This is a genomic window from Variovorax sp. GW823-FHT04F07, assembly GCF_058795995.1.
This window is the reverse complement of the sequence record NZ_JBXAIG010000008.1, coordinates 229,702-270,405: the sequence shown is the minus strand read 5'-3', so window position 1 is coordinate 270,405 and position 40,704 is coordinate 229,702. Positions and strand designations below refer to the sequence as shown.

Here is a 40,704-nt window from a genome sequence, read left to right as displayed (position 1 = left end):
CTTTTGCCTACGTTTCTTTGGCGAAGCAAAGAAAAGTAGGTCGGCCGCCGGGCCGAGACCCGGCCTCGGGAAGCAAAACGAGGCGCTGCGATGAACCTGTCGCGTCCTTTCGTCCGCCGCCCCATAGGCACAGTCCTCCTGACCATAGGCATCGCCCTGGCAGGAATCGCAGCGTTTTTCGTCCTCCCAGTCTCCCCGCTCCCCCAAGTCGACTATCCAGTCATCTCGGTAAGAGCCTCCATCCCAGGAGCAAGCCCAGAGACGATGGCAACCAGCGTCGCCACGCCATTGGAACGGCACCTGGGAACCATCGCAGGCGTCAACGAAATGACGTCCACCAGCTCCGTAGGCTCCTCCCGAGTCACCCTGCAATTCGACCTGAGCCGCAACATCGACGGCGCCGCAAGAGAAGTCCAGGCCGCCATCAACGCCAGCCGCGTAGACCTGCCCGCCACGCTAAGAAGCAACCCCACCTACCGCAAAGCCAACCCGGCTGCGTCGCCAGTCATCATCCTGGCCCTCACGTCCAAAACAAAGACCCCAGGCCAGATCTACGACGCCGTCTCCAACATCGTCAGCCAGCGCCTGTCGCAAGTAGACGGTGTAGGCGACGTAGAGATCGGCGGCGGCTCGCTCCCCGCGGTACGCATCGAACTGCTCCCCTTCGCCCTCAACCGCTACGGCATCAGCACCGAAGACGTGCGCGCCGCCATCCAGGCGTCGAATGCGAACCGCCCCAAGGGCATGGTCCAGGGAGAAGGCCGCAAGCTGCAGATCTACACCCAGACCCCGGCGCTGCGCGCGAGCGACTACGCCTCGATGGTCGTGGCCTGGCGCAACGGCGCGGCGGTGCGGTTGCGCGAGGTGGCCGATGTGATCGACGGCGTGGAAGACACGCGCACGCTGGGCCTGTTCAACGGCGAGCCGGCGATCATCGTGCTGATCACGCGCCAGCCCTCGGCCAACATCATCGAGACCGTCGACAACGTGCGTGCGCTGCTGCCCGAACTGCAGGCGCAACTGCCGCCGGACGTGACGCTGCAGGTCGCCTCGGACAGCACCAACTCCATCCGCAGCTCGCTGCGCGAGGTGGAGATGACGCTGGTCATCGCGGTGCTGCTGGTGGTGCTGGTGGTCAGCCTGTTCCTGCGCAGCGTGCGCGCGACGGTGGTGCCGGCGGTGGCCACGGTGGTGGCGCTGCTGGGAACGTTCGGGGTCATGCACCTGCTGGGCTTCAGCCTCAACAACCTGAGCCTGATGGCGCTCACGGTGGCCACGGGCTTCGTGGTGGACGACGCGATCGTGGTGCTGGAGAACACCAGCCGCCACATCGAATCGGGCATGTCGCGCATGAAGGCGGCGCTGCTCGGCGCGCAGGAGGTGGGCTTCACGGTGCTGTCGATCAGCGTGTCGCTGGTGGCGGTGTTCATTCCGCTGCTGTTCATGGGCGGGCAGGTGGGGCGGCTGTTCCGCGAGTTCGCGGTCACGCTGTCGGCGGCGGTGCTGATCTCGCTGGTCATCTCGCTCACCACCACGCCGATGATGTGCGCGTGGATGCTCAAGCCCGGCGGCGAGCACGACAAGAACAAGCCGCAAGGCCGCTTCGGCCGCGCGGCGGCGCGCAGCTACGACTGGATGCTCAAGCGCTACGAGAGCGCGCTCGACTGGGCGCTGGACAGCAAGGCGATCGTCATGGTCGTGCTGCTGGCGGTGGTGGGGCTCAATGTCTACCTGTTCAGCGCGGCGCCCAAGGGCTTCTTCCCGCAGCAGGACAGCGGCCAGCTCAACGGCGGCCTGCGCGCCGACCAGAGCATTTCGTCGCAGGCCATGGGCGCCAAGCTGCGCGAGGTGGTCGACATCATCCGCAAGGACGAGGCGGTCGACACCGTGGTGGGCTTCACGGGCGGCGGGCGCGCGGGCGGCGGCTTCATGTTCGTCAACCTGAAGCCGGCCAGCCAGCGCAAGGACAGCGGTCTGGCGGTGATCGCGCGGCTGCGTCCGCAGCTGGCGCAGGTGACGGGGCTGCGCGTGTTCCTCGGCCCGGTGCAGGACGTGCGCTCGGGCGGGCGCTCCGGCAACTCCACCTACCAGTACACGCTCAAGAGCGACAGCCTGTCCGACCTGCGCACCTGGGCCGTGAAGCTGGCCGACGAGATGAAGCAGCAGCCCACGCTGACGGACATCGACACCGACCAGGACCAGAACGGCGTGGAGACGGTGGCCAAGGTCGACCGCGACAGCGCGCGGCGGCTGGGGCTGACCTCCACCGCCATCGACAACGCGCTGTACAACGCCTTCGGCCAGCGGCAGGTGGCCACCATCTACACCGAGCTCAACCAGTACCACGTGGTGATGGAATGGGCGCCGGGCTACACGCGCAGCCCGAACGCGCTGCGCGACGTGTACGTGCCGGCCACGAAGACCTCGGTGGTGGCGGGGCAGGCGGTGACCACGCAGGTGGCGGCCACGACGTCCACGGGCGGCACGACGACGTCTGCCAGCGCCGCCGCCGCGACGGTGCCGGTGTCGGCCAACGCCGGCTCGCGCAACGCCTCGACCGGCAACGTGCTGAGCAACACGGCCACCGCGCTGGTGCCGCTGTCGGCGGTGGCGAAGTTCGAGGAGCAGTCGGTGGCCACGTCGGTGAGCCATGAGGACGGCGAGCTGGCCACCACCATCTCGTTCAACCTGGCCGAGGGCGCCAACCTCGGCGACGCGCGCGAGGCCATCGCCAAGGCCGAGGCCAACATCGCCATGCCGACCAACGTGCGCGGCGCCTTTGCCGGCACCGCGCTGAGCGCGCAGCAGTCGCAGGGGCAGCAGGCGATGCTGATCGTGGCGGCGCTGGTGGTGATCTACATCGTGCTGGGCATCCTGTACGAGAGCCTGGTGCATCCGGTGACGGTGCTCTCGACGCTGCCTTCGGCCGGCGTGGGCGCGGTGCTGGCGCTCTTGATGTTCCGCATGGAGTTTTCCATCATCGCGCTGATCGGCGTGTTCCTGCTGATCGGCATCGTGAAGAAGAACGCCATTTTGATCATCGACTTCGCGCTGGAGGCCGAGCGCTCGCGCGGCCTGAGCCCGCTCGAGGCGGTGCGCGAGGCCTGCCTGCTGCGCTTCCGTCCCATCCTGATGACCACCCTGGCCGCCGCGCTCGGCGCGCTGCCGCTGGCCATCGGCTTCGGCGAGGGCGCCGAGCTGCGCCGGCCGCTGGGCGTGGCGATCATCGGCGGGCTCATCGCGAGCCAGCTGCTGACGCTGCTCACCACGCCGGTGGTGTACCTGCTGCTGGACAAGCTGCGCCGCCGCGGCAAGAACGAACACGCGCTGAGCCGCGCCCCGGCCGTCTGAGACACATGACCATGAATGCCTCCATTTCTTCCTTCGGTTCTTCACGCCGTTTCTTCGCGCTGAGCACGCTCGCGCTGGCCGCCGTGCTCGCCGGCTGCGCCGTGGGCCCGGCCTACAAGGTGCCCGAGTCGGCGGCATCGGCCGGCTGGAAGGAACAGCCCGCCGCCGACGGCTGGCTGCCCGCCGCGCCGGCCGACGCGCTCGACCGCGGCGAGTGGTGGAAGCTCTTCGGCGACGCCACGCTCGACGAGCTTGCGGCGCGCGTGCAGGTGTCGAACCAGAACATCGCCGCCGCTGTCGCCAGCTACACGCAGGCCCAGGCGCTGGTGCGCGAGCAGCGCGCGGGGCTGTTCCCGTCGGTGTCCTTCGACGGCAGCGGCAAGCGCTCGGGCACGGTGGGCGGCAACGCCTCGGCCAGCCCGTCAAACACCTTCGGCGCCACGCTGGGTGCGAGCTGGACGCCCGACGTGTGGGGCCGCCTGCGCGAGGCCGTGAACAGCGCGCAGGCCAACGCGCAGGCCAGCGAGGCCGACCTGGCCTCGGCGCGGCTGTCGGCCGTCGGCGACCTGGCCACCAACTACTTCTCGCTGCGCGAGGCCGACGCCGAGATCGTGCTGCTCGACGAAACCATCCTCGGCTACCAGCGCGCCTTCGAGATCACGAGCAACCGCTACGCCGCCGGCATTGCCGCGCAGACCGACGTGCTGCAGGCGCAGACGCAACTGGTGAACGCCAAGGCCGACCGCGTGGGCCTGCAGCGCACGCGCGCCACGCTGGAGCACGCCATCGCGATGCTGGTGGGCGTGGCGCCGGCCGACTTCAGCCTGCCGCCCGCGCGCTGGACGCCCACGGTGCCCGGCGTGCCGACCGGCGTGCCCTCGACGCTGCTGCAGCGCCGTCCCGACATCGCGGCGGCGGAGCGCGCGGTGGCCGCGGCCAATGCGCAGATCGGCGTGGCGCGCTCGGCCTACTACCCGAACATCTCGCTCACGGCCTCGGTCGGCAGCAACGCCAGCCGCGTGAGAGACCTCTTCGGCGCGGCCAACACGCTCTGGGGGCTGGGCCTGTCGGTGGCGCAGGTGGTGTTCGACGCGGGCGCCATCAGCGCCAGCGTCGATGCCGCCAAGGCCGGCCACGAGGCCAGCGTGGCGCGCTACCGGCAGACCGTGCTGGCCGCGTTCCAGACCGTGGAAGACCAGCTGACCACCGGCGCCACGCTGGCGCAGCAGGAAGGCTTGCGCCGCGAGGCCACGGCAGCGGCCGACAAGACCGAGCAGCAGTTGCTCAACCGGTATCGCGCGGGGCAGGTGAGCTACACCGACGTGGTGCAGGCGCAGGCCGCCGCACTGAGCGCGCGGCGCGCGCTCGTGCAGCTTCAGGTCAATCGCCAGGCCGCGGCAATCGCGCTGATCCAGGCCATGGGCGGCGGTTGGCAGGCCGACTGGATGGGGGCGACCCGTCCGGCCGGCAACAGCCCTTCAAACAACAACGCCGCTTCCCGCACACCGTAAGGGGCGGGTGTTGCGGGCGGGCATGGGAACCTGCCTGGCCCGTCGGCCCGACCGGCGCGAACACCGGACCGGGCGTCGTCGCTTCGCGGCGGTGGTCACCGCTCGGCGCTCACAGGATCGCTCTCTCCCCATCAGTGCGCTGGTCGGTCGAGGGCCTCGCCCAGGTAGTCCTTGTCTGTCACCAGGACCCAGAGGGCGAGCACCATGATCACCGCAGCCACGAGGACTGCATTGACCAGCGCCGGCTCGACCATGCGGAAGTCGAGCAACCAGGGCGACACCGCCAGCCAGGCTGCCAGCGCCACTTCGGTCCACTCTTCCCACTGGTGCGGCACGAAGGTCGCGCCCAAGGCCACGGCGCCCAGCACGATGCCGGTCGCCACCATGGTCCACATGGCGAGCGAATTGCCCTGAAAGCCCAGTACCCATGGCGAGACGATCAGCCACACGCCGGCGACGGCGTTGACGGGGTCCTGCCAATGCTTCACATGCTTCATGGTCGTACCTCCTGTCGCAGCACGACGCCACGACTCTGGTTGGACTGCCGCGCCGCGCCGTGGTTCCGCCATGCGGCATGGCGCGGGCCGCGCGGGGCTTGCGGATCGGCGCCGCCTTCCTATACTTGAGTGCGCACTCAATTAAACGAACGATGGAGACCATCGACGCATGGCCCGACCCCGCAGCGCAGACAAGCACAACGCCATCCTCGAGGCGGCGCTGGTCGAGTTCGGCCGGCGCGGCGTGTGGGCCACGCCGACCTCGGCGATCTCACGCACCGCGGGCGTGGCCGAGGGCACGCTGTTCACCTACTTCGCGAGCAAGGCGCTGCTGACCGACGCGCTGTACCGCGCGCTGAAGACCGAGCTGGCCGGCGTGATGCTGGCCGACTGGCCCGAGGCCGCCGATCCGCGCACCCAGTTCCGCCACATCTGGGACCGCTACGTGCGCTGGGGCGTGGCGCACCCCGGCAAGCTGCGCGTGCTGGCGCAGCTCAAGGTGTCCGACGAACTGAGCGACGAGAGCCGCGCCGCCGGCATGGCGCCGTTCGCGCGGCTGGAAGCGGTGGCGCAGGAGTGCATGCGGCGCGGGCTGGTCGTCGAGCGACCGATGGAATTCCTGGGCGCGATGCTCACGGCGATGGCCGAGACCACCGTCGGCTACATCGCGCAGGCGGGCGACGCAGCGCCGGCCTTCGACTACGCCGAAGCCGGTTTCGAGATCTTCTGGCAAGGCATCGCCGTGCCGCCCTGACGACCTGACGACGACCCCACCTCCCGCACGAACGACAAGACCCACCGAAGAAAGACCACGCCATGCCCCAACTCAAACGCCGCCACTTCGTGCTCGGCACCCTCGGCGCCGCCGGCGCCCTGGTCGTCGGCTGGGCCGCCACGCCGGCGGCTTCGCGCCTCGTGCCCGGTGCGCCGCTGCCGACGGGCAACGGGCAGGTCGCGCTCAACGGCTGGGTCAAGGTGGGCAGCGACGACACCGTCACGCTGGTGATGACGCAATCGGAAATGGGGCAGGGCACGCACACCGGCCTGGCGATGCTGCTGGCCGAAGAAATGGACGCCTCGGTGTCGCAGGTGCGGCTCGAGCAGGCCGGCTTCGACGCCATCTACAACAACCAGGCCATGATCCTCGACGCGCTGCCCTTCAAGCCTGGCGACGAGGGCTTCGGCAAGCGCGCGGCGCACCAGGTGGTGGGCAAGCTGTTGCGCACGATCCCGGGGCTCTCGGGCACGGGCGGCTCGTCGAGCGTCACCGACCAGTGGGGGCCGGTGCGCGAGGCCGGCGCGTCGGCGCGGCTCATGCTGATGGGCGCGGCGGCCGCGCAGTGGCAGGTGCCCGCCAGCGAATGCCGCACCGAGGCCGGCCGCGTGCTGCACCCGGCCTCCAACCGCAGCGCGCGCTTCGGCGAGCTGGCCGCAAAGGCCGCGCAGCAGCCGCTGCCCACGGCAGTGAAGCTCAAGGCACAAGCCGATTTCCGCGTCATCGGCCAGCCGCAGCGGCGCATCGACAACGCCGGCAAGCTCAACGGCACCGCCACCTACGGCATCGACGTGCTGCCGCCGGGCCTGCTGTACGCCAGCATCGCCATGTGCCCGACGCTGGCCGGCCGCGTCGCGCGCTTCGATGCCAAGGCGGCCGAGGCGCTGCCCGGCGTGCGCAAGGTGATGGCGCTGGAACCCGTGGCCGCGAGCCTCGTCGGCACCGGCAGCACGGCGGGCGGCGTGGCCGTGATCGCCGACACGCCTTACCACGCGATGCGCGCGCTGAAGCAGGTCGACATCGAATGGGACCATGGCCCGGCCGCGAGCCTGTCGAGCGCCGAGATGATCGACCGCCTCGCGCGCACGCTCGACGCCGACGCAGGCAACGCCCGCCTCGATACCGGCGGCGTGGCGGCGGCGCTGAAGTCCGCCGCGCGCACGATCGAGGTCGAGTACCGCGTGCCCTTCCTGGCGCACGCCACCATGGAGCCGATGAACTGCACCGTGCAGTTCAAGGACGGCGCCGCCACCGTCTGGGCGCCCACGCAGGCGCCGGGCTTCGCGCGCGCCGCGGTCGCCAAGGCGCTGGGCATCGATGCCGAGAAGGTCACGTTGCACGTCACCTACCTGGGCGGCGGCTTCGGGCGGCGCTACTTCATCGACTTCCTGGTGCAGGCCGCGCAGCTCGCGCGCGAGGCCGGCGGTGCGCCGGTGCAGCTGATCTGGTCGCGCGAGGAAGACATGACGCACGACTTCTACCGCCCCGCCTACGTGGCGCTGTGCAAGGCCGGTTTCGACGCGGCGGGCGCGCTGGTCGCGTGGCAGACCACCAGCGCCGGCTCCAGCCTGGGTGCGCCGTCGTTCATGGACAACTCGACCGACGGCGCCTGGAACACCGCCTACGACTTCCCGCAGGCCCGCGTGGCGCACGTGCCGGTCGAATCGGCCGTCACCACCGGCATCTGGCGCTCGGTGGCGCATTCGCAGAACGGCTTCTTCGTCGAGAGCTTCATCGACGAATGCGCCGTCGCCGCCGGCAAGGACCCGGTGGCCTTTCGCGCCGGCCTGCTCGCGAAAGATGCGCGCCACCTGGCGGTGCTCAAGCGCGTGGCCGAACTCTCGAAGTGGGGCGAGCCGCTGGCCGACGGGCCCGACGGCACGAAGCGCGCGCGCGGCGTGGCCATCCACAGGGCCTTCGGCAGCATCGTGGCGCAGGTGGCCGAGGTGTCGGTGACGCCCGAGCGGCAGATCCGCGTGCACCGCGTGGTGTGCGTGATCGACTGCGGCCTGCCGGTCAACCCGAACCTGATCCGCCAGCAGATGGAAGGCGGCATCGTGTTCGGCCTGTCGGCGGCGCTGCGCGGCGAGATCACGGTGGCGCGCGGCCAGGTGCAGCAGAGCAACTTCCACGACTACACGCCGCTGCGCATCGACGAGTGCCCGGCCATCGAGGTCGACATCCTCGCCGGCACCGGCGCCGAGGTGCCGCCCGGCGGCGTGGGCGAGCCGGGCACGCCGCCCATCGCGCCCGCCGTGGCCAACGCCGTGTTCGCGCTGACCGGCCAGCGCCTGCGCAGCCTGCCTCTGCGGCTGGCCTGACCCCCGAGAACAGCAAGAAAGACACGCCATGACCACCACCACGCTGAAGATCAACGGCCAGACCGCCACCGTGAACGCCGAGCCCGACACCCCGCTGCTGTGGGTGCTGCGCGGCGAGATGAAGCTCGTCGGCACCAAGTTCGGCTGCGGCAAGGCGCTGTGCGGCGCCTGCACCGTGCATCTGGACGGCCAGGCCGTGCGCTCCTGCGTCACCCCGCTGGAGGCTGTGGCCGGGCGCGAAGTCACCACCATCGAGGGCCTGAAGGGCCGGGAGGCCGACGCCCTGCGCGCGGCCTGGACCGAGGTCGACGTGGTGCAGTGCGGCTACTGCCAGAGCGGCCAGCTCATGTCGGCCTGCGCGCTGCTCAAAGCCACGCCCAAACCCAGCGACGACCAGGTCTCGGACGCCATGCGCGGCAACATTTGCCGCTGCGGCACCTACCCCCGGATTCGCGTCGCGATCCACCTGGCGGCAGAAACAGCGGGGCGGTAACGCAGAAACCGGGGTGGTTGTTTACAGAAGTTAATAATTTTTCCGTAATTCTCGAAAAAGTCGCCAGAACGGTATTTTTACGGAAATTGGGGATATGAAGCTTCGATACGCCGCCGTACCATCCGCGCGGCCCGCTTCCGGCCGTCCCCTGTTTCCGACTTTCGATGACCCCCCCAGATCCCTCGCGGACGCGCGTTCTGTCCGTGGCCGACACGCTGCGCACCCGCATCTTCGACGGTGCGATCGCCCCCGGCGCCCACCTGATGGAGATTTCGCTCGCCAACGAGCTTGGCGTGTCGCGCACCCCTGTGCGCGGCGCCATGGCGCGGCTGGCCGACGAGGGGTTGCTGGTCTACCACCCGCAGCGGGGTTTCCAGGTGCGCCGTTTCGACGCCAAGGACGTGTTCGACGCCTTCAGCGTGCGCGCCACGCTCGAAGGCATGGGCTGCCGCCTGCTCAGCGAGCGCGGCCTGGACGACGAGGCGCTGGCCGAACTGACGGCCATGGTCGACGAGCAGCATGCGCTGCTGCACGACAGCGGCGAATGGACCGACGAGCGGGCCGACCAGTGGCAGGACCTGAACCAGGCCTTCCACCACAAGTTGCTGTCGCTGGCCGACAACCGCTGGCTCAGCGAGGCCGTGCAGCGCGCCTGCCAGCTGCCGGTGATCTTCGACAGCCGCTCGCGCCCGCACAGGCACGACGCCGCGATGCTGCTGTACCGCCACAGCCAGGCCCTGCAGGCGCTCGAAGAGCACCGCTGCATCGTCGAGGCGCTGGGTCGGCAGGAGGCCTCGGGCGCCGAAGCCGCGATGCGCGAGCACATCAACGCCAACCGCGACCTGCTGGTGCTCTACCTGCGCCAGAGCGCCGGCCGCACCCGCGCGCTCGCCTGATTCCGTCTCTCAGCCGCCCCGCGCCACGGGCGCCATGAGGTAGGCCCCCGACTCGAACAGCTGCGCCTCGGCCTGGTCGATGCGCCGGATCACCGGCTTGCCCGCGCGGCTCGCCAGCAGCTCGACCAGCGCTTCCGTCACGGCCACGCCGGCGGCGACCGAGGGGAAGAACGAGGGGCTGTGGATGGTGAAGAGCAGCGTCTCGTCCGCCAGCAGCGACAGCGGCGAGGTCACGCTGTCGGTGATCGCCACGATGCGGCAGCCGGCCGCCTTCGCGGCCTCGGCCACCTGCAAGGCTTCGCGCGAGTAGGGCGCAAAGCTCGCCACCACCAGCGCGTCGTCCTTGGCGAAGGCGCGCTGCTGCATCTCGAGCGAGCCGCCCTGGCCGTCCACGAGGTGCACGCTGGTGCGAAAGAGCCGGTACACGTACACGAACGAGAACGCGATCGGAAAGCAGGCGCGAAAGCCCGCCGCGTGCACAGCCGGCGCCTTCTCCAGCAGCGCGCAGGCCTTGAGCAGCGCCGGCCCGCTCTGCTGGTGCGTGAGCTCCAGGTTGCGCCGCTGCACCTCGAACATCTCGCCCGCCAGGCCCTGGTCGGCGACGCGACCCACCAGCTGCTTGGCGCGCCCGCCGTAGGTCTCGGTGCCCAGGCCCATGTCGGCGGCGAAGGCCTCCTTCAGCTGCGGCCAGCCCTCGAAGCCCAGGTGCTGGGCGAAGCGCACCAGCGTGGCCGGCGTGCTCTGCGCGCGCGTGCCGACGTTGCGCATCGAGCCTGTGACCACCTCGTTGGGGTGGTCGAGCACGTAGCGCGCGACCTGCTGCAGGGCAGGGCTCAGGTCGTTGAAGCGTTGGCGGATCTGTTCTTTGGCGTTCATCGAAATACCTTCGTGCTTCGCACTGCGGTGCGAGCTTGCTTGGGGCGGCCCGGCGCAGCGCTCATGGCGGTGTCTCTTTTCGTGCGGTGTCTGGAACGAATGTACCGGAGCAGGGAAATCCCGGGAGTTGGCGGAACAAATGTTCCAAACAATAATTCGGTCGAAACGTTAGTTCCAAGCACAGGCCCCCGCTTTCCTCCCGCCATGACGCACGTCTTCCACCGCCACCTTCGCCAGACCCCGCCCGTTGCCGCCAGCGCGCAGGGCATGTTCATCCGCGACGCCGAAGGGCGCGAGTACCTCGACGCCTCGGGCGGCGCGGCCGTGTCCTCGCTCGGCCACGGCCATCCCGAAGTGATGGCCGCCATGCACGCGCAGATCGACACACTGGCCTACGCCCACACCAGCTTCTTCACGAGCGAGGTGGCCGAGCAGCTGGCCGACGAGCTCATCGGTTCTGCCCCCGAAGGCATGAGCCACGCTTACCTCGTGAGCGGCGGCTCCGAGGCGGTGGAGTCGGCGCTGAAGATGGCGCGCCAGTACTTCGTGGAAATCGGCCAGCCGCAGCGCACGCACTTCATCGCGCGCCGCCAGAGCTACCACGGCAACACGCTGGGCGCGCTCGCGGTGGGCGGCAACGCCTGGCGGCGCGAGCCCTTCGCGCCCATCCTCGTGCCGGCCACGCACGTCGCGCCGTGCTACCCGTACCGCGAGCAGCGCGAAGGTGAAAGCGCCGAGCAGTACGGTCTGCGTCTGGCGGCCGAGCTCGAAGCGGCCATCGTCGCGCAGGGCGCCGACCGCGTGATCGCCTTCGTGGCCGAGACCGTGGGCGGCGCCACCGCCGGCGTGCTCACGCCGGTGCCGGGCTATTTCAAGGCCGTGCGCGCCGTGTGCGACAAGTACGGCGTGCTGCTGATCCTCGACGAGGTGATGTGCGGCATGGGGCGCACCGGCTCGCTGCACGCCTGCGAGCAGGAGGGCGTGGTGCCCGACCTGATGACCATCGCCAAGGGCCTGGGCGGCGGCTACCAGCCGATCGGCGCGGTGCTCGCGCAGCGCCGCATCGTCGAGGCCATGTCGCAGGGCAGCGGCTTCTTCCAGCACGGCCACACCTACCTGGGCCATCCGATGGCCTGCGCGGCGGCGCTCGCGGTGCAGCAGGTGATCCGCCGTGACGGCCTGGTCGCCAAGGTGCGCGACGACGGCGTTGTCTTCGGCGCGATGCTGGCCGAGGCGCTGGGCGAGCACCCGCACGTGGGCGACATCCGCGGGCGCGGCTTCTTCTGGGGCGTCGAGCTGGTGGCCGACCGCGCGAGCAAGCGGCCCTTCGATCCATCGCTGAAGGTCCATGCGCTCCTCAAGAAAGACGCGATGGCGCGCGGCCTGCTGTGCTACCCCTTCGGCGGCACGGTGGACGGGCGCCAGGGCGATCACGTGCTGCTGGCGCCGCCCTACATCGCGACGCGCGACCACCTGCAGGAGATCGTCGCGCGGCTCGCCGCCTCGGTCGACGCGGTCACGCGCGGCGCCGCGCGCTGAGCGGCCGGCCCTGTTCCCCTTTTCTTCAACCGCCGTTCCGAGGAGCGTTCCATGCCCCAGCTTCGCCCGTCGCTTTCCATCGCCGCCGCCGCCTTCGCGCTGGCCCTTGCCGCCCTGGCACCGACCGCTCCCGCACAGGCGCAGCCCGCCAACGACACGCTCGCCAAGATCAAGGCCAGCGGCGCCATCACCTTCGGCTACCGCGAGGCCTCGTTCGGCTTCTCGTACCTGGACGCCAACCTCAAGCCCGTGGGCTACAGCATCGAGATCTGCAACCGCATCGTCGAGGCGGTGAAGACCGAGCTGAAGCTGCCGGCCCTCGACATCAAGTACCAGGCCGTGACCTCGGCCAACCGCATCCCGCTGGTGCAGAACGGCACGGTGGACATCGAGTGCGGCTCCACCACCAACCTGGTCGAGCGCCAGTCGCAGGTGGCCTTCTCGCCGGACATCTTCCGCTACAACGTGCGCACGCTGGTGAAGGCCGATTCGGGCATCAAGAGCATCGCCGACCTGCAGGGCAAGACGGTGGTCACCACCGCCGGCACCACGTCGTTCCGCCTGCTGCGCGCGGCCGACAAGGGCCGCAGCCTCGAGGTGAACCAGCTCTCGGGCAAGGACCACACCGACTCGTTCCTGCTGGTCGAGAGCGGCCGCGCGCAGGCCTTCGTGCTCGACGACATCCTCCTCGCGGGCCAGATCGCCAACGCGCGCAACCCGAAGGACTTCGTCATCACCGGCGAGAGCCTGCGCACCGAGAACCAGTCGCTGATGTTCCGCAAGGACGACCCGGCCTTCAAGGCGCTGGTGGACCGCGTGGTGTCGGGCATGATGAAGTCCGGCGAGATGGAAAAGCTCTACAGCAAGTGGTTCATGTCGCCGATTCCGCCCAAGGGCATCAACATCAACTACCCGCTCAATGCAGAGACGAAGGAGGCCTTTGCCAACCCGTCGTCCAAGGGCATCTGATCTCACCTGACTTCATGACACGCATCGCCCTCATCCACGCGCTCTCGCATTCCGTCGCACCCATCAACGAAGCCTTCGCGCGCGACTGGCCCGAGGCCGTGCGCATGAACCTGCTGGACGACAGCCTCTCGGCCGACCTCGCGCGCGACGGCAAGGGGCTCGACGCAGCGATGCACGAGCGCTTCCAGCGCCTGGCGCAGTACGCGGTGGACACGGGCGCGCGCGGCATCCTCTTCACCTGCTCGGCCTTCGGGCCGTGCATCGAGGCGGTGGCGCAGCGGCACGCGGGCATTCCGGTGCTCAAGCCCAACGAGGCCATGATCGAGGAGGCTGTGCAGGGCGAAGGCCGGCTGGGCCTGATCGCGACTTTCGCGCGCACGCTGGAATCGATGCCGCCGGAGTTTCCTGCGGGCATGGCGCTCGAACTGGCGCTGGCCGAGGGCGCGCTGGCCGCGCTCGATGCGGGCGACACGCAACGCCATGACGCGCTCATCGCCGAACAGGCCGCCGCGCTGCGTGCGCGCGGCTGCACGCGCATCGCCCTGGCTCAGTTCAGCATGGCGCGGGCGCGTGGCGCCTGCGAAGCGGCCAGTGGCCTGCCGGTGCTGACGACGGTCGACAGCGCGGTGCGCGCGCTGCGCCGGCGTGCCTCAGCTTCAGTGTGAGCCGCCGTTGCCGACGACCGTGACCAGCGTGGTCATCGCCACCTGCGCGGCCTCGCCGCGCGCGAGCGGACGGCCCGGGCCGGCGTTGCCGCTGTCGGTTTCCAGGCCCTGCGCCAGGCGGCGGTAGATGTCCGACGAGGGCATGGTCGCCGCCGTGCCGAGCGCGTCGCAGTAGGTGTCGGTGAGCACGGCGGCCAGCCGTTCGCGCTCGGCGTCGCACAGCACGGGCGCGTCGGCGGCGAAGACCGACGCCACGCAGTGCATCAGGTAGGCCTGGGTCTCGAGCGAGAAGGCCTGCTGGCGCACGTAGTCTTCCACCGCGTGCCAGAAGAGGGTGTCGGAGGTGCGGCGCCAGCTTTCGAGCACCTTGCGCGACTTGGCGACCAGGTCGGCGTGCGCGTCGTGCGGCTCGCTCGGGCGCAGCGCCAGGCCCTGCAGCGTGAGCGCGGCCACCGGGCCGGCCGCGCCGAGCAGGAAGCTCCAGAACTTCCAGCGCGCAAACCATTTCTTGTCGTGGGCCGGGCCCAGCGGCTCCAGCAGCCGGAAGTCGATGCACAGGGCAGCGTTGGCCTGCAGGCCGGAGGCCATGCGGTCGGCCTCCACATGGCCCTGCGCGACGATGCAGGCGCTGGCGCCGCAGCGGTCGATGTCGGCCAGGCGTTGCGTCAGCTGGCGCAGCTCGTGGGCCGAGGCGCCGGTGGCTTCGGCCACGCGCAGCATGCCGTGGCACTGCTCCCGCTCCAGCTGGCAGGGGCTCTTGAGACGGTCTTCGACATGGTCGTCGAGCGTCGAGGGGCGTTCTTCTGCGACGCAGTCCTCGAGTTCACTCCCGGTGGTGAACGTTGACATGGATGCTCCTTCGGGCGCAGATGAATAACTGTTATCAATATGTATTAACGCGCCGAGGTCGAACATCACCTGAACTAGGTATTTCCGTGGGCGGGCTGCCTTGTGTTCCACCGGCGGAACGGCGCCTGAACAGGGCCTGACCGATGGCCTCGCCATAATTGCCGCTCTTACAAGGAGTACGCGTGGATATCGTTTTGCTGGTCAAGGCCGCTGTCATGGGCATCGTGGAGGGTCTGACCGAGTTCCTGCCGATCTCGTCGACCGGCCACCTCATTCTTGCGGGCTCGCTGCTGGGCTTCGACGACGCCAAGGCCAAGGTGTTCGACATCGCCATCCAGACCGGCGCGATCTTCGCGGTGATCCTGGTCTACTGGCAGAAGATCCATTCGACCGTGGTGGCGCTGCCGCGCCAGCCCAAGGCGCGCCGGCTGGCGCTGAACATCGTCATCGGCTTCCTGCCCGCGGTGGTGCTGGGCCTCCTGTTCGGCAAGATGATCAAGGCGCACCTGTTCATCCCGACCGTGGTGGCCAGCACCTTCATCATCGGCGGCTTCATCATCCTGTGGGCCGAGAAGCGCCCGCCCGGCTCGGTGCGCGTCGAACACGTGGACGACATGACGCCCTGGGACGCGCTCAAGGTCGGCCTGGTGCAGTGCTTCGCGATGATCCCCGGCACCAGCCGCAGCGGCTCGACCATCATCGGCGGCATGCTGCTGGGCCTGTCGCGCCAGGCGGCGACCGATTTCTCGTTCTTCCTGGCGATTCCGACGCTGATCGGCGCGGGCGCCTACAGCCTCTACAAGGAGCGCGCGCTGCTGTCGGTGGCCGACATTCCGATGTTCACGGTGGGCCTGGCCTTCTCGTTCATCAGCGCATGGCTGTGCGTGCGCTGGCTGCTGAAGTACATCAGCACCCACAACTTCATTCCCTTCGCCTGGTATCGCATCGCCTTCGGCATCGTGGTGCTGGCCACGGCGTGGACCGGCGCAGTCGTCTGGGCCGAGTAAAGCAACAGCTTCAGGCCGCCGCGCCCAGCAGCGCGCCGGCGGCCTTCGCCTCCCGCCGCACGGCGATGGCGATCGGCCCGTCGATCGACGGGTCGAACCCGCCCGTGGCCCCCAGCGCGGTGATCACGGCGCACACCCTCCCCGCGTAGTCGTACACCGGCGCCGCCACGGCGCTGATGCCGCGCAGGTAGGTGTCCCGCACGATGGCGCAGTGCGCCTGCTGCACCTCGCGGCGCAACGCGCCGATGGGGTCGTCGGCATCGAGCAGAGCCCGCATGTCCTCGGTGGCGTCGGCCAGTTCCTGCTCGGCCAGCGCCACCACGCGCGACTCGTCGAGCAGGCCCAGGAAGGCGCGCCCGGTGGCCGACCACAGCATCGACATCACCGAGCCGGCGCGCACGTTCACCGTCACCGGCAGGCCCGGCTCCTCGAAACGCACGATGGTCGGGCCCTTGTTGCCCATCACCGCGACGAAGCAGGTCACCTCCAGCGATTCACGCAGGCGGATCAGGCAGGGCTCGGCCGCGCGGATCGGGTCGGCCTGGCGCATGGCGGCCAGGCCGATCTGGATCGCCTCGGGCCCCAGGTAGTAGTGCTGCGAGGCGGTGTCCTGGCGCACCAGGCTTTCCTCCATCAGGCTCGCGAGGTAGCGGTGCACCTTGGCCGGGCTCTCGCCCACATGGGTGGCCAGCGCCGTGAGGCTGCTGCGCCCGCCCAGGTGCGCCAGGCCCTTGAGCACGGCCATGCCGGTCTCGGCGGACTGCACGCGCTGGCGGCGCTCGCGGGGAGGGGAAGAGGGTGCTTCGGCGGGGGAGGTCATGTCGTCCTCATCTTAGGTGTCGGCCTCGATGGCCGGGTAAACCCGTGGTCTGGTGATTACGCAATGCGTATGATAATTACGCAATACACAATTTCCACCCCGGAGACACCCCGATGAAGATGCACTTCGCCCGCGGCCTTGCGGTCCTGTCCCTGGCTGCCCTGGCCTCCGCCGCCAGCGCCCAGACCACACCCAGTGCCTTTCCCGCCAAGCCGATCCGCTGGCTCGTGCCCTACGCAGCGGGCGGCGGCTCCGATTTCCTCGCGCGCACCGTCGCCCAGACGCTGTCGACGCAGGTCGGCCAGCCGGTGCTGGTGGACAACAAGCCCGGCGGCAACACCGCGCTGGCCGCCGCCGAAACCGCGCGCGCCCCGGCCGACGGCTACACCGTGCTCTCGGCCGACAACGGCACGCTGGTGTTCAACCCGGCGCTGTACAAGTCGCTGAGCTACAGCCCCACCAAGGACCTGGCGCCCGTCACGCTGATGGGCAAGTTCCCGATGATCCTGGTGGTTGGCGCCAACTCGGGCTTTGCCACCGCCAAGGACTTCATCGCCCAGGCCAAGGCCAAGCCGGGCGGCATCAACTACGCCTCGGCCGGCGCGGGCAGCCCGCACCACCTGGCGATGGAACTGCTGAAGGTCGAGGCCAAGCTCTTCATGGTCCACGTGCCGTACCGCGGCGCGGCGCCCGCGCTGGCCGACGTGGTCGGCGGGCAGCTGCCGGCCATGATGGTCGACATGGCCGCCGGCGCCGGCTTCATCAAGGGCGGCAAGGTGCGCGCGCTGGCCGTGGCCAACCCCACGCGCCTGCCGCAGCTGCCCGACGTGCCCACCTTCGCCGAGCTCGGCTACAAGAACGTCGAGGCCGCCGCGCTGGTCGGCGTGGTGGTGCCCGCGGCCACGCCGGCCGACGTGGTGAACACGCTCAACCGCCAGCTGGTGGCCGCCATCCACGAGCCCTCGGTGAACAAGCGCATGGTCGACTTCGGCGTCGAGCCCGTGGGCAACACGCCCGCGCAGTACACCGAGCTGCTCAAGGCCGAGACCGCGCGCTGGCACAAGCTGATCCGCGACCTGAAGATCACGCTCGACTGAGTCTGCTGCCATGTCCGATACCGCCATGCCTTCGCGCACCTCCGGTTGCCCCGTCGCGCACGGGGCGCTCTCCGCCGAGCGCACGCCCACCGGCTGCCCCGTGAGCCAGCGCGCCGCCGAGTTCGACCCCTTCGAGGACGGCTACCAGCAGGACCCGCCCGAGTACGTGCGCTGGGCCCGCGAGCAGGAGCCGATCTTCTACAGCCCCAAGCTGGGCTACTGGGTGATCACGCGCTACGACGACATCAAGGCGGTGTTCCGCGACAACCTCACCTTCAGCCCGTCGAACGCGCTGGAGAAGATCACGCCCACCGGCGAAGAAGCCAACGCCGTGCTCGCAAGCTACGGCTTTGCGCTCAACCGCACGCTGGTGAACGAGGACGAGCCGGCCCACATGCCGCGCCGCCGCGCGCTCATGGACCCGTTCACGCCCGAGGCGCTGAAGCACCACGAGCCGCTGGTGCGCGAACTGGCGCGTAGCTATGTCGACCGCTTCATCGACGACGGCCGCGCCGACCTCGTCGACCAGATGCTGTGGGAGATCCCGCTCACCGTGGCACTGCACTTTCTCGGCGTGCCTGAGGAAGACATGGACACGCTGCGCAAATATTCCATTGCGCACACCGTCAACACCTGGGGCCGCCCCAAGCCCGAGGAGCAGGTGGCCGTGGCGCACGCCGTCGGCAACTTCTGGCAGTACGCCGGCAAGGTGCTCGACAAGATGCGCCAGGACCCCGACGCACCGGGCTGGATGCAGTACGGCATCCGCAAGCAGATGCAGCACCCCGAGGTCGTCACCGACTCGTACCTGCACTCGATGATGATGGCCGGCATCGTCGCCGCGCACGAGACCACCGCCAACGCCACCGCCAACGCCGTGAAGCTGCTGCTGCAGCATCCGCAGGTGTGGCAGGAGCTGTGCGACGACCCGGGCCTCATTCCCAACGCGGTGGAAGAGTGCCTGCGCCACAACGGCTCGGTGGCCGCCTGGCGCCGGCTCGTCACCAAGGACACGCAGGTCGGCGGCGTCGACCTGCCGGCGGGCTCGCGCCTCTTGATCGTCACCTCGTCGGCCAACCACGACGAAGGCCACTTCGCCGATGCCGACCTGTTCGACATCCGCCGCGACAACGCCAGCGACCACCTGACCTTTGGCTACGGCTCGCACCAGTGCATGGGCAAGAACCTGGCGCGCATGGAGATGCAGATCTTCCTGGAGGAGTTCACGCGCCGGCTGCCGCACATGCGCCTGTCGGAGCAACGCTTCAGCTACGTGCCTAACACCTCGTTCCGCGGCCCCGAGCACCTGTGGGTGGAGTGGGACCCGCGCGCCAACCCGGAGCGCGCCAACGCCGGCCTGCGCGACGTGCAGGTGCCCGTGCGCATCGGCGAGCCTTCAGCGCACGCCATCGCGCGGCCCGTGGTGGTCGAGCGCGTGACGCCGGTGGCCGATGGCATCGTGCGTTTGCGCCTGGTGTCGCCCGACGGCAAGCCGCTGCCGCGCTGGACGCCGGGCTCGCACATCGACGTGGAATGCGGCACGCCCGAGCTGTCACGCCAGTACTCGCTGTGCGGCGACCCCGACGAAGCCCACGCGCTGGAGATCGCCGTGCTGCACGAGCCCGAAGGCCGCGGCGGCTCGGCCTGGGTGCATGCGAACGTGAAGGTGGGCGACCGCCTGCGCATCCGCGGTCCGCGTAACCACTTCCGGCTCGACGAGTCGCTGCCGAAGGCGATCTTCATCGCCGGCGGCATCGGCATCACGCCCGTGAGCGCGATGGCGCGGCGCGCCAAGGCGCTGGGCATGGACTACGAACTGCACTACAGCGGCCGCAGCCGCACGAGCATGGCTTTTGTCGACGAGCTGGCCGCGCTGCACGGCGAGCGCCTGCACGTGCATGCCGCCGACGAAGGCCGACGCAACGACCTGCGCGCGCTGCTGGCCACGCCCGTGCCCGGCGCCCAGGTGTATGCCTGCGGCCCGCTGCGCATGCTCGAAGCACTCGAAGACTGCTGCGCCGCGTGGCCCGAGGGCGCGCTGCGCGTGGAGCATTTCGAATCGACGCTGGCCACGCTCGACCCGTCGAAGGAACATGCCTTCGAGGTGGAGCTGAAAGACTCCGGCCTCGTGATCACCGTGCCGCCCGACCAGACCTTGCTGACGGCCCTGCGCGCGGCCAACGTCGATGTGCAGAGCGACTGCGAGGAAGGCCTGTGCGGTTCGTGTGAAGTGCGCGTGCTGGCCGGCAAGGTCGATCACCGCGACGTGGTGCTCACGCGCAGCGAGCGCGATGCGAACACGAAGATGATGGCCTGCTGCTCTCGCGCTTGTGAAGGGCGACTGGTGCTCGAGCTCTGAGGCCTTTCGCCGCGCATTGATCCATCGCAAGTGTTCCGCGGCACGCCCACCGCACAGTGGGGCGTGCCGAATCGGCACCTCACCGAAGGAACCATGTGATGAAGACGAGAACCACCGCGGCCCTGCTTTTCACGGCGCTGCTTGCAGGCCCCGTGCTGGCCGCCACCTGCGACATCGAGATCGAAGGCAACGACGCGATGCAGTTCAACAAGACCGCCATCGCGGTGCCGGCCAGCTGCAAGCAGTTCACCGTGAAGCTCAAGCACGTCGGCAAGCTGCCCAAGGCCGCGATGGGCCACAACTGGGTGCTGAGCAAGGCCGCCGACGCGCAGGGCGTGGCGGCGGACGGCATCGGCGCGGGGCTGGACAAGGCCTACGTGAAGCCGGACGATGCCCGCGTCATCGCGCATTCGAAGGTCATCGGCGGCGGCGAGACCGATGCCGTGAGCTTCGATGTGAGCAAGCTCAAGGCGGGGGACAGCTATGCGTGGTTCTGCTCGTTCCCGGGGCACGCGTCGCTCATGAAGGGCACGCTGGCGCTGGTCAAGTAGGCGCCGCGCCGCCCAGGGGCATCCGCAAAACCAGCTGCGTCTCGCCGGGGCGCGACTGCAGCTGCAGCTGCGCGCCCAGGCGGCGTGCCCGTGCCCGCAGGTTGCGCAGCCCCGCGCCGCCGCTCACGCCGTCCACCGCGAAGCCGCGGCCGTCGTCGCGCACGCTGAGCTGCAGCTCGGCACCCGTGCGCGCCACCGTCACGTCCACGCGACGGCCCGCGCTGTGCTTGAGCACGTTGGTCAGCGCCTCCTGCAGGAAGCGCATCAGGTCCAGGCTCTGCGAGGGCGCGAGTTCGAGCGTGTCGATGCCCGAGACCTTCCAGCGGCAGTCGATGCCGTTGGCGTCCAGCAGCTGTGCGCTGCGGTAGCGCAGCGGCGCCAGCAGCTCGCCGAGCGCGCGTGCGCCGTCGTCGCGGCCGGTGGCGTCGATGATCAGCCGCAGGTCGTCGCGCAGGCTCTTGAGCATGGCCAGCAGCTGCGGCGCGCTGAGGTGCTCGGGCGTGCGCTCCAGCGTCGCGATGCTGCCCACCAGCATGCCGCCCAGGCCGTCGTGCAGGTCGCTCACCAGGGCCACGCGCTCGCCGATGCGCGCGTGCGCGAGTTCCAGCGCGTGCTGCTGCGCGAGCGTGGAGGCGAGCTCGGCCTTGGCGGCGTTCACTTCCTCGATCAGCTCGGTGTTGAAGTTCTCGATGCGCCGCAGGCTCTGCACGAAGCGCCCTGCCTGCGTCAGCGCCATGCCCAAGAGCAGCACGTACGAGGACATGGTCGTGTAGTAGATGTTGCTGTCGATCACCTGCGTGAACACCAGCAGGTCGTGCGCGCCCGTGAGCGCCGACACCGCCATGAACGGCGCGAGCGAGCGCATCGGGCTGCCCCGGTGGCGCAGCGCATGGAAGATGCCGCTGCTGTTCACCACGATGATCGTGAGGCCGCCCACCAGCGTCCAGATCGCGCGGTGGGTGGGCAGGTTGGCGGTGCCCGCGAACCACAGGTCGAGCACGCCCACGGCCGCCACCGCGAACGCCGCGATCTCCAGGCGCGGCAGGCGCCGCCCGGCGAAGCGCAGCACGAACACGCCGTACGACACGCTGAAGAACAGCAGCAGCGAGGTGTTCAGCGCCTGCCAGCTGTGGTTGCTGGCAAAGGGCCACGGGCTGGTGGCGATCTGGTTGTAGCCGAACAGCAGCCACAGCACCGACATCGCCGCGAACCAGCCGTAGGCCGTTTCGCGCCGGCGCAGCAGCCACCACGCCGCGAAGAAGGCCGACACTGCCGCGCTGGTCGCCAGGCCGAACACCTGCAGGTCGCGCCGCATGAGCTGCTCGCGGCCGAACTCTGCCTGCATGGCCGCGGGCGTGCCCAGGCTCACCGGCCCCAGCCCGGCCTGGTAGGCCGACAGGCCCGACACGCGCACGAGCAGCGTGTTGGTGCCGGCGCGCAGCTGCGGTGCGGCAAGCACCCAGTAGCGCGACGAGTTCCAGGCGCGCGTGAGCGGTTCGACCAGGCTGCGGTCGCGCCAGATCGTCGTGCCGTTGAGCGAGACCTCGCCGGCCATGTTCAGGTAGTGCAGCAGCAGCCCGGTTTCTGTCACGGGTGCGGGCTGCTCCCAGGTCAGCCGGTACCAGACCACGCCGTCGAAGCCGGGCCAGCGCGTGGCCCAGCTGTCGGGCAGGGCGACGGGCGTCCAGCCGTCGGCGGGCGGCGTCGTGTCGTGCCAGCCGGTGCCGCGTGCGGCTTCGGCGCGCAGTTCAGGAACAACCGGTGTTTGTGCGTGTGCGCTGCCCGTCGGGAGCAGCAGCCACAGGGCCCACAGCAGCAGGCCCGCAAGGAGCCTCAGCGCAGCAGGCCCTGCCTTCGGCCCTGGTAGACCGCCTCGGTGCGCGAGTTGACGGCCAGCTTGCGGTAGATGTTCTTGGTGTGGCATTCCACGGTGAGTCTGGAGATCGACAGCGCCTCCGCCATGTCGCGGTTGCTCATCCCTTGCGACACGAGCTCGAGGATTTTGCGCTCGCGCGGCGTCAGCATGACGGGCGAGGTGGCCGGCGTCAGCGACGGGTCGTCGGGCGGCGAGGGCAGGCCGGGCAGTTGGGTCGCGACCCAGCCGAGGATGCGGCGGGCGATGGCCGGGTCGATCGGCGCGCCGCCTTGCTCGATGCTGCGCAGCGCGATGCTGAGCTCGAGGTCGTCGCGTTCCTTCAGCAGGTAGCCGATGGCACCGGCACGCAGCGCCGCGAAGATCACGGCCTCGGTGCGCCAGGCCGAGATCACCACGGCGGGCACCAGCCGGTGGTGCACGTGCATCCACTCGATCAGGTCGACGCCGCTGCCGTCGGGCAGGCCGATGTCGACCAGCGCCACGCCGAAATGCTGCTGCTCCAGCAGCGAGCGGGCCGAGGTCAGGCTGTCGGCCCATGCGATCTGGGGCTCGTCGCATCCGAGCGTCGACAGCACGTACGCCAGGCGCTCGCGCATGGCCGGATCGTCTTCGACCACCAGCGCGGGGCTCAGCGAGACCACTTCAACGTCTTCCAGGAGAGGGGCAGACATAGGACGACATTTTTGAGCCGTGGTGTACGTGGTGCAACGTTTTTTCTTAAATGAAACGACTGTTTCTAAAGTTCCTATTTGTATCTTGATGTTAATTCAAAGCGGCCACAACCCTAATCGAGGATGACCCCTCCGCTCAGGTTGACTATTGCCCCGGTCATGGCCCCGGCCAGTGGCGAGGCCAGGAACACCGCGGTGCCCGCGAGCTGGTCCAGCGAGGGCAGGCGTTCGACCAGCAGCCCCTCGGGCCGCGCGGCCAGCATCTGCTCGACCGTGAGGCCCATGCGCTCGGCCGCCGGGCGAAACACCTCGCCGCTGTGCGAGCCCGCGGCCACCGCCTCGGGAATCGCGTGCGAGCGGATGCAGGCCGTGCGGATGCGAAAGACCGCCAGCTCGCCCGCCATGTGACGCGCGAGCCCCTCCACGCCGGCGCAGGCCACGGCATGTCCGAGGTACCCGGGGCCGGGTAGGCGCGAGGCGGGCGTCGACACCGACAGGATCACGCCGCCGCCGCGCGCCGCCATGTGCGGTGCCACGGCCTTGGCGGTGAGGAAGTTGCTGCGTGTGTAGGCGTGGATGGGGAGGAAGAAGTCCTCCAGCGACAGCTCGGCCAGCGGCCGGCCCTGCACGTGGAAGACGCCGACGGCGTTGAACGCGAGGTCGATGCCGCCAGCCTGCTCGGCGACCTCGGCCGCGTGGCGCAGCATCGCGGCTTCGTCCAGCGCATCGACCACCGCGGCCTGCGCATGGCCGCCGGCTTGGGTGATGTCTCGCACCACCGCATCGAGCTTGTCGCGGTTGCGGCCGGTGATGAACACGCGGACGCCTTCGCGTGCAAAGGCGCGGGCGACGGCGCCGCCGAGGGCACCGCTGCCGCCGTGGATGACGGCGCAGCGGTCTTTCAAAGACAGAGCATTCGAAGGCATGGACGCTTCTCCTTGGCGTGAATGGCGACCCGCGATATGCGGGCGCTCGTTCCAAGGACGGCGCAGGCCCAGCTGATCCGACAGCGCAGTGGAGTTTTTTTCAGACCTGCGGGATGCGCGGTGCGATCACGCCCGGGTCGTACCAGGTCACCGGGCGGATCTCGAACACGCCGCCCTCGAAGTCCAGCCGCCGCGCCGCATGCCGCGCGTCTTCGAGCGATTCGCACTCGACGATGTAGATGCCCATCAGCTGCTCCTTCGTCTCGGCGAACGGCCCGTCGGTCACCAGCGGATGCGCGGCGCCGGCGTGCCGCACGGTGGTGGCGGTGTCGGGCATCAGGCGCAGCACGGTGCCGAGGCGGCCGGCGGCCTGCAGCTCGTCGCGCAGGTCGGTGTGGCGCTCGAGCATCTCGTCTTCGACCTCGGGCGCCCAGCCGGCCGCCGCAGCTTCGGAACCGTAGATCAGGATGGAATAGAGCATCGTGCGTCCTTTGCTTGAAGGGAGTCGGAAGAGGTGCCCGCGCCGAGACGGTCGAGCAGCAGGCGGATGTGCGCAGCCTCGGCGGCGGTGCGGGCCAACGCGAGCGCGTCGGCAAAGGCACGGCGCGCTTCGTCGGCGCGGCCCAGCTGCATCAGCAGCCCGCCGCGCAGGCCGTGGAAGTGAAAGTACGCCGACAGCGGCTCCTCCAGCGTGTCGACCATCGCCAGCGCCGCCTTGGGCCCGCGCACCTTGGCCACGGCCACCGCACGGTTGAGCGTGACCACGGGCGAAGGCTGCAGCTTTTCGAGCCCGGCGTAGAGCCGGTCGATCTCGGCCCAGTCGGTATCGGCCGCGCGCGCGGCCCGCGCGTGCGTGGCCGCGATGGCCGCCTGCAGCTGGTACGGCCCGATGCGGTGCCGGCGCAGCGCGGCGTCGAGCAGGGCCAGGCCTTCGTCGATCGCCGCGCGGTGCCAGCGCGTGCGGTCCTGGTCCTCGAGCAGCACGACCATGCCGCCGGCGTCCAGCCGCGCATCGGCGCGCGCGTGCTGCAACAGCAGCAGGGCGCACAGGCCGGTGGTCTCCGGCTCGTCGGGGAACAGGTCGCACAGCAGGCGCGCGAGGCGGATCGCCTCTTCGCACAGCGCCACGCGCACATGGGCCGTGCCGCCGCTGGCCGCGTAGCCTTCGTTGAACAGCAGGTAGACCACCGCACCCACGGCCGCCAGCCGCTCGCCGCGGTCGCGTGGGCCGGGCGCATCGAAGGGCAGGCCGGCCGCGGCCACGCGCTGCTTGGCGCGCGTGATGCGCTGTTCCATGGCGCGCTCGCCGACCAGGAAGGCGCGCGCGATCTCCGGCACCGACAGGCCCGAGACGATGCGCAGCGCCAGCGCGATCTGCTGCGCGAGCGGCAGCGCGGGGTGGCAGCAGACGAACAGCAGGCGCAGCACGTCGTCGCGGTAGTGCGACTGGTCGAGCTGTTCGGCGAGGTCGGGGTCGAGGGGCATGTCCGCGTCGCCGTCGTCCGCTTCGGGCAGTGGATCGTGCCGGTCGCGCCGCCGCAGTTCGTCGAGCGCCGCGTTGCGCCCCACGAGGATCAGCCAGGCCAGCGGATCGTCGGGCGGGCCCTGCTCGGGCCAGTGCCGCAGCGCGCGCAGGCTGGCTTCCTGGAAACCTTCCTCGGCCGTGTCCAGGTCGCGGAAGTAGCGCAGCAACGCGGCCACCGCGCGCGGGCGTGCGGCGGTCAGCGTGGTGGCGATCCAGCTCAGCTCGGTGGTGGTCATCGTCGGCGCGGTGCGTGTCGCTTCGAAGAAGGTCGGTTCAACCCCAAGGACGCGCCAGTATGCGGCGGGCCGACAGCGGGGCGCAAAAAAAAGTCCGCGTGGACAATGCGGCGCATGTCCGACCTCCACGCCCTGACCCGGCAGTTCCCGCATCCCGGCCGGCTCGATGCCATCCTGCTGCGCCCCGCGCGGCGTACGCCGGTTCAAGCGGTGGAGGAGGTGCAGGCGATCGAAGGGCTGGGGCTGGCCGGCGACCGCATCAGCGCTGGGCGCGGCGGTGGCAAGCGGCAGGTCACGCTGATCCAGGCGGAGCACCTGCCGGTTGTCGCGGCGCTCGCGCAGCGTGTGGCAGGTGTCGACGCAGGGCTGCTGCGCCGCAACCTCGTGGTGTCGGGCCTCAACCTGCTGGCGGCGCGCTCGCTGTTTCGCGACCAGCCGCTGGTGCTGGCGCTCGGGCCCGAGGTGCTGCTCGAGATCACCGGGCCCTGCGAGCCCTGCTCGCGCATGGAAGAACTGCTCGGCCCTGGTGGCTACAACGCCATGCGCGGGCATGGCGGCGTGACGGCGCGGGTGCTGCGTGGCGGTGTGCTGCGCGTCGGCGACGCGGTCGCCTGCCGCACCGCCTGAACACCACCTACATCAGGTTGCGCAGCGAAGCCTCGATGGCCGCCGCCGTGGCCAGCGGCTTTTCCATCGGGAACAGGTGGCTGCCGTCGAGCATCGTGATGCGGCCCTTGGTGACCTGTTCGGTCATCGCCATGCCCACCTGCTTCATCTCGACCGACTGGCGTCCGCCGATGAAGGCCACCTTGCACTTGATCGGATGGCGGCGCAGCAGCCCGCCCAGCGTGTGGGGCAGCGTGTTGTAGATGGCGGTTTCCACGTCGCGGTCGAAGCTCAGCGAGCGCGTGTCTTCGCTGTCGAAGGTGCCGTGGTCGATGTAGTCGTGCAGCACCTGCTCGTCCCACTTCGCGAACGCCTTCTTGCTGCGGAAGTGCTCGAACACCGCCTCGCGGTGCTCCCAGCTGTTCTTGCGCTTGCGGCTCACGGCGCCGGGCGAAATGCTCTTCATGAGCGGCGTGCGCTTGACCACGTTGAGCGTGTTCGCGCGCCAGCCGCCGAGGATCGGCGAGTCGATCAGCAGCACGCCGCGCGCCAGCTCGGGATGGCGCGCCGCGCACATCAGGCTCAGGAAGCCGCCCAGCGAATGGCCGATGAGGAACACCGGGCCGCCTGCGCGGTCGGCGCGCAGCTTGGCGAAGTCGGCCAGCTGCTGCACCAGGTGCGGCCAGTTGTCGGTGACGGGGTACTTCGGGTCGTGCCCGAATTTCTCGATGGCGTCGACCTCGAAGCCCCGGTTGCGAAGGCTGTCGAGAACGACGCGGTAGGTGCTCGCCGGAAAGCTGTTGCCGTGCGAAAAGATGACAGGAGGCACGGACAGATTCAGATGAGCTTTTCGTCGGGGGTCGAGATTTTCCGCAGCGGGCTGTGGCGCGTGGCCGGCATCCGCAGCGGGTGTTCGGTGGCGCTGTCGTCCCACACCGGGTCTTCGATGCTGTCGAACACCTCGCGCAGCTTCTGGCCCCAGCTGTTGTGCATCATGCGGTAGTAGGGGTTGTCGGCGTCGATGCAGATCACGCGGTCGGTCTCGAGCTTGTTGGCCTCGTACACCACGAGGTCCAGCGGCAGGCCGACCGACAGGTTCGACTTCATGGTCGAGTCCATCGACACCAGCGCGCACTTGGCGGCTTCGTCCAGCGGCGTCTCGGGCGTGAGCACGCGGTCGAGCACGGGCTTGCCGTACTTCGACTCGCCCACCTGGAAGTAGGGCGTCTCGGTGGTCGCTTCGATGAAGTTGCCCGCGGCGTAGACCAGGAACAGGCGCATGCCTTCGCCCTTGACCTGCCCGCCGAAGATGAACGACACGTTGAAGTCCAGCCCTGCATGCTTGAGCGCTTCGGCATCGCGGTCGTACACGTGACGCACGGCCGAGCCCAGCACGCGCGCGGCGTCGAACATGCTCTTGGCGTTCCAGATGGTGATGGGTTCGCCCTGCGTGCCGTCTTCGCGCGTTTCGCGCAGCTCTTCGATCTGCAGGATTTCGCGCACCGACTGCGAGATGCTCAGGTTGCCCGACGACAGCAGCACCATGACGCGGTCGCCCGGCTGCTCGTAGACGATCATCTTGCGGAAGGTGCTGATGTGGTCCACCCCCGCGTTCGTGCGCGAGTCGGAAAGAAACACCAGGCCGGCGTTGAGTTTGATGCCTACGCAATAAGTCATGGGTTCGCCTTGCAGGAACTGGGCCCGCTCATGCGGTACTGCGTTCACGTGCGTTCAGTTTCTGGAGGGCATAGAGCGCGTCGAGGGCTTCGCGCGGGCTCATGGCGTCCGGGTCGAGGGCAGCCAGCGCGGATTCTACGGCGCTGGCCATGGGGGTTTCGGTGGCCGGTGGCGGCGCGAACAGGTCGACCTGCGCACGCGTTTGCGCATGCTGCGATTCGAGCGCGTCGAGGGCCTGGCGGGCATGGTTGACCACCGCCGCGGGCATGCCTGCGAGGCGCGCCACCTGGATGCCGTAGCTCTTGCTGGCCGGGCCGGGCTGCATTTCGTGCAGGAACACGATGTCGCGGCCCGACTCGGTCGCGCTCACGTGCATGTTCACGGCGCCGTGGTGCGTGGCCGGAAACTCGGTGAGCTCGAAGTAGTGCGTGGCGAACAGCGTGAAGGCCTTGCTGCGGTCGTGCAGCTGCGCCGCGATGCCGGCCGCCAGCGCCAGGCCGTCGAAGGTGCTGGTGCCGCGGCCGATTTCGTCCATCAGCACCAGCGACTGCGCCGTGGCGCTGTGCAAGATTTGCGCGGCCTCGGTCATCTCGAGCATGAAGGTCGACTGCGCGTTGGCCAGGTCGTCCGCCGCGCCGATGCGCGTGTGGATCGCGTCGATCGGCCCGAGCCGGCAGGCCGTGGCCGGCACGTGCGAGCCGATGGAGGCCAGCAGCACCACGATCGCCACCTGCCGCATGTAGGTCGACTTACCGCCCATGTTCGGGCCGGTGATGATCTGCATGCGCTGCTGCGGCCCCATCTGCGTGTCGTTGGCAATGAAGCCGCCCGACGACTTCTCGGCCAGTCGCGCCTCCACCACCGGGTGGCGGCCCTGCTGGATCTCGATGCACGGGTGCGACACGAAGGTCGGCGCGCGCCAGTTCAGCGTGTGCGAGCGCTCGGCCAGCGCGCACAGCGCGTCGAGCGCGGCAATGCCGCCGGCCAACTGCGTGAGCGCGGGCACCGAGGGCTGCAGGGCGTCGAGCAGCTGCTCGTACAGCCACTTCTCGCGCGCCAGTGCGCGGTCTTGCGCGCTCAGCGCCTTGTCTTCGAAGGCCTTGAGTTCGGGCGTGATGAAGCGCTCGGCGTTCTTCAGCGTCTGGCGGCGGCGGTAGTTGTCGGGCACCTTCGAGAGCGCGCTTTGCGTCACCTCGATGTAGAAGCCGTGCACGCGGTTGAACTGCACGCGCAGGTTGCTGATGCCGGTGCGCTCGCGCTCGCTGATCTCGAGCTTGAGCAAAAAGTCGTCGCAGTTCTCGCTGATCTCGCGCAGCTCGTCGAGCTCGGCGTCGTGGCCGGTGGCGATCACGCCGCCGTCGCGCACCAGCGCCGACGGATCGGGCTTGATCGCGCGCACCAGCAGGTCGGCGCAGCCCGGCGGCGGCGCCAGGCGCTCGGTGATCTGCGCCAGCAGCGCGGCGGCGCCCGGCAGCAGCGGCGCCAGCTGCTCGGCCTTCGCCAGCGCGAGCTGCAGCGCCACCAGTTCGCGCGGGCGCACCTGGCGCAGCGCGATGCGTGCCGCGATGCGTTCCACATCGCTCGTGTTCTTCAGTTGCTCGCGCAGCGTGCGCCAGGGCGCGGCGGTGGCGCCGGGCCCGGGGGACTGCAGCGCACCGATGGCGTCGAGTCGGCCTTGGGCTTCGCTGCGGTCGCGGCGCGGCGAGAGCAGCCAGCGCTTGAGCAGGCGGCTGCCCATGCCCGTCATGCAGGTGTCGAGCAGCGAGAACATCGTGGGCGAGTCTTCGCCGCGCAGCGTCTGCACCAGCTCCAGGTTGCGGCGTGTGGTGGGCGGCAGCTCGATCAGGTCGCCGTCGCGTTCCACCGACAGCCGCTGCACGTGCGACAGCGCGCGGCCCTGCGTGTGCTCGGCATAGCCCAGCAGCGCGGCGGCGGCGGCGTGCGCGTTGCCCAGCGATTCGGCGTTCCACGCCGCGAGGCTGTGGCTGCCCATCTGCTCGCTGAGCTTGCGTTCGCCCAGGCCGGGATCGAACTGCCAGGCCGGACGCAGCGACAGCGTGAACGGCACGGCCGCGCGCGCGGCCTTCAGACGCTGCTCGAAGGCGGGCGTGACCTCGGCGCTGTACAGCAGCTCGCTCGGTGCGATGCGCGCGATCCACGCTTCGAGTGCATCGGCCGGGCACTCGGCCAGCCGCAGCTCGGCGCCCGTCACGCTGAGCCAGGCCAGCCCGCAGAAATTGCGCGTGCCCGCGTGCACGGCGAGCAGCAGCGAATCGCTCTTGTCGTTGAGCAGTTCCGAGTCGGTCAGCGTGCCGGGCGTGACCACCCGCACCACCTTGCGTTCGACCGGCCCCTTGCTGGCGCCGACCTCGCCCACCTGCTCGCAGATGGCGACCGATTCACCCAGCTTGATGAGCCGCGCGAGGTAGGTGTCGACCGAGTGGAAGGGTACGCCGCACATCAGCACCGGCTGCCCGGCCGACTGGCCGCGCTGGGTGAGCGTGATGTCGAGCAGGCGCGAGGCCTTTTCGGCGTCGGCCCAGAACAGTTCGTAGAAATCGCCCATCCGGTAGAACAGCAGGGTGTCCGGATGGTCGGCTTTGAGGCCCAGGTACTGCGCCATCATGGGCGTGTGCCCGGAGAAGTCGCTGGAGGAGGGGGCGGGGTGGGCAGTCGTCGTTTTCACTCGGGCGATTATCGGGGACGGGCGGACGGGGATCAGCCGACGGTCAACGTGACCGGCTTGCCGATGCGGCTGAGCATTTCGACCAGCGTGTCGATGGTGAACTTGGTCGTTTTCTTGTTCACTACGTCCGACACCCGGGGGCGCGAGACCATCAGGATCTCGGCCGCCTCGGCCTGCTTCAACTGATGCTCGGCGATCCAGTCGGCCAGCGCTTCCATGAGTTGCTGCTTCAGCAGCCGCGTGTCGTTGATCTGCTTGTGCGATGCGGCCTGCAGGCGGCGGGCCTCGGCCGGCGCAAAACCCAGCTCGAGGAAGAGGTTGGCGCCCGGCGGCGTGACGTGGCGGATGGCGGTGTCTGTCTTCATGGTCTGTCCTTCCTGGCGTGGATCACGGCGCGGTAGCGCGCTTCTGCGATGGCCTTGTCTTGCGGGCTGGTGGCCTGTGTCTTCTTTTGAAAGCAGTGCAGGACATAGACCGCTTCCTCGAACTTCGCCACGTACATCACGCGGTAGATGCCACTGGCGTCCCGCAGCCGGATTTCCCGTGTGCCGGCCCCCACATCGTTGAAGGGCTTCCAGTCCGCCGGGTCCAGCCCGGCTTGCACCTTGCCCAGTTCGAAACCCGCCGCGCGGCGCGGTTCCACGGGAAAGGCCAGCAGGTCTGCATAGGACGAGCCCATCCAGCGGATTTCCTTCTCGTCCATTGACGCACTCGCATGTATAAGATTTTATACGCGAAGCCTGGTGCGTTCCGCGCGCCATGACTCCTCCCCTGGGGCGGCATTGTCGAGAAGCGCCGGGGGTTGTCGCGTCGCGTGGCACCATGCCGGGCCCGATGACCGTGAACTTTGTGGGGATCCAGCGCAGATCCACCACGTGGCCTGTTCCAGGCGCGGCGCCCCGCCGCACGCGCTTCTTGGCCATTCCTGAATCCAAACGCTTCCCCCGTGCGTAGTCATGCGCATGCGCATGACTACGCGGGCGCACGCAACCTTCATCGATGGAGACCCCAGTGAGCTACGAGGACATCCGGAAACGATTTCATGTGCCTGCCCGCAAGGGCGCCAGGGTGCTGGTGCACGGGCAGCCCGGCACCGTGACCACAGTGCGGGGGCTCACGCTGCGCGTGCGGCTGGACGGCATGAGCTGGTCGCGGCCGTACCTGCCGGACGAGTTGCAATGGCTGCCGGCCCCGGCGCCCGAGCCGCAGGGGCAGGGCGGCCCCGAGCACTGACGCGGCCGGGCGGCCTGCACCGCCCCTCCTAAAATCCCTCGGCGCAAACCCCGCGTGAAGAACAAAGGCGCCCATGGCCCCGTCGGATGAAATCAAAGGCCCTGCAGCGGACGCGCTCCCGGACACCGCCACCTTGCCCGCTGACCTTGCGGCGCTGTACCTGTGCATGTCGCCGGCCCAGCTGGCGGATCTGCGCAAGTCGAAACGGCCCGAAGGGCGCCCGGGCACGGGCAACACCGGCCCGTCCGTCATCCGGCCCGTGGAAGGCACGGGCGGCGCCAAGGACCCGGCGCTCTACCAGCTCGGCACGCTGCGCGAATTTGCCAAGGCGCACGCCGCCCCCTCGGCCTTCGACACCGCGCTGAACACGGGCCTGCCGGGCTGGTTCGGCGCCAAGCTGCCTTTCTTCGCCGAGCGCGAACCGCGCATCAAGCGCGGCAAGCGCGTGCTCATCGGCGGCGCCTGGGACCGGGCCGATCCGCTGCGCGAGGAGCGCTTCGTCGCGCTGGCCAAGGGCCGCATCCGCTTCACGTCGCTGACGTGTGCCGAAGCCGCGGCGAGCCTGTGGGCCGACGTGGCAAGCCACCGCGCGTTCGCCGACCAGGGGTTGGCCCTGCTCGCGCGCGAGACGCAGGCCATCGAGGCCTCGCTGGCCGACACGGCCCGCCTGGCCGCGACCGCACCGACCGATGCGGCGGCCTGACCTCCCTTCAAGTTCGACGATGGAAGTGCTCCGATGCTGATCAACTGCGTGGCCTATGAAAACGGCGCCAAGCTCGCCGACATTCCCGTCGAGGACATCAGCGACTACATCTCCCGCGCAGGCTGCTTCGTCTGGGTGGCGCTGAGCGACGCCACGCCCGAAGAGCTGGCCCAGATGCAGGACGAATTCGACCTGCACCCGCTGGCCGTCGAAGATGCCCAGCACGGCCACCAGCGCCCCAAGGTGGAGGAGTACGGCGACTCGCTGTTCGTCGTGATGCACCTGGTCGAGCCCTCGACTGAAGCCGAAGGCGAGCACAGCGTGAACGTGGGCGAGGTCAACGTGTTCGTCGGCCGCAACTACGTGCTGTCGGTGCGCAACCGCAGCCAGCAGGGCTTCCTGGGCGTGCGCGAGCGCTGCGAGCGCGAGCCCGACCTGCTGCGCAACGGCGCGGGTTTCGTGCTCTATGCGCTGATGGACGCGGTGGTCGACCGCTACTTTCCGGTGATCGACGCGCTCGAAGTGGAACTCGAATCCATCGAGCAGCAGATATTTGCGCAAGGCGGTGCGGCGCGCGACAAGATCAAGCAGCTGTACGACCTGAAGCGCCGCAGCCTCATCCTCAAGCGCGCGGTGGCGCCGCTGGTGGAGGCGGCGGGCAAGCTGCACGGCGGGCGCGTGCCGCAGATCTGCGTGGGCACGCAGGAATATTTCCGCGACGTGGGCGACCACCTGGTGCGCATCAATGGCTCGATCGACGCGGTGCGCGACACCATCGCCACGGCGGTGCAGGTGAACCTCTCGATGGTCACCATCGAGGAGAGTGAAGTGACCAAGCGGCTCGCCGCCTGGGCCAGCATCTTCGCGGTGTGCACCGCCTTCGCGGGCATCTGGGGCATGAACTTCGAGCACATGCCCGAGCTGAAATTCCGCTATGGCTATGCGATGGCGCTGGGGCTGATCGTCAGCACCTGCGGGTACCTGTACTACCGGTTCAGGCGTGTCGGCTGGCTTTGACGCGAGGCTTGCCAAGCTGAAGCGACTTGTCATCGGCTGACGTTGCGTTGAAGCATCCTGGATGCCAGATCGCTTCCTGGCTCCGAGGTGCCGAGATAGGATCAGCCGATGTTCAACAGGGGGGAAGACATGCGCAGAAAAAGAGCACTCGCGTACGTGCTGACGGCAGTTTTGTTGGCAGGCTGTGCCAATGCGAGGGGGCCGACTTTCCGACCCGCGGAGAACATCAAGCCGGAAGACGGCGTTGTCTACGTTTACCGTGAAGAGGCGTTCGCTTCGGGCGCTCGATCTGCATATTTCTATGTGGATGGCGTCAATGTCTTCAATCTGGATACCGGGGGCTATTCCTGGGCTGCGCTGCCGCCAGGCAGCCACAAGCTGCGCCTGGAGTGGGCGTGGGACATGCTGAAGAAGCCTGTCGAAATGGACATTTCGATCCGCGCCGGCGAAGCTAAGTATGTGGCGCTCAAGACGAACACATGCATGGTTCCAGGCAACGTCACGTGTCTCGATGTTGGGCTGCGCGAAACATCTGCGGCCATTGCTTCTCAGGAAATTCGAAGCATGGCCTTTCAAGAAAACTTCGGGTTGGAGCGTTTGAAGGCGCGCAAGCCCTGATCAAGGCTGGTGCGGGCCAGCCGTTCGCTCTTGACTGGGCACATCGAATCCAGGCACTGGAGGCGGAAATCGTCCGATGTGCTTGGTTCTACGACGAGCCCCAGGCGCCGTCGTTAGACGCCTGCGCCGCGTTTCACTCGTCGTGCGTGTCGTGCGTCGCCACTGCACCGCGACGCCAGTAACCCGACGCCCGAACCCACTTCGGGTTCGCACCGCGCTCGCCCACGAGGTGCGCGCGCAGCGCTTTCGCGATCGCCGATTCACAACCCACCCAGGCGTGGAAGTCGCCGTCCGGCAGCGCCATGGTTTTCAGCGTATCGACCAGCTCGGGGCTCAGTCCCGGTGCGGCGCCTTCGCGGTGCACCCAGCGCAGCGTGAGCTCGGCCTGCGTCTCCAAAGGAATCTCGTCGGCCGCGCTGTCGACTTCCGCCAGCACCACCACGCGCGCACCGGCCGGCAGTTCGGCCAGGCGGCGCGAGATGGCGGGCAGGGCGGTGTCGTCGCCGATCAGCAGGTGCCAGTCGAATTCGGTCGGCACGATGAACGAGCCGCGCGGGCCGCCCACGCCGACGATGTCGCCGGGCTTGGCCTGCTCGGCCCATTGCGTGGCGGGGCCGGCGTCGTGCAGCGCGAAGTCGATCTCCAGCGTGTTGGCTTGTGCGTCGTGGCGGCGCGGCGTGTAGTCGCGCATCGCCGGGCGGCCGCCCTCGGGCCACACGGGGCCGTCGGGGCCGGCGGTCGGCAGCGTGAGCTGGCCGGTGGCGGCATCGGGAAAGAACAGCTTCGCGTGGTCGTCGAAGCCGGGGCTCGTGAAGCCTTCGAGCGCGTCGCCGGTCAGCGTGATGCGGATCAGGTGCGGCGTCACGCGCTGCACGGTCTTCACCGTGAGTTGGCGAAAGCGCAGTTCGTGGCGCACGCGGCGCGGCGTGCGGTCGGGCGTGTTGGAAGAGGACGCAGTGGTTGTGAAGTCGGTCATGTCAGGTTGGTTCAGATGCGTTCGAGCTGTTGTGCGGCGCTGTCGAGCACCGCGGCGAATTCGTGGGCTTGTTGTTCGGTGAGGGGGGCGCCGCCGAGGCGCAGGCGCATCGCGAGCTTGAGGTTCTCGATGGCGCGGGTGACCTGCGGGGGCCGTCCGGCGCGCGGGCCGGCGCCGTCCACGCCGCCCGCCATGCGGGCCATCATGGCGTCGGCCGTCTCGCGGTTGGCGGCCAAAAACTCTTGCCCGCTCGGCGTGATGCTGTAGCGCTTGCGACCGCCGACGTCGGCGGTTTCCACGCTCAGGTAGCCCAGCTCTTCCAGCAGCGTGAGCGTGGGGTAGACCACGCCGGGGCTCGGCGCGTAGGTGCCGCCCAGGCGGTCTTCGATGGCCTTGATGAGCTCGTAGCCGTGCGAGGGCTTGTCGGCAATGAGTTGCAGCAGCACGAAGCGCAGCCCGCCGTGGCCGAACACCCGGCCCGCGCCGCCGCCGCGCCCGCCGCGCATTCCGCGGCCGCCGCCGGCCAGGCCGTCTTCGTGTTCGCCGCGCGGGGCGTGGCGGTGGTGATGGTGGTGCGGAGCGTGGTGAAGGTGGCGCATGGGGATGGCTTTCTTGAGTGGGTCGAGACTATTCTAGATATATCGAAATAGAAAGCGAAAGCCCACCCATCGGGCGACCCTGCCGGCCGCATGGGTTCTGGCGGCGGCGCCCCTTCGGGCGAGGGCGGGCTACAGCGGGCGCAAAGGCGCCGCGCGCGCAATCAGCCGGATCTGCTCGAAATCCAGCCGGTCCAGCGCCTGGCGAAGCGTCAGCACCATCGGCTGGCTGTGCGCCTCCGTGGCCAGCCGGTTCACCCACTCGTGCAGGTCGCTCCAGCGGCCGTCGCGGGCGAGCACTTCGAGTTCGTCCTTCTGCGCCGGCGACAGCGGCGTCAGCACCGGCAGCAGCCGGCCGCGCGCCCGGGGCCTGGCGCGCGGGCGCGGCGCGGCGATGGGTTCCGATGGCGGCGGTGCAGGCGCATCCGAAGGCGCCGGCTCGGTCGACAGCGAGAACACCACCCGCGTCCCCGCGCCCATGCCGCTGTGAATGGCGAGCCGCCCGCCCATCCGCTGCACGATGCGCTGCGCAATCACCAGCCCGAGCCCGCCGCCCGCCATGCTCGGCGCGTTGTCGGCCAGCAGGCGCGTCATGCGCTCGAGCGTGTCGGCGTCGATGCCCGTGCCGCTGTCGGTCACCTCGAAATGCAGCTGCCACGCGCCGTCGCTCGGCTGTGCCTGCAAGCGCAGCCCGATGGCGCCGTTGCGCGTGAACCTGGCCGCGTTCGACAGCAGGTTCAGAACCACCTGCTGCAGCCGCTTGCCGTCCAGGCGGACCAGGGCCGGCAGTTCGCCGTCGATCGTCAGTTCGAAGCTGTTGTGCTGGCGCTGCGCGAGCGCGTGCGCGTACTGCGCGACGTTGTCGACCAGCGTGCGCAGCTGCACCGGCTGCGCCTCGACGGCCAGCGGCGCCAGTTCGCCCTTGGCGTAGTCGACCAGGTCATCGATCAGCTCCAGCTGGTAGGCCGCGCTGCGCTCGATGGTGGCGAGCCGCGCGGGCGCCGGCGTGTCACTGCCGTCCTGCATCAGCTTCAGGTTGCCCAGGATGGTGGCCACCGGCGCGCGCAGGTCGTGGCTGATGTAGGCCAGCAGCTCCTTCTGCTCGCGCGTGCGCTGCTCGGCCTGGCCCAGCGCCTCGCTCAGGGCGCGGGTCTTGCGCACCACTTCTTCTTCGAGCCGCTGCTGCTCCTGGGCCTGCCACTGCAGCAGCGTCTGCTGCGCGGCGTTGCGCTGGCGCGTCTCCTGGAACGACCACGCCGTGATCGCGAACGCGCCCACCAGCATGCCCGGGAACGCCAGCGCATAGTGGTCGAAGTCGGACATCGAACGCTCCGCGAACATCAGCGCCGACATGCGCATCAGCGCGCCCACGCAGATCACCAGCATCACCATCAGCGACAGCCGCCCGCCCGGCCCGGCGCGCCGCTGGTAGATGAAGGTGCAGACCGTGAGCGCGAGCACGATCAGCGGCGCGTTCACGATGCCGATGGCCGCGAAGGTCGCGTAGGGGCCGAGCAAGGTGCCCAGCAGCACGACGATCTCGACGCCGGCCAGCGCGAACAGCAGCGGGCGCCCCGGCACGCGCACCGGGCTCTGGCGGCCGCGCTCGTGAAAGTACAGCAGCAGGCACAGCGCCGTCGCCGCCACCATCACGCTGTGGCCGCGGTAGCTCCAGACGGTGCTGTCGGGCCACAGCGCGATGCGCGCATAGCCCCGGTAGGTGGCCTCGTACAGCGCCAGCAGCGCAAAGCTCCCCGCCTGGAACGCGAGCATCGGCGCGCGCGAAATCCACCACAGCGCCGCCGAATACACCGCGAAGGCCAGCAGCCCGCCGATCAGCAGGCCGCTGAGCAGCGCATGGTTGCGTTCGATGTGATGCCACGCCTCGTCGGTGTGCAGCTCCAGCACCAGCTTGATCTGGCCCGTGCTCATCACGCGCACCAGCACCTGCACCGACTCGCCCGGCTGCAGGTCGATCTGCAGCTGCGGAATGCGGTCGTGGCGGTGCGTGCTGTCCATCGGGTCGGACACGCCGGCCTGCGCGTGGGTCCATGCGGGTTGGCCATTGCGCGTGCGCAGCAGATGAAAGTCGATATGCCGCAGCCACGTCACGTTGAGCCCGAACCGCGCCGTGCGCACCTCATGCGCATCGTTGACCAGCGACAGGCGCAGCCACACCGCCGAGGTCGAGAACCCGCGCATCAGCTGGTCGGGCGTGGCGGGTACGAACCCGTTCGCACCGCCGCTGGGCAAGGCGAGCACCTCGCGCGCCGACAGGCGGGCCGTGGGGTCTTCCAGCACTTCGACGGTCTGTTCGACGGAGACATTGCCCCGGTTCAGCGCGCTGAACCTGACGGCCTCCGCCGCGCTGGCCGCGAAGCCCCACAACCACAAGGCGAGGCCGAGCAGCAAGCCGCTTGCCCACCAGGGGCGTGTGCGCACCGGATGCATCGCGCGTCAGGTGCCGGAACGTTCGACACCGGCCTGGCGACAGGCCGAGGGCGTGCAGTCGAAGTACTCGCGAAACGCCGTCGCGAAATTCGCGGCGCTCGAGAACCCCACCGCCGCAGCGATCTCTTCGATGCGCATGGCCGATTCGAGCAGCAGGCGCTGCGCCTCGTGCAGCCGCGCCTCGCGCACGAACTCGAACACCGTGCGGTTCGTCAGCTCCTTGAACACGCGCGACAGGCGCTTTTCATGCGTGCCCACGCGCGCCGCCAGCTCGCGCAGCGGCAGCACGCGGCTCAGGTCGGCCAGTATCAACCGCTCCGCCGCCTGCATGAGCGCGCGGTCCATGCCCGAGCCCGGCGCGCCGCCGTCGTTCGCGGCGGGGCTGTCGGGCGGGGGCGCCGGCTGCGGGGCAGGGGCGGTGCGCGCCCTGCGGGATTCCGCCAGCGCCAGGTGAATCTCGACGCGGGCCATCACCTCGGCCGGGTCGAAGGGCTTCACGATGTAGTCGACCGCGCCGGCCCGCAGGCCCGTCAGGCGCTCTTCCAGGCTGGCCGACGAGGTCACGAAGATCACCGGGATGTCCGCCGTGGCCGGGTCGGCCTTCAGCAGGCGGCAGGCGGCAAACCCGTCGGTGCCGCCCAGGCGCACGTCCAGCAGCACCAGGTCCATCTGCAGCGTCGTCGCCCGCCGGTAACCCTCCATCGCGTCGAAGGCAAGCGTGATGCGGTAGCCGGTGCCCCGCAGCGTTTCCAGCAAAAGCTTGAGTTCGTCAACGTTGTCGTCGACAACCAGAAGATGAGCTCTCCGGGGCTCCGGAGGTGACCAATAGGACATGGAAAGAGGGGGCGCCGGCACCGCGTTGGAACGCCCTGTGGCCGAAACAATGTAACCAAGAAATTAATTTGGTAATCATTGTCACAAGAAATGCAAATTCATCCAATGACCGGTCTTCATTCCTGATCGATCCGCCCGCCATTGCCGCCCGAGGCCTTAAAAAAGGTGCCGTGGCGAGGGGGGCTGTCAGAGGGAAAACGGAGTGCTGGACAGGGCTCGATCGGTATTGCAGGAAATAGCCGAGCCGATTCCGTCCATCAAAAGAATTGGACGCTCCGGCAAAAGCCCGTAAGCCAAAAGACCGCCAGCGCTCGCTTTCCCAACTTGCGAATTGCTGATTTTCTTTCGCCAATCGTGTGAAGTATTCGACATTCACACACGTTTGTGAACAGTTGTACGCCACGGCAAACGCCACGGCCTCTCCGGCAAAAGTCCGGACACCCCCCCGAACCAAGAATCCCGCCCCATGCAAGCGCAAGCCTGCGTGACCCGCGCACCGGGTCGCGCCGGCGAGTCCTCGAGAGCCACCTGCGGCCTTCGAGATTTCCCAACGTGCGACCCGGGCTGTTCGCTGAAAGCGAGGGCTCGCCCGAGGTCCGGAGTCAAGGAGAAAGACCAATCATGGAAGCTGTTTACAAGTCTGGTGGCGCGTCATCCCGCAAAGCGACGGCGGAAGCCCCTCTGGTTCTGGATCGCCCGTCGATCGTCACGCTGAAGATCGCGCCCGAGAGCGTGCTCAAGTTCGAGCGCCGCGGCGACGACCTCGTGCTCGTGCTGCGCGACGGCCAGGAAGTCGCCGTGCGCGGCTTCTTCGCCGAGTACCCCGACGCCGGCCGCAACGACCTCGTGCTCGAAGACGGTGCCGGCGTGCAGTGGTGGGGCCAGTACACAGCGCCCTGGAAAGACTTCCACTTCACCGAGATCGAATGGAACGACGCCGGCGGCGCCTTGCTGCCCGATGGCGTGCCGGGCTGGCTGCTGGGCGCGCTCGGCGTGCTGGGCGTCGGTGCCGCCGCGAGCGGTGGTGGTGGCGGCGGCGGCGGTGGCCCGGCCTTCATTCCGCCGTTGCTGCCCGCGCAGAACCGCGGCCCCGAAGGCAAGGCCGATCCTGTCGTCACCGATCAAGACAAGCCTGTTAGCGGACAAGTGCAGGCGACCGACCCCGACCGTGACACGCTGAACTACACCGTCGCCAAGGGCCCCGAGCACGGCACCGTCACCGTCGATCCGTCCACCGGCCAGTTCGTCTACACGCCCAAGCCCGGCTACGAAGGCCCCGACAGCTTCGAAGTGACCGTCAGCGATGGCAAGGGCGGCACCACCACCGTCACGGTGCCCGTGACCGTCTCGCCCGTCAACGACGCACCCACCGCACCCGACTACACGGAGACCACGGCCGAAGACACGCCCGTGAGCGGCCGCGTGACCGGCACCGACATCGACAGCGGCGACACGCTGACCTACACGAAGGGCAGCGACCCGGCGCACGGCACGGTC

General features: G+C 69.2%; 37 protein-coding genes (1 of these 37 only partly in view). 19 read left to right on the top strand and 18 right to left on the bottom strand.

Annotated features, from left to right (window positions below; all coding sequences use genetic code 11):
* The first annotated feature begins 90 nt into the window (after positions 1-90).
* On the top strand, positions 91-3,351 hold the full coding sequence (locus tag AC1RAA_RS28625) for an efflux RND transporter permease subunit (RefSeq protein WP_492727804.1): 3,261 nt from the start codon (positions 91-93) through the stop codon (positions 3,349-3,351).
* An 11-nt stretch (positions 3,352-3,362) separates the two neighbouring features.
* Complete coding sequence (locus tag AC1RAA_RS28620) at positions 3,363-4,862, top strand: efflux transporter outer membrane subunit (RefSeq protein ID WP_492727803.1); 1,500 nt, start codon at positions 3,363-3,365, stop codon at positions 4,860-4,862.
* Positions 4,863-4,993: 131 nt separating this feature from the next.
* Here the strand turns inward: AC1RAA_RS28620 and AC1RAA_RS28615 are convergent, their stop codons facing one another.
* Positions 4,994-5,359, bottom strand: a complete 366-nt coding sequence (locus AC1RAA_RS28615; protein ID WP_062474873.1) for an SPW repeat protein — start codon at positions 5,357-5,359, stop codon at positions 4,994-4,996.
* Between the two features lie 169 nt (positions 5,360-5,528).
* Here AC1RAA_RS28615 and AC1RAA_RS28610 point away from each other — a divergent pair, with 169 nt between their 5' ends.
* From AC1RAA_RS28610 to AC1RAA_RS28595, 4 genes are all read left to right on the top strand, one after another.
* A complete protein-coding gene (locus AC1RAA_RS28610; RefSeq protein ID WP_492727802.1) occupies positions 5,529-6,113 on the top strand; it encodes a TetR/AcrR family transcriptional regulator in 585 nt (194 codons plus the stop codon).
* 62 nt (positions 6,114-6,175) lie between these two features.
* A complete protein-coding gene (locus AC1RAA_RS28605; protein ID WP_492727801.1) occupies positions 6,176-8,455 on the top strand; it encodes a xanthine dehydrogenase family protein molybdopterin-binding subunit in 2,280 nt (759 codons plus the stop codon).
* Between the two features lie 28 nt (positions 8,456-8,483).
* A complete protein-coding gene (locus AC1RAA_RS28600) occupies positions 8,484-8,948 on the top strand; it encodes a (2Fe-2S)-binding protein (protein WP_492727800.1) in 465 nt (154 codons plus the stop codon).
* 164 nt (positions 8,949-9,112) lie between these two features.
* Entirely contained in the window at positions 9,113-9,844 is a 732-nt protein-coding gene (locus AC1RAA_RS28595; RefSeq protein WP_083259300.1) for a GntR family transcriptional regulator, read from the top strand.
* A 9-nt stretch (positions 9,845-9,853) separates the two neighbouring features.
* Here the strand turns inward: AC1RAA_RS28595 and AC1RAA_RS28590 are convergent, their stop codons facing one another.
* Positions 9,854-10,720 (bottom strand): MurR/RpiR family transcriptional regulator, encoded by an 867-nt coding sequence (locus AC1RAA_RS28590; protein ID WP_492727799.1) that lies wholly within the window; start codon positions 10,718-10,720, stop codon positions 9,854-9,856.
* 204 nt (positions 10,721-10,924) lie between these two features.
* Here AC1RAA_RS28590 and AC1RAA_RS28585 point away from each other — a divergent pair, with 204 nt between their 5' ends.
* From AC1RAA_RS28585 to AC1RAA_RS28575, 3 genes are read left to right on the top strand one after another with little or no spacing between them, the layout of a single operon-like run.
* Positions 10,925-12,259, top strand: a complete 1,335-nt coding sequence (locus AC1RAA_RS28585; RefSeq protein ID WP_492727798.1) for an aspartate aminotransferase family protein — start codon at positions 10,925-10,927, stop codon at positions 12,257-12,259.
* Positions 12,260-12,310: 51 nt separating this feature from the next.
* Entirely contained in the window at positions 12,311-13,228 is a 918-nt protein-coding gene (locus tag AC1RAA_RS28580) for a transporter substrate-binding domain-containing protein (protein ID WP_159276009.1), read from the top strand.
* Positions 13,229-13,242: 14 nt separating this feature from the next.
* Positions 13,243-13,893, top strand: a complete 651-nt coding sequence (locus tag AC1RAA_RS28575) for an aspartate/glutamate racemase family protein (protein WP_307637585.1) — start codon at positions 13,243-13,245, stop codon at positions 13,891-13,893.
* Here the strand turns inward: AC1RAA_RS28575 and AC1RAA_RS28570 are convergent.
* Entirely contained in the window at positions 13,885-14,742 is an 858-nt protein-coding gene (locus tag AC1RAA_RS28570) for a hypothetical protein (RefSeq protein WP_070062626.1), read from the bottom strand. The genes AC1RAA_RS28575 and AC1RAA_RS28570 overlap by 9 nt on opposite strands.
* Positions 14,743-14,924: 182 nt before the next feature.
* Here AC1RAA_RS28570 and AC1RAA_RS28565 point away from each other — a divergent pair, with 182 nt between their 5' ends.
* Positions 14,925-15,749 carry an undecaprenyl-diphosphate phosphatase gene (locus tag AC1RAA_RS28565; protein WP_062474913.1) on the top strand — a complete coding sequence of 275 codons (825 nt, stop codon included), beginning with the start codon at positions 14,925-14,927 and terminating at the stop codon, positions 15,747-15,749.
* 10 nt (positions 15,750-15,759) lie between these two features.
* On the opposite strand, the gene AC1RAA_RS28560 is transcribed toward AC1RAA_RS28565, so the two are convergent.
* Positions 15,760-16,569: an IclR family transcriptional regulator gene (locus AC1RAA_RS28560; RefSeq protein ID WP_062474916.1), complete on the bottom strand. Its 810-nt coding sequence runs from the start codon at positions 16,567-16,569 to the stop codon at positions 15,760-15,762.
* 113 nt (positions 16,570-16,682) lie between these two features.
* On the opposite strand from AC1RAA_RS28560, the gene AC1RAA_RS28555 reads away from it, so the two are divergent.
* The 3 genes from AC1RAA_RS28555 to azu all read left to right on the top strand — a co-directional run bounded on the left by AC1RAA_RS28555 (position 16,683) and on the right by azu (position 20,576).
* The gene (locus tag AC1RAA_RS28555; RefSeq protein WP_492727797.1) at positions 16,683-17,666 is read left to right on the top strand and encodes a Bug family tripartite tricarboxylate transporter substrate binding protein; all 984 of its coding nucleotides are present in this window, start codon (positions 16,683-16,685) and stop codon (positions 17,664-17,666) included.
* A gap of 10 nt (positions 17,667-17,676) precedes the next feature.
* A complete protein-coding gene (locus tag AC1RAA_RS28550) occupies positions 17,677-20,025 on the top strand; it encodes a cytochrome P450/oxidoreductase (protein WP_492727796.1) in 2,349 nt (782 codons plus the stop codon).
* A gap of 98 nt (positions 20,026-20,123) precedes the next feature.
* The gene (azu, locus tag AC1RAA_RS28545; RefSeq protein WP_492727795.1) at positions 20,124-20,576 is read left to right on the top strand and encodes an azurin; all 453 of its coding nucleotides are present in this window, start codon (positions 20,124-20,126) and stop codon (positions 20,574-20,576) included.
* Here azu and AC1RAA_RS28540 read toward each other — a convergent pair.
* The 5 genes from AC1RAA_RS28540 to AC1RAA_RS28520 all read right to left on the bottom strand — a co-directional run bounded on the left by AC1RAA_RS28540 (position 20,569) and on the right by AC1RAA_RS28520 (position 25,810).
* The gene (locus tag AC1RAA_RS28540) at positions 20,569-22,500 is read right to left on the bottom strand and encodes a sensor histidine kinase (protein ID WP_492727794.1); all 1,932 of its coding nucleotides are present in this window, start codon (positions 22,498-22,500) and stop codon (positions 20,569-20,571) included. The two genes, azu and AC1RAA_RS28540, sit on opposite strands and share 8 nt — an antisense overlap.
* The gene (locus AC1RAA_RS28535) at positions 22,410-23,123 is read right to left on the bottom strand and encodes a response regulator (RefSeq protein ID WP_492727793.1); all 714 of its coding nucleotides are present in this window, start codon (positions 23,121-23,123) and stop codon (positions 22,410-22,412) included. The genes AC1RAA_RS28540 and AC1RAA_RS28535 overlap by 91 nt, the downstream gene beginning before the upstream one ends.
* A 113-nt stretch (positions 23,124-23,236) precedes the next feature.
* On the bottom strand, positions 23,237-24,049 hold the full coding sequence (locus AC1RAA_RS28530) for an SDR family NAD(P)-dependent oxidoreductase (protein WP_492727792.1): 813 nt from the start codon (positions 24,047-24,049) through the stop codon (positions 23,237-23,239).
* 100 nt (positions 24,050-24,149) lie between these two features.
* The gene (locus AC1RAA_RS28525) at positions 24,150-24,530 is read right to left on the bottom strand and encodes a YciI family protein (protein ID WP_070062632.1); all 381 of its coding nucleotides are present in this window, start codon (positions 24,528-24,530) and stop codon (positions 24,150-24,152) included.
* Positions 24,512-25,810 carry an RNA polymerase sigma factor gene (locus tag AC1RAA_RS28520; RefSeq protein WP_492727791.1) on the bottom strand — a complete coding sequence of 433 codons (1,299 nt, stop codon included), beginning with the start codon at positions 25,808-25,810 and terminating at the stop codon, positions 24,512-24,514. Before AC1RAA_RS28520 ends, AC1RAA_RS28525 begins: the two co-directional genes overlap by 19 nt.
* A 114-nt stretch (positions 25,811-25,924) precedes the next feature.
* On the opposite strand from AC1RAA_RS28520, the gene AC1RAA_RS28515 reads away from it, so the two are divergent.
* Positions 25,925-26,437: an MOSC domain-containing protein gene (locus AC1RAA_RS28515; protein ID WP_492727790.1), complete on the top strand. Its 513-nt coding sequence runs from the start codon at positions 25,925-25,927 to the stop codon at positions 26,435-26,437.
* A 7-nt stretch (positions 26,438-26,444) separates the two neighbouring features.
* Here AC1RAA_RS28515 and AC1RAA_RS28510 read toward each other — a convergent pair whose 3' ends face one another.
* From AC1RAA_RS28510 to AC1RAA_RS28490, 5 genes are read right to left on the bottom strand one after another with little or no spacing between them, the layout of a single operon-like run.
* Positions 26,445-27,251, bottom strand: coding sequence for an alpha/beta fold hydrolase (locus tag AC1RAA_RS28510; RefSeq protein ID WP_307589089.1), 807 nt, complete (start codon positions 27,249-27,251; stop codon positions 26,445-26,447).
* Between the two features lie 2 nt (positions 27,252-27,253).
* On the bottom strand, positions 27,254-28,093 hold the full coding sequence (locus AC1RAA_RS28505) for a proteasome-type protease (RefSeq protein ID WP_062474940.1): 840 nt from the start codon (positions 28,091-28,093) through the stop codon (positions 27,254-27,256).
* Positions 28,094-28,121: 28 nt separating this feature from the next.
* Positions 28,122-30,779, bottom strand: coding sequence for a DNA mismatch repair protein MutS (gene mutS / locus AC1RAA_RS28500; RefSeq protein ID WP_095746137.1), 2,658 nt, complete (start codon positions 30,777-30,779; stop codon positions 28,122-28,124).
* Between the two features lie 32 nt (positions 30,780-30,811).
* Positions 30,812-31,144, bottom strand: a complete 333-nt coding sequence (locus AC1RAA_RS28495) for a helix-turn-helix domain-containing protein (protein ID WP_159270960.1) — start codon at positions 31,142-31,144, stop codon at positions 30,812-30,814.
* A complete protein-coding gene (locus tag AC1RAA_RS28490) occupies positions 31,141-31,482 on the bottom strand; it encodes a type II toxin-antitoxin system RelE/ParE family toxin (protein ID WP_492727789.1) in 342 nt (113 codons plus the stop codon). Before AC1RAA_RS28490 ends, AC1RAA_RS28495 begins: the two co-directional genes overlap by 4 nt.
* Positions 31,483-31,823: 341 nt before the next feature.
* On the opposite strand from AC1RAA_RS28490, the gene AC1RAA_RS28485 reads away from it, so the two are divergent.
* The 4 genes from AC1RAA_RS28485 (at position 31,824) to AC1RAA_RS28470 (ending at position 34,350) form a co-directional block, all read left to right on the top strand.
* Positions 31,824-32,012 carry a polysaccharide deacetylase gene (locus AC1RAA_RS28485; RefSeq protein WP_354344848.1) on the top strand — a complete coding sequence of 63 codons (189 nt, stop codon included), beginning with the start codon at positions 31,824-31,826 and terminating at the stop codon, positions 32,010-32,012.
* A 133-nt stretch (positions 32,013-32,145) separates the two neighbouring features.
* Positions 32,146-32,715, top strand: a complete 570-nt coding sequence (locus AC1RAA_RS28480) for a hypothetical protein (RefSeq protein WP_492727788.1) — start codon at positions 32,146-32,148, stop codon at positions 32,713-32,715.
* Between the two features lie 33 nt (positions 32,716-32,748).
* Entirely contained in the window at positions 32,749-33,732 is a 984-nt protein-coding gene (corA, locus tag AC1RAA_RS28475) for a magnesium/cobalt transporter CorA (protein WP_492727787.1), read from the top strand.
* 108 nt (positions 33,733-33,840) lie between these two features.
* A complete protein-coding gene (locus tag AC1RAA_RS28470) occupies positions 33,841-34,350 on the top strand; it encodes a DUF2846 domain-containing protein (RefSeq protein ID WP_492727786.1) in 510 nt (169 codons plus the stop codon).
* 133 nt (positions 34,351-34,483) lie between these two features.
* Here AC1RAA_RS28470 and AC1RAA_RS28465 read toward each other — a convergent pair whose 3' ends face one another.
* The 4 genes from AC1RAA_RS28465 to AC1RAA_RS28450 form a co-directional block, all read right to left on the bottom strand.
* Positions 34,484-35,326, bottom strand: a complete 843-nt coding sequence (locus tag AC1RAA_RS28465; protein WP_492727785.1) for a siderophore-interacting protein — start codon at positions 35,324-35,326, stop codon at positions 34,484-34,486.
* Positions 35,327-35,337: 11 nt separating this feature from the next.
* Positions 35,338-35,925, bottom strand: coding sequence for a PadR family transcriptional regulator (locus tag AC1RAA_RS28460; RefSeq protein WP_062474958.1), 588 nt, complete (start codon positions 35,923-35,925; stop codon positions 35,338-35,340).
* Between the two features lie 129 nt (positions 35,926-36,054).
* On the bottom strand, positions 36,055-38,364 hold the full coding sequence (locus tag AC1RAA_RS28455) for a sensor histidine kinase (RefSeq protein WP_492727784.1): 2,310 nt from the start codon (positions 38,362-38,364) through the stop codon (positions 36,055-36,057).
* 15 nt (positions 38,365-38,379) lie between these two features.
* Positions 38,380-39,207, bottom strand: a complete 828-nt coding sequence (locus AC1RAA_RS28450) for a response regulator transcription factor (RefSeq protein ID WP_070062643.1) — start codon at positions 39,205-39,207, stop codon at positions 38,380-38,382.
* 621 nt (positions 39,208-39,828) lie between these two features.
* Between AC1RAA_RS28450 and AC1RAA_RS28445 the strand changes: the two genes are divergently transcribed.
* Positions 39,829-40,704: the beginning of a tandem-95 repeat protein gene (locus AC1RAA_RS28445; protein WP_492727783.1), read on the top strand. The gene runs 6,234 nt beyond the window's last position; only the first 876 of its 7,110 coding nucleotides appear in the window; its start codon is at positions 39,829-39,831; its stop codon lies off the right edge, out of view.

What these genes read in the sequence shown, in the direction of transcription:
- AC1RAA_RS28625 (WP_492727804.1), top strand. Translation starts at nt 91, where the DNA reads ATGAACCTGTCGCGTCCTTTCGTCCGCCGCCCCATAGGCACAGTCCTC.
- AC1RAA_RS28620 (WP_492727803.1), top strand. Translation starts at nt 3,363, where the DNA reads ATGAATGCCTCCATTTCTTCCTTCGGTTCTTCACGCCGTTTCTTCGCG.
- AC1RAA_RS28615 (WP_062474873.1), bottom strand. Translation starts at nt 5,359, where the DNA reads ATGAAGCATGTGAAGCATTGGCAGGACCCCGTCAACGCCGTCGCCGGC.
- AC1RAA_RS28610 (WP_492727802.1), top strand. Translation starts at nt 5,529, where the DNA reads ATGGCCCGACCCCGCAGCGCAGACAAGCACAACGCCATCCTCGAGGCG.
- AC1RAA_RS28605 (WP_492727801.1), top strand. Translation starts at nt 6,176, where the DNA reads ATGCCCCAACTCAAACGCCGCCACTTCGTGCTCGGCACCCTCGGCGCC.
- AC1RAA_RS28600 (WP_492727800.1), top strand. Translation starts at nt 8,484, where the DNA reads ATGACCACCACCACGCTGAAGATCAACGGCCAGACCGCCACCGTGAAC.
- AC1RAA_RS28595 (WP_083259300.1), top strand. Translation starts at nt 9,113, where the DNA reads ATGACCCCCCCAGATCCCTCGCGGACGCGCGTTCTGTCCGTGGCCGAC.
- AC1RAA_RS28590 (WP_492727799.1), bottom strand. Translation starts at nt 10,720, where the DNA reads ATGAACGCCAAAGAACAGATCCGCCAACGCTTCAACGACCTGAGCCCT.
- AC1RAA_RS28585 (WP_492727798.1), top strand. Translation starts at nt 10,925, where the DNA reads ATGACGCACGTCTTCCACCGCCACCTTCGCCAGACCCCGCCCGTTGCC.
- AC1RAA_RS28580 (WP_159276009.1), top strand. Translation starts at nt 12,311, where the DNA reads ATGCCCCAGCTTCGCCCGTCGCTTTCCATCGCCGCCGCCGCCTTCGCG.
- AC1RAA_RS28575 (WP_307637585.1), top strand. Translation starts at nt 13,243, where the DNA reads ATGACACGCATCGCCCTCATCCACGCGCTCTCGCATTCCGTCGCACCC.
- AC1RAA_RS28570 (WP_070062626.1), bottom strand. Translation starts at nt 14,742, where the DNA reads ATGTCAACGTTCACCACCGGGAGTGAACTCGAGGACTGCGTCGCAGAA.
- AC1RAA_RS28560 (WP_062474916.1), bottom strand. Translation starts at nt 16,569, where the DNA reads ATGACCTCCCCCGCCGAAGCACCCTCTTCCCCTCCCCGCGAGCGCCGC.
- AC1RAA_RS28555 (WP_492727797.1), top strand. Translation starts at nt 16,683, where the DNA reads ATGAAGATGCACTTCGCCCGCGGCCTTGCGGTCCTGTCCCTGGCTGCC.
- AC1RAA_RS28550 (WP_492727796.1), top strand. Translation starts at nt 17,677, where the DNA reads ATGTCCGATACCGCCATGCCTTCGCGCACCTCCGGTTGCCCCGTCGCG.
- azu (WP_492727795.1), top strand. Translation starts at nt 20,124, where the DNA reads ATGAAGACGAGAACCACCGCGGCCCTGCTTTTCACGGCGCTGCTTGCA.
- AC1RAA_RS28540 (WP_492727794.1), bottom strand. Translation starts at nt 22,500, where the DNA reads ATGCCACACCAAGAACATCTACCGCAAGCTGGCCGTCAACTCGCGCAC.
- AC1RAA_RS28535 (WP_492727793.1), bottom strand. Translation starts at nt 23,123, where the DNA reads ATGTCTGCCCCTCTCCTGGAAGACGTTGAAGTGGTCTCGCTGAGCCCC.
- AC1RAA_RS28530 (WP_492727792.1), bottom strand. Translation starts at nt 24,049, where the DNA reads ATGCCTTCGAATGCTCTGTCTTTGAAAGACCGCTGCGCCGTCATCCAC.
- AC1RAA_RS28525 (WP_070062632.1), bottom strand. Translation starts at nt 24,530, where the DNA reads ATGCTCTATTCCATCCTGATCTACGGTTCCGAAGCTGCGGCGGCCGGC.
- AC1RAA_RS28520 (WP_492727791.1), bottom strand. Translation starts at nt 25,810, where the DNA reads ATGACCACCACCGAGCTGAGCTGGATCGCCACCACGCTGACCGCCGCA.
- AC1RAA_RS28515 (WP_492727790.1), top strand. Translation starts at nt 25,925, where the DNA reads ATGTCCGACCTCCACGCCCTGACCCGGCAGTTCCCGCATCCCGGCCGG.
- AC1RAA_RS28505 (WP_062474940.1), bottom strand. Translation starts at nt 28,093, where the DNA reads ATGACTTATTGCGTAGGCATCAAACTCAACGCCGGCCTGGTGTTTCTT.
- AC1RAA_RS28495 (WP_159270960.1), bottom strand. Translation starts at nt 31,144, where the DNA reads ATGAAGACAGACACCGCCATCCGCCACGTCACGCCGCCGGGCGCCAAC.
- AC1RAA_RS28490 (WP_492727789.1), bottom strand. Translation starts at nt 31,482, where the DNA reads ATGGACGAGAAGGAAATCCGCTGGATGGGCTCGTCCTATGCAGACCTG.
- corA (WP_492727787.1), top strand. Translation starts at nt 32,749, where the DNA reads ATGCTGATCAACTGCGTGGCCTATGAAAACGGCGCCAAGCTCGCCGAC.
- AC1RAA_RS28470 (WP_492727786.1), top strand. Translation starts at nt 33,841, where the DNA reads ATGTTCAACAGGGGGGAAGACATGCGCAGAAAAAGAGCACTCGCGTAC.
- AC1RAA_RS28465 (WP_492727785.1), bottom strand. Translation starts at nt 35,326, where the DNA reads ATGACCGACTTCACAACCACTGCGTCCTCTTCCAACACGCCCGACCGC.
- AC1RAA_RS28460 (WP_062474958.1), bottom strand. Translation starts at nt 35,925, where the DNA reads ATGCGCCACCTTCACCACGCTCCGCACCACCATCACCACCGCCACGCC.
- AC1RAA_RS28450 (WP_070062643.1), bottom strand. Translation starts at nt 39,207, where the DNA reads ATGTCCTATTGGTCACCTCCGGAGCCCCGGAGAGCTCATCTTCTGGTT.